The 56,493-nt window shown below is 65.4% G+C and carries 54 protein-coding genes, 1 tRNA gene and 1 pseudogene (1 of these 56 only partly in view); 29 read left to right on the top strand and 27 right to left on the bottom strand.

What is annotated here, in order from left to right; genetic code table 11:
* Positions 1 to 44 precede the first annotated feature (44 nt).
* From lptC to ptsN, 6 genes are all read left to right on the top strand, one after another.
* A complete protein-coding gene (lptC, locus tag ACE103_RS42450; protein WP_223971495.1) occupies positions 45 to 782 on the top strand; it encodes an LPS export ABC transporter periplasmic protein LptC in 738 nt (245 codons plus the stop codon).
* A gap of 5 nt (positions 783 to 787) precedes the next feature.
* On the top strand, positions 788 to 1,519 hold the full coding sequence (locus ACE103_RS42445; protein WP_375777774.1) for an LptA/OstA family protein: 732 nt from the start codon (positions 788 to 790) through the stop codon (positions 1,517 to 1,519).
* 263 nt (positions 1,520 to 1,782) lie between these two features.
* On the top strand, positions 1,783 to 2,769 hold the full coding sequence (gene lptB, locus ACE103_RS42440; RefSeq protein ID WP_375777773.1) for an LPS export ABC transporter ATP-binding protein: 987 nt from the start codon (positions 1,783 to 1,785) through the stop codon (positions 2,767 to 2,769).
* A 90-nt stretch (positions 2,770 to 2,859) separates the two neighbouring features.
* Positions 2,860 to 4,515 carry an RNA polymerase factor sigma-54 gene (gene rpoN, locus ACE103_RS42435; RefSeq protein ID WP_375777772.1) on the top strand — a complete coding sequence of 552 codons (1,656 nt, stop codon included), beginning with the start codon at positions 2,860 to 2,862 and terminating at the stop codon, positions 4,513 to 4,515.
* Between the two features lie 185 nt (positions 4,516 to 4,700).
* Entirely contained in the window at positions 4,701 to 5,300 is a 600-nt protein-coding gene (gene hpf / locus ACE103_RS42430) for a ribosome hibernation-promoting factor, HPF/YfiA family (RefSeq protein WP_176534627.1), read from the top strand.
* A gap of 232 nt (positions 5,301 to 5,532) precedes the next feature.
* Positions 5,533 to 5,994: a PTS IIA-like nitrogen regulatory protein PtsN gene (ptsN, locus tag ACE103_RS42425; RefSeq protein ID WP_029082506.1), complete on the top strand. Its 462-nt coding sequence runs from the start codon at positions 5,533 to 5,535 to the stop codon at positions 5,992 to 5,994.
* Between the two features lie 113 nt (positions 5,995 to 6,107).
* Here ptsN and ACE103_RS42420 read toward each other — a convergent pair whose 3' ends face one another.
* Positions 6,108 to 6,746 carry a TetR/AcrR family transcriptional regulator gene (locus ACE103_RS42420; protein ID WP_223971499.1) on the bottom strand — a complete coding sequence of 213 codons (639 nt, stop codon included), beginning with the start codon at positions 6,744 to 6,746 and terminating at the stop codon, positions 6,108 to 6,110.
* Between the two features lie 334 nt (positions 6,747 to 7,080).
* On the opposite strand from ACE103_RS42420, the gene ACE103_RS42415 reads away from it, so the two are divergent.
* From ACE103_RS42415 to ACE103_RS42390, 6 genes are all read left to right on the top strand, one after another.
* On the top strand, positions 7,081 to 7,884 hold the full coding sequence (locus ACE103_RS42415; RefSeq protein ID WP_223971500.1) for an SDR family NAD(P)-dependent oxidoreductase: 804 nt from the start codon (positions 7,081 to 7,083) through the stop codon (positions 7,882 to 7,884).
* 36 nt (positions 7,885 to 7,920) lie between these two features.
* Positions 7,921 to 9,051 carry a DUF5938 domain-containing protein gene (locus ACE103_RS42410; protein WP_375777771.1) on the top strand — a complete coding sequence of 377 codons (1,131 nt, stop codon included), beginning with the start codon at positions 7,921 to 7,923 and terminating at the stop codon, positions 9,049 to 9,051.
* 143 nt (positions 9,052 to 9,194) lie between these two features.
* Positions 9,195 to 10,733: an AMP-binding protein gene (locus ACE103_RS42405; protein ID WP_375777770.1), complete on the top strand. Its 1,539-nt coding sequence runs from the start codon at positions 9,195 to 9,197 to the stop codon at positions 10,731 to 10,733.
* Between the two features lie 382 nt (positions 10,734 to 11,115).
* On the top strand, positions 11,116 to 11,394 hold the full coding sequence (locus ACE103_RS42400; RefSeq protein ID WP_375777769.1) for a hypothetical protein: 279 nt from the start codon (positions 11,116 to 11,118) through the stop codon (positions 11,392 to 11,394).
* Between the two features lie 21 nt (positions 11,395 to 11,415).
* On the top strand, positions 11,416 to 11,721 hold the full coding sequence (locus ACE103_RS42395) for a hypothetical protein (protein WP_375777768.1): 306 nt from the start codon (positions 11,416 to 11,418) through the stop codon (positions 11,719 to 11,721).
* A 12-nt stretch (positions 11,722 to 11,733) separates the two neighbouring features.
* Positions 11,734 to 11,934, top strand: coding sequence for a hypothetical protein (locus tag ACE103_RS42390; protein WP_375777767.1), 201 nt, complete (start codon positions 11,734 to 11,736; stop codon positions 11,932 to 11,934).
* 52 nt (positions 11,935 to 11,986) lie between these two features.
* Here ACE103_RS42390 and ACE103_RS42385 read toward each other — a convergent pair whose 3' ends face one another.
* Complete coding sequence (locus tag ACE103_RS42385) at positions 11,987 to 12,544, bottom strand: cytochrome P460 family protein (RefSeq protein WP_375777766.1); 558 nt, start codon at positions 12,542 to 12,544, stop codon at positions 11,987 to 11,989.
* Positions 12,545 to 12,807: 263 nt separating this feature from the next.
* Between ACE103_RS42385 and ACE103_RS42380 the strand changes: the two genes are divergently transcribed.
* Positions 12,808 to 13,155: a DUF6665 family protein gene (locus ACE103_RS42380; RefSeq protein WP_375777765.1), complete on the top strand. Its 348-nt coding sequence runs from the start codon at positions 12,808 to 12,810 to the stop codon at positions 13,153 to 13,155.
* Between the two features lie 324 nt (positions 13,156 to 13,479).
* Positions 13,480 to 14,811 (top strand): MFS transporter, encoded by a 1,332-nt coding sequence (locus ACE103_RS42375; RefSeq protein ID WP_375777764.1) that lies wholly within the window; start codon positions 13,480 to 13,482, stop codon positions 14,809 to 14,811.
* A 118-nt stretch (positions 14,812 to 14,929) separates the two neighbouring features.
* Here ACE103_RS42375 and ACE103_RS42370 read toward each other — a convergent pair whose 3' ends face one another.
* The 9 genes from ACE103_RS42370 to ACE103_RS42330 form a co-directional block, all read right to left on the bottom strand.
* Positions 14,930 to 15,196 (bottom strand): DUF1150 domain-containing protein, encoded by a 267-nt coding sequence (locus ACE103_RS42370; protein ID WP_092120817.1) that lies wholly within the window; start codon positions 15,194 to 15,196, stop codon positions 14,930 to 14,932.
* 50 nt (positions 15,197 to 15,246) lie between these two features.
* Positions 15,247 to 15,672, bottom strand: coding sequence for an Hsp20 family protein (locus ACE103_RS42365; protein ID WP_092120814.1), 426 nt, complete (start codon positions 15,670 to 15,672; stop codon positions 15,247 to 15,249).
* A 75-nt stretch (positions 15,673 to 15,747) separates the two neighbouring features.
* Positions 15,748 to 15,924, bottom strand: a complete 177-nt coding sequence (locus ACE103_RS42360) for a hypothetical protein (RefSeq protein WP_375777763.1) — start codon at positions 15,922 to 15,924, stop codon at positions 15,748 to 15,750.
* 22 nt (positions 15,925 to 15,946) lie between these two features.
* Positions 15,947 to 17,029: a sn-glycerol-3-phosphate import ATP-binding protein UgpC gene (locus ACE103_RS42355; RefSeq protein ID WP_375777762.1), complete on the bottom strand. Its 1,083-nt coding sequence runs from the start codon at positions 17,027 to 17,029 to the stop codon at positions 15,947 to 15,949.
* Positions 17,029 to 17,877: a sn-glycerol-3-phosphate ABC transporter permease UgpE gene (ugpE, locus tag ACE103_RS42350; RefSeq protein WP_223971514.1), complete on the bottom strand. Its 849-nt coding sequence runs from the start codon at positions 17,875 to 17,877 to the stop codon at positions 17,029 to 17,031. The genes ACE103_RS42355 and ugpE overlap by 1 nt, the downstream gene beginning before the upstream one ends.
* On the bottom strand, positions 17,877 to 18,758 hold the full coding sequence (ugpA, locus tag ACE103_RS42345; RefSeq protein ID WP_375777761.1) for a sn-glycerol-3-phosphate ABC transporter permease UgpA: 882 nt from the start codon (positions 18,756 to 18,758) through the stop codon (positions 17,877 to 17,879). Before ugpA ends, ugpE begins: the two co-directional genes overlap by 1 nt.
* Positions 18,759 to 18,820: 62 nt before the next feature.
* Positions 18,821 to 20,137, bottom strand: a complete 1,317-nt coding sequence (gene ugpB / locus ACE103_RS42340; protein ID WP_375777760.1) for a sn-glycerol-3-phosphate ABC transporter substrate-binding protein UgpB — start codon at positions 20,135 to 20,137, stop codon at positions 18,821 to 18,823.
* 265 nt (positions 20,138 to 20,402) lie between these two features.
* Positions 20,403 to 21,608 (bottom strand): CaiB/BaiF CoA transferase family protein, encoded by a 1,206-nt coding sequence (locus ACE103_RS42335; protein ID WP_375777759.1) that lies wholly within the window; start codon positions 21,606 to 21,608, stop codon positions 20,403 to 20,405.
* A gap of 221 nt (positions 21,609 to 21,829) precedes the next feature.
* Positions 21,830 to 22,255 (bottom strand): organic hydroperoxide resistance protein, encoded by a 426-nt coding sequence (locus tag ACE103_RS42330; protein ID WP_076863571.1) that lies wholly within the window; start codon positions 22,253 to 22,255, stop codon positions 21,830 to 21,832.
* Positions 22,256 to 22,443: 188 nt separating this feature from the next.
* Between ACE103_RS42330 and ACE103_RS42325 the strand changes: the two genes are divergently transcribed.
* The gene (locus tag ACE103_RS42325) at positions 22,444 to 22,905 is read left to right on the top strand and encodes a MarR family winged helix-turn-helix transcriptional regulator (protein WP_223971521.1); all 462 of its coding nucleotides are present in this window, start codon (positions 22,444 to 22,446) and stop codon (positions 22,903 to 22,905) included.
* A gap of 299 nt (positions 22,906 to 23,204) precedes the next feature.
* Here the strand turns inward: ACE103_RS42325 and ACE103_RS42320 are convergent.
* From ACE103_RS42320 to ACE103_RS42310, 3 genes and pseudogenes are all read right to left on the bottom strand, one after another.
* Positions 23,205 to 23,437: pseudogene (locus ACE103_RS42320) on the bottom strand (GIY-YIG nuclease family protein).
* Positions 23,438 to 23,578: 141 nt separating this feature from the next.
* Positions 23,579 to 23,654, bottom strand: a tRNA-Ala gene (locus ACE103_RS42315).
* Between the two features lie 95 nt (positions 23,655 to 23,749).
* The gene (locus ACE103_RS42310) at positions 23,750 to 24,160 is read right to left on the bottom strand and encodes a TIGR02300 family protein (RefSeq protein WP_092126373.1); all 411 of its coding nucleotides are present in this window, start codon (positions 24,158 to 24,160) and stop codon (positions 23,750 to 23,752) included.
* Positions 24,161 to 24,306: 146 nt separating this feature from the next.
* Between ACE103_RS42310 and aroA the strand changes: the two genes are divergently transcribed.
* Together aroA and cmk are read left to right on the top strand one after the other, a co-directional pair.
* Positions 24,307 to 25,644 carry a 3-phosphoshikimate 1-carboxyvinyltransferase gene (gene aroA, locus ACE103_RS42305; protein WP_223971523.1) on the top strand — a complete coding sequence of 446 codons (1,338 nt, stop codon included), beginning with the start codon at positions 24,307 to 24,309 and terminating at the stop codon, positions 25,642 to 25,644.
* Positions 25,641 to 26,270 (top strand): (d)CMP kinase, encoded by a 630-nt coding sequence (gene cmk / locus ACE103_RS42300; RefSeq protein ID WP_223971525.1) that lies wholly within the window; start codon positions 25,641 to 25,643, stop codon positions 26,268 to 26,270. Before aroA ends, cmk begins: the two co-directional genes overlap by 4 nt.
* A 103-nt stretch (positions 26,271 to 26,373) precedes the next feature.
* Here cmk and ACE103_RS42295 read toward each other — a convergent pair whose 3' ends face one another.
* Complete coding sequence (locus ACE103_RS42295; protein WP_375777758.1) at positions 26,374 to 26,547, bottom strand: hypothetical protein; 174 nt, start codon at positions 26,545 to 26,547, stop codon at positions 26,374 to 26,376.
* Between the two features lie 498 nt (positions 26,548 to 27,045).
* On the opposite strand from ACE103_RS42295, the gene rpsA reads away from it, so the two are divergent.
* From rpsA to ACE103_RS42245, 10 genes are all read left to right on the top strand, one after another.
* Positions 27,046 to 28,755: a 30S ribosomal protein S1 gene (gene rpsA, locus ACE103_RS42290; RefSeq protein WP_029082478.1), complete on the top strand. Its 1,710-nt coding sequence runs from the start codon at positions 27,046 to 27,048 to the stop codon at positions 28,753 to 28,755.
* A 215-nt stretch (positions 28,756 to 28,970) separates the two neighbouring features.
* A complete protein-coding gene (sppA, locus tag ACE103_RS42285; protein ID WP_375777757.1) occupies positions 28,971 to 29,948 on the top strand; it encodes a signal peptide peptidase SppA in 978 nt (325 codons plus the stop codon).
* A 174-nt stretch (positions 29,949 to 30,122) separates the two neighbouring features.
* On the top strand, positions 30,123 to 30,452 hold the full coding sequence (locus tag ACE103_RS42280) for an integration host factor subunit beta (RefSeq protein WP_050426527.1): 330 nt from the start codon (positions 30,123 to 30,125) through the stop codon (positions 30,450 to 30,452).
* Positions 30,453 to 30,539: 87 nt separating this feature from the next.
* A complete protein-coding gene (locus ACE103_RS42275) occupies positions 30,540 to 30,926 on the top strand; it encodes a lipopolysaccharide assembly LapA domain-containing protein (RefSeq protein ID WP_375777756.1) in 387 nt (128 codons plus the stop codon).
* Between the two features lie 74 nt (positions 30,927 to 31,000).
* Positions 31,001 to 31,672, top strand: coding sequence for a phosphoribosylanthranilate isomerase (locus ACE103_RS42270; RefSeq protein ID WP_375777755.1), 672 nt, complete (start codon positions 31,001 to 31,003; stop codon positions 31,670 to 31,672).
* Entirely contained in the window at positions 31,669 to 32,886 is a 1,218-nt protein-coding gene (gene trpB / locus ACE103_RS42265; protein WP_375777754.1) for a tryptophan synthase subunit beta, read from the top strand. Before ACE103_RS42270 ends, trpB begins: the two co-directional genes overlap by 4 nt.
* Positions 32,883 to 33,719: a tryptophan synthase subunit alpha gene (gene trpA, locus ACE103_RS42260; RefSeq protein WP_375777753.1), complete on the top strand. Its 837-nt coding sequence runs from the start codon at positions 32,883 to 32,885 to the stop codon at positions 33,717 to 33,719. The genes trpB and trpA overlap by 4 nt, the downstream gene beginning before the upstream one ends.
* A gap of 104 nt (positions 33,720 to 33,823) precedes the next feature.
* Positions 33,824 to 34,765, top strand: a complete 942-nt coding sequence (accD, locus tag ACE103_RS42255) for an acetyl-CoA carboxylase, carboxyltransferase subunit beta (protein ID WP_342725379.1) — start codon at positions 33,824 to 33,826, stop codon at positions 34,763 to 34,765.
* 95 nt (positions 34,766 to 34,860) lie between these two features.
* Positions 34,861 to 36,105 (top strand): bifunctional folylpolyglutamate synthase/dihydrofolate synthase, encoded by a 1,245-nt coding sequence (locus ACE103_RS42250; RefSeq protein ID WP_375781295.1) that lies wholly within the window; start codon positions 34,861 to 34,863, stop codon positions 36,103 to 36,105.
* A gap of 63 nt (positions 36,106 to 36,168) precedes the next feature.
* The gene (locus ACE103_RS42245) at positions 36,169 to 36,909 is read left to right on the top strand and encodes a metallophosphoesterase family protein (RefSeq protein ID WP_375777752.1); all 741 of its coding nucleotides are present in this window, start codon (positions 36,169 to 36,171) and stop codon (positions 36,907 to 36,909) included.
* Between the two features lie 57 nt (positions 36,910 to 36,966).
* On the opposite strand, the gene trxA is transcribed toward ACE103_RS42245, so the two are convergent.
* The 4 genes from trxA to ACE103_RS42225 all read right to left on the bottom strand — a co-directional run bounded on the left by trxA (position 36,967) and on the right by ACE103_RS42225 (position 45,178).
* Positions 36,967 to 37,287: a thioredoxin gene (gene trxA, locus ACE103_RS42240; RefSeq protein ID WP_016847387.1), complete on the bottom strand. Its 321-nt coding sequence runs from the start codon at positions 37,285 to 37,287 to the stop codon at positions 36,967 to 36,969.
* A gap of 114 nt (positions 37,288 to 37,401) precedes the next feature.
* Positions 37,402 to 40,878, bottom strand: a complete 3,477-nt coding sequence (addA, locus tag ACE103_RS42235; protein WP_375777751.1) for a double-strand break repair helicase AddA — start codon at positions 40,876 to 40,878, stop codon at positions 37,402 to 37,404.
* Entirely contained in the window at positions 40,872 to 44,018 is a 3,147-nt protein-coding gene (gene addB / locus ACE103_RS42230; protein WP_375777750.1) for a double-strand break repair protein AddB, read from the bottom strand. Before addB ends, addA begins: the two co-directional genes overlap by 7 nt.
* 83 nt (positions 44,019 to 44,101) lie before the next feature.
* Positions 44,102 to 45,178 (bottom strand): LysR family transcriptional regulator, encoded by a 1,077-nt coding sequence (locus tag ACE103_RS42225; protein WP_375777749.1) that lies wholly within the window; start codon positions 45,176 to 45,178, stop codon positions 44,102 to 44,104.
* On the opposite strand from ACE103_RS42225, the gene ACE103_RS42220 reads away from it, so the two are divergent.
* A complete protein-coding gene (locus ACE103_RS42220) occupies positions 45,126 to 46,052 on the top strand; it encodes a hypothetical protein (RefSeq protein ID WP_375777748.1) in 927 nt (308 codons plus the stop codon). The genes ACE103_RS42225 and ACE103_RS42220 overlap by 53 nt on opposite strands.
* Complete coding sequence (locus ACE103_RS42215) at positions 46,049 to 47,062, top strand: DUF2891 domain-containing protein (RefSeq protein ID WP_375777747.1); 1,014 nt, start codon at positions 46,049 to 46,051, stop codon at positions 47,060 to 47,062. The genes ACE103_RS42220 and ACE103_RS42215 overlap by 4 nt, the downstream gene beginning before the upstream one ends.
* A 12-nt stretch (positions 47,063 to 47,074) precedes the next feature.
* Here ACE103_RS42215 and ACE103_RS42210 read toward each other — a convergent pair whose 3' ends face one another.
* The 8 genes from ACE103_RS42210 to ubiE all read right to left on the bottom strand — a co-directional run.
* Positions 47,075 to 47,797, bottom strand: a complete 723-nt coding sequence (locus ACE103_RS42210) for a nucleotidyltransferase family protein (protein WP_223971555.1) — start codon at positions 47,795 to 47,797, stop codon at positions 47,075 to 47,077.
* Between the two features lie 124 nt (positions 47,798 to 47,921).
* Complete coding sequence (locus tag ACE103_RS42205; RefSeq protein ID WP_092120760.1) at positions 47,922 to 48,242, bottom strand: PilZ domain-containing protein; 321 nt, start codon at positions 48,240 to 48,242, stop codon at positions 47,922 to 47,924.
* 86 nt (positions 48,243 to 48,328) lie between these two features.
* The gene (gene tsaE / locus ACE103_RS42200) at positions 48,329 to 49,852 is read right to left on the bottom strand and encodes a tRNA (adenosine(37)-N6)-threonylcarbamoyltransferase complex ATPase subunit type 1 TsaE (protein WP_375777746.1); all 1,524 of its coding nucleotides are present in this window, start codon (positions 49,850 to 49,852) and stop codon (positions 48,329 to 48,331) included.
* Positions 49,849 to 52,359 (bottom strand): ATP-binding protein, encoded by a 2,511-nt coding sequence (locus ACE103_RS42195; RefSeq protein ID WP_375777745.1) that lies wholly within the window; start codon positions 52,357 to 52,359, stop codon positions 49,849 to 49,851. The genes tsaE and ACE103_RS42195 overlap by 4 nt, the downstream gene beginning before the upstream one ends.
* A gap of 327 nt (positions 52,360 to 52,686) precedes the next feature.
* Positions 52,687 to 53,145, bottom strand: a complete 459-nt coding sequence (gene dut / locus ACE103_RS42190) for a dUTP diphosphatase (protein WP_375777744.1) — start codon at positions 53,143 to 53,145, stop codon at positions 52,687 to 52,689.
* Positions 53,142 to 54,566: a bifunctional phosphopantothenoylcysteine decarboxylase/phosphopantothenate--cysteine ligase CoaBC gene (coaBC, locus tag ACE103_RS42185; RefSeq protein WP_375777743.1), complete on the bottom strand. Its 1,425-nt coding sequence runs from the start codon at positions 54,564 to 54,566 to the stop codon at positions 53,142 to 53,144. The genes dut and coaBC overlap by 4 nt, the downstream gene beginning before the upstream one ends.
* 64 nt (positions 54,567 to 54,630) lie before the next feature.
* Complete coding sequence (gene ubiB, locus ACE103_RS42180; protein ID WP_375777742.1) at positions 54,631 to 56,205, bottom strand: 2-polyprenylphenol 6-hydroxylase; 1,575 nt, start codon at positions 56,203 to 56,205, stop codon at positions 54,631 to 54,633.
* Positions 56,202 to 56,493, bottom strand: the end of a protein-coding gene (gene ubiE, locus ACE103_RS42175; protein WP_375777741.1) for a bifunctional demethylmenaquinone methyltransferase/2-methoxy-6-polyprenyl-1,4-benzoquinol methylase UbiE. The gene runs 470 nt beyond the window's last position; only the last 292 of its 762 coding nucleotides appear in the window; its start codon lies off the right edge, out of view; the stop codon is at positions 56,202 to 56,204. Before ubiE ends, ubiB begins: the two co-directional genes overlap by 4 nt.

The raw sequence follows: 56,493 nt of genomic DNA, 5'->3' as shown, positions 1-56,493 counted from the left end.
GGCTCCGGCTAGAATAGGGGCAATTTCGCGCCTCTGGAGCTCAGGTGAATTCGGTTCAGAATCCAGCCCAGCATCCCAGCTATGTCACGGGCCTCGAGGCGCGCTTTGCCGCCGCCGCGCGGCACAGCCGCATGGTGCGGATCCTGCGCATCGCCGTGCCTGCGGTGGTGGGGCTGTCGATGGCCTCGATCATCTTCGTCTCGGTCTACAATCCATTCCGCGAGATGATCCCCAAGCTGCCGGTCGAGATGGACAACCTCGTGGTGTCAGGCACCAAGATCACGATGGAATCGCCGCATATCGCCGGCTTCTCGGCCGACGGCCGACCCTATGAGATGTGGGCAAAGGCGGCGATCCAGGACGTCACCGATCCTGATCACGTCGAGCTGAAGACGATCCGCGCCAAGGTCGCGCAGCAGGATCAGTCGACGGTGACGATGGATGCGCGCACCGGCTTCTTCGACAACAAGAAGCAGCTGCTCGACCTGCGCCAGGATATCTTCCTGCAGTCGTCCACCGGCTATGAGGCCAAGCTGACGCAGGCCCTCGTCGACATCAACAAGGGCAACGTGTCGTCGGACGAGCATGTCGACGTCAAGCTGCTCCAAGGCACGCTGACTGCCGACCGCCTCAGGATCTACAACAGCGGCGAGCTCGTGCGGTTCGAAGGCAATGTCGTGATGAATCTGGACAAGCTCGGCGACAACAATCCGAGCCCGGCCGCCGAGCCCGCGCCACCTCCGCCGTCACCGAAGCCGCGCAAATCCGCCAACCCGAAATGAATTTGATGATGAAACGTTTTCCGCATGGCATCGCGATCGCGGCCTTTCTGCTTACCTTGTTCGCAGTCGGCGCCGCGTCCGCGCAGGGCTCGATGAGCGGCGTTCCCAACGCCATGCAGGGCTTTTCGCAGAACCGCGACCAGCCGATCCAGATCGAGGCCGCCTCGCTCGAAATGCGCGACAAGAAGAAGGAGGCGACCTTCGCCGGCAATGTGAAGGTCGTGCAGGGCGACACCACCATGACCTCGAAGGTACTGGTGGTGTTCTACGAGGATAAGTCGACCCAGACGCCGGCGCCTGCTCCGGCCGGCACCAAAGGCGTGGCCGCCAAGGGCGCTGCGCCGATACAGTCGGCAACGCCCGGCCCCGGCGGCGCGTCCTCGATCAAGCGGCTGGAGGCGAAGGGCAATGTCGTCGTCACCCAGAAGGATCAGGTCGTCACCGGCGAGACCGCGATCTTCGACACCAAGACCAATCTGATCACCATGCTCGGCGGCGGTGGCGGCCAGGTGGTGCTGACCCAATGCCAGAACGTGCTGCGCGGCGACCGCCTGCTGGTCGACATGACCACCGGCGTCTCGCGGGTGGAATCCGACAGCGGCAAGGTGCAGGGCCTGTTCATGCAGTCGCAGGGCGGACAGAACGGCAAGGGTGGCTGCGGCACGCCGGCGGCCCCCGGCACGGCCCCTGCAGCCCCGTCGCCGCTTCAACTGCTTCCGGGTAGCAAGTCGAAATAGGCTCCGCAAAGTAAGCTTCACGTAAGGTGAAGTAGAATCAATAAGTTAGATAATATTTTGCGACCGCGAGGTTGAAGCGCGCGGGGCGAGACTGTATCTACTCCAGCGGCCCGGCCGGACGATGTGCCTTTGAGGGGAGTTATGTCGGCCGGGACAGGGGCATCCATTCATTCAAGGCGCGGGTGATCGCGCTTTGCCGTGCAAATCGATCGGTCCGCAGGCAAGGTCGCGGGATCACCGTGAAAGGCTGAAGCGAAGCGGGGATGGTGGATTTTCTCGGCATGTTCCGGCGGCGCCCTGCGAAACGCAGTTCCGGATTTGCGCGTGCGCATGACGACATCACGGCGCTCGACGACCAGTTCGGCGAGATGCTGACGTCACCGGTGCGCGACGCGCCGCCGATGGCGCGTGCCGCTCCGGTTCCCGCCGTCGAGCTGCCGCGATCCCAGCCCGTCGCAGCGCCGGCCCCAGCGCGGGCGAGGCCAGCCAGGAACAGCGCCGCCTCTGCGCCGCAACTCATCAAGCGGCCGGGCTACCTGGCTGTGCACAGCGTGGAAAAGAGTTTTGGCAGCCGCCAGGTGGTGCGCGGCGTCAGCATCTATGTGCGCCGCGGCGAGGCGGTCGGCCTGCTCGGACCCAACGGCGCCGGCAAGACCACGGTGTTCTACATGATCACCGGCCTGATCAAGGCGGATCGTGGCGCGATCGAGCTCGACGGCCACGACGTCACCAAGCTGCCGATGTATCAGCGCGCGCGCCTCGGCATCGGCTATCTGCCGCAGGAAGCCTCGATCTTCCGCGGCCTGACGGTCGAGCAGAACATCCGCGCGGTGCTCGAGGTCGTCGAGCCCTCGAAGAAGAAGCGCGAGCACGAACTGGATTCGCTGCTCGACGAATTCAACATCACGCGGCTGCGCAAGAGCCCGTCGATCGCGCTGTCCGGCGGCGAGCGCCGCCGCGTCGAGATTGCGCGCGCGCTGGCGACGCGTCCCAATTACATGCTGCTCGACGAGCCGTTCGCCGGCATCGACCCGATCGCGGTCGGCGACATTCAGGACCTCGTCCGTCATCTGACCAATCGCGGCATCGGCGTGCTCATCACCGACCACAATGTCCGCGAGACGCTCGGCCTGACCGACCGTGCCTATATCGTCTATGCCGGCGAGATCTTGACTGAGGGAAGCCCGGAGGAGATCGTTAACGATCCCGATGTACGCAGGCTTTACCTTGGCGAGGAATTCCGCCTTTAGCCCAAATTTTGCATACGTCAAGCCGTGTACATCCCAAGCGGACTAAGATAAGCAAGAATCGAGCCAATTTTTGGAATCGATCTTGCCTCCATGGCACTGACGCAAAGACTAGAGTTCCGCCAGTCGCAGTCGCTGGTGATGACGCCGCAGCTGATGCAGGCGATCAAGCTGCTGCAACTGTCGAACCTGGATCTGTCGGCCTTTGTCGAGGAAGAGCTGGAGCGCAATCCGCTGCTCGATCGGGCCGCCGACGGGCCGGAACCGCCGGTGGCGGGCGAGCCGGCCATGGAGCGGCCGGACTACGGCGATTCCGACGGTTCCTCGAGCTATGGAGACGACGGCGACGCGTCCGACATGGCCGCAGGCTCGGGCGGCGAGGCTGCCTTTGAGCCGGGCCAGGAGGAATGGCTGAACCGCGACCTCGGCACCCGCGCCGAGATCGAGCAGACGCTCGATACCGGGCTCGACAACGTGTTCTCCGAGGAACCGGCCGAAGCCGCCGCGCGCGCTGCGCAGGACGCAGCTCCGTCGGTCTATACCGAATGGGGCGGTGGCGCCTCCAGCGACGACGAATACAATCTCGAAGCCTTCGTGGCCGCCGAGCTGACGCTTGCCGACCACCTCGCCGAACAGCTCGCGGTGGCGTTCTCGGCGCCGGCGCAGCGCATGATCGGGCAGTATCTGATCGACCTGGTCGACGACGCCGGCTACCTGCCGGCCGATCTCGGCCAGGCCGCCGAGCGGCTCGGTGCCTCGCAGCAGGCGGTCGACGAGGTCGTCGCGGTGTTGCAGAAGTTCGATCCGCCCGGCGTGTGCGCGCGAAACCTCAGCGAGTGCCTGGCGATCCAGCTGCGCGAGCTTGATCGCTACGATCCGGCGATGCAGGCTCTGGTCGAGCATCTCGATCTGCTCGCCAAGCGCGATATCGCGGCCTTGCGAAAGCTGTGCGGTGTCGACGACGAAGACATCACCGACATGATCGCGGAGATCCGCCGGCTCGATCCGAAGCCCGGGCTGAAATTCGGCGCCGCGCGGACGCAGACCATGGTGCCCGACGTCTATGTGCGTCCGGGCCCCGACGGCGGCTGGCATGTCGAGCTCAACAGCGACACTCTGCCGCGCGTCCTGGTCAACCAGACCTATTACTCTGAGCTGTCGAAGACGATCCGCAAGGACGGTGACAAGTCGTACTTCACCGATTGCCTGCAGAACGCGACCTGGCTGGTCCGCGCGCTCGATCAGCGCGCCCGAACCATCCTGAAGGTCGCAACCGAAATCGTCCGCCAGCAGGACGGATTCTTCACCTATGGCGTCGCGCACCTCCGGCCGCTCAATCTGAAGGCGGTGGCGGATGCGATCCAGATGCATGAATCGACCGTGTCGCGTGTCACCGCCAACAAATACATGGCGACCAATCGCGGCAGTTTTGAATTGAAGTATTTTTTCACCGCGTCGATCGCGTCCGCCGACGGCGGCGAGGCGCATTCGGCCGAAGCGGTGCGTCACCACATCAAGCAATTGATCGACGGCGAGGCGCCGTCGGCGATCCTGTCCGACGACACGATCGTGGAACGTTTGCGCGCTTCGGGCATTGATATTGCCCGCCGCACCGTCGCGAAGTACCGCGAGGCGATGCGGATACCATCCTCGGTGCAGCGCCGCCGTGACAAACAGAGCATGCTCGGTAATGCCCTTTCGGCTCCTGCCTCCTCGCCCGACCGCTCGCGCGATACAGCCCCCGTTTAGGTTACTTCTAGAGCATGACCCCGTCCGAGTACGGGCAGGTTCATGCGCTCGTTGCGTTCGCGTCAAATCGCGATAGTCTCAATCTTTCCTGGCGAAGCGTCGTCCAGCAAGGGAGGTGACCGGAAGCCCAGCAAACATCGTGCTCCTGCAAGAGTGATCGAGGCATCCAGCAATTGAGGCATCAAATGACCCTTCGAATCTCGGGAAAGAGCATCAGCATCGGCGAGGCGCTTCGTGCGCGCGTCAGCGAGCGCACTGACGAGGTCCTGCGAAAGTATTTTGATGGCAACTATTCCGGTCACATCACGCTGAGCAAGGATGGCTTCGGCTTCCGCACCGACTGCTCGCTGCATCTGGATTCCGGCATCACACTGGAAGCCGAATCCAACGCCGCCGACGCCTATGCCAGCGCGGACGCCGCGCTCTTGATGATCGAGAAGCGCCTGCGCCGCTACAAGAGCCGGCTCAAGGACCGCTCGGCCCGCAAGACCTACACCGCGAACGCTGCGTTTGCCGAATTGAACGGTGTCGGGCTCGACGCGCCGAGCTACGTCATCGAGGCGCCCGAGAACGAGGATGAGGTCACCGAATACAGCCCCGTGATCATTGCCGAGGCAACCACTGCGCTGAAGCGGCTGTCGGTCAGCGAAGCCGTCATGGAGCTCGATCTGACCGGCGCCTCCTGCCTGGTATTCCAGCATGGCGGCAGTGGCCGGTTGAACATCATATACCGCCGTACGGACGGCAATGTCGGCTGGGTCGATCCGCCGGCGGTGAGCCCCTGAGGATAGTTGGCCCATGGCATTGACGTCCGAAGCCAGCCCTGCTTATGGTCCGCCGCCTCCAGCAATAAGGGGGGCGGAACAGGGTTCGCAGGTGTTGGCACCGCCGATACGTTGGAGTAGAAGCCCTGCCAGTTGGACCCGGGCTAAGCCCGCATCCCACCTCAACTTCTTGACGCCGCCGCTGTAAAGCCTATTTCGCAACCTGACGGTTCATTCACCTCGGAACGCCCCAATGCCGATTACCGATTTGGTCGCACCCGAGGCGATACTTCCGGCTTTGAAAGTCATCAGCAAGAAGCAGGCGCTGCAGGAACTCGCGGCGCGCGCGTCTGCGCTGACCGGGCAGAACGAACGCGCCGTGTTTGAAGTGCTGCTGCAACGCGAGAAGCTCGGCACCACGGCGGTCGGCTATGGCGTCGCCATTCCGCACGGCAAGCTGCCCAAGCTGGAAAAGCTGTTCGGCTTCTTCGCCCGCCTCGAGCGCCCGATCGATTTCGAGGCGATGGATGGCCAGCCGGTCGATCTGATCTTCCTGCTGCTGGCACCGGAAGGTGCCGGCGCCGATCACCTCAAGGCGCTGGCGCGCATCGCTCGCCTGCTGCGCGACCAGGACGTCGCCAAGAAGCTGCGTGCCTCGCGCGACGCGCAGGCGATCTATTCGGTGCTCGCGCTGCCGCCGGCGAGCGCGGCGTAATCAACCGCATTCGCGAATTCGTTCGCGCAACTGACATCAGTGCGTAGTCAATACGTCACGCATTGACGCATACCGATGCGCAATCGTCGGGCTACGAAGCGTTTGCAATTCTCTCAGCAGATCGTCGGCAGCAGACGGCGGACTTCGTCGAGCAGATCGGGAACGGCCTTCTCGTCGCTGGCGAGGTGCCTGAGCAGCGCGCTCTGGAACAGGCCGTCGAACAGCGCGTAGAGCGCGGCCGGAGACGATGCCGGCTTCCTGTTGCCGAGCTCTGCGTAGCGCGTGGCGATGCGCCAGATCATCGCTTCCAGACTTTTGTCGATCTCGAGCACGTCCTTGCGAAACGCCGGCTCGAACATCGCCTGCGAGCGCAGATCGTACCAGAGCCGGTGCATGCGGGCTTCGTCCTGCAACGTCGCCGCGAGCTTGGCGAGGAAGCCTTCGGTCAATTCGTCGCGGCTTCGTGCCGTCGTTACCACCTCGTCGTAGCGCGTCACGCATTTCGCCTTGTAGTGACGGACGCAGCAGCAGATCAGATCGAGCTTGTCGCTGAAGTAGTAGTGAAACACGCCATGCGTGAACGCGGAGTTTTGCGCGATCTCGCGCAGGCTGGTGCGCGCGAAGCCGAGCTCGCCGAGCGTTTCCAGCGCGGCCTCCGCAAGTTCGATGCGCCGCGCGTTGAACTTCTCGTCGCGCAGCGTCTCGGCCGCCACCGCCACGCGTTGGGCCGCTCCTGTCGCTTGCCGCGCCATCTCGTGCCTTTCCTGTCTCTTCCCTCAAGCAAACTTATACCGCGCGAACCGCGGCGCACTCCACCTCTTCACAATCATCCTCTTTGACACTTGTCAAATTCAGGCTTGACAAGTGTCAAGTTACTGGACGAGGGTTGGCCCAATAATTTGGACAACCGTCAAGACGGCTGACCTAACGACATCAGGAGGAAATGCACTGCCCGGGCGCGCCTACGCTGCGCCCCGCCGACGCCGGCCGCCACCACCAATGCGCTGAGAATCTGCAGACCGCCGGCCCGTGCTGCCGCCGGCTGCGGCACCGATCAAAATCATCAAGCAAAGGGAGGACTACGTCATGAGTGGGAAGAGCCTTGAAGGCAGGAAAGCCCTGGTCACCGGCGGTGCCCGGGGAATTGGCGCAGCCATCGCGCAGGCGCTGGCGCGGTCCGGCGCCGCGGTCATGATCGGCGACATCCTTGACGATGCCGGCAAGGCAAGCGCCGCCGAGATCGCCAAGGCTGGCGTCAAGACCGGCTTCATCAAGCTCGACGTCACCGACGACGCGCAATGGGAGCGGGCCGCCGCTGCGACGGTCGAAACGCTGGGCGGCTACGACATCCTGATCAACAATGCCGGCATCGAGATCACCTCGCTGGTCGCCGACATCAAGGCCGAGGACGCGCGCCGCATGTGCGAGGTCAACATCGTCGGCACCGTGCTCGGCATGAAGCACGCCTTCCGCGCGATGCGGCCGGGCGGAGCCGCGGGCAAAGGCGGCGCGGTCGTCAACATCGCCTCGGTCGCGGCGACGATCGCCTTTCCGAGCATCGCGGTCTATTCCGGCACCAAGTCCGCAGTCGATCGCATGACGCGGGTCGGCGCGATGGAAGCCGGCAAGCTCGGCTATGGGGTGCGGGTCAACTGCATCTATCCCGGCCTGATCCCGACCGACATGGGCCTCCAGCTCGCCAATGACATCGTGAAGATCGGTCTCGCGCCCGACGTCAATGCCGCCGTCGGCTCGGTGGTGGAGCAGACGCCGCTCGGCAAGCTCGCCGAGGTCTCCGACATCGCCGACGCCGCGGTGTTCCTGTGCTCGAACGAGGCCCGCTTCATCACCGGCATCGGTCTGCCGGTCGATGGCGGCATGGGCATGTAGCAACAAAGCCGACAACACACATTTCGGAGGATCGCAATGAGCGAGAAGAAACCCGTCATCGTCTATGGCGCGTCCGGCTACACCGGCCGGCTGGTCTGCGAATATCTGCGCGAGTACAACATCCCCTTCATCGCCGCCGGCCGCAGCGGCGAGAAGCTCAACGCCGCGATGAAGTCGAACGTGGCCGGCATCGAGACCGCCGACTACGAGGTGGTGACGGTGCCGCACACCGCGGCCGCGCTGACCGAATTGTTCAAAGGCGCCTCGGTGGTGCTCAACACCGTGGGTCCGTTCGCCAAATTCGGCACCGAGGTGGTGCAGGCCTGTCTGGCTGCCAAGTGCCACTACACCGACACGACAGGCGAACAGGACTGGCTGATCACGCTCGAGCAGGAGTTTGGCACCAAGTTCGCCAATGCCGGCCTGCTGCTCGCGCCGGGCATCGCGCAGATGTACACCACCGGCGAGATCGCCGCGCAGCTGTGTCTGGAAACGCCCGGCCTCGACACGCTCGATATCGCCGTGTTCTGGGGTGGCAGCCCGACCATCGCCTCGACGCAGACCATCCTGGTCAACGCCGCGATGGCCAAGGCCTACTATTTGGAGCAGAACAAATACGTCGAGCATCAGCCCGATGCCGGCCTCTACAACCTCGCCATCCCCGGCCAGCACGAGCTGGCGCTGGCGCTGCCCTGGGGCGGCACCTCGCACCCGGTGTGGTTCAAGCGCGATCCGCGCGTCGCCAATGTCAAGGTGCTGGGCGGCGTGTTCAACCGCGCGCTGATGCTGGGCGTGCCGCAGATCGTTGCCGCCGCGCTGGAGGCGACCAAGGACATGAAGCCCGACGAGCGCTACGCCGCGCTGGCGCAGACCGCGGCCGGTGTGATGAACACCATGCCGCCGCGCGAGAACCCGCGCGTCAACAAGTCGATGGATTCGGTGTACGCCTCCGGCCCGCTGGGGCGCACTCACTGCGTCATCTACGGCAACAGCAACTACAAGCAGACCGGCCTGATGCAGGCCTTTGCCGCGGCGTATTTGCTGCAGCAGCCGCCCAAGCGCGTGGGCTTCGCCTCCGGCTGCCAGGCGTTCGGCCATCACGAGCTGCTCGGGCAATTGCGCAGCTTCGGCCTGGTCGGCAAGCCGGTCCTGACCGTGCACGATTAAGCTTGAGCCCCGATCGGATCGGGGCTCAACACGCCGCTCCCTGAAGCGTTTTCGTCAATCGGACCGGTATCCGATTTGCTCGAAAACGCCGCCTCCGCGGGTGACGCAGTCGCGCGTCACCCGCCCCTCGCGCGAGATCTGCCATGCGCTTCATCGATTATCTCGACAAGGGTGCCTCGCTCGGCGCCGATGCGCCGTGCCTCACGATGGACGGCCGCGACCTCAGCTATGGCGACGTACAGCGGCTGAGCTACCGGGTCGCGCGCGGGCTCGAGCGATCGGGCGTCGCACCCGGTGAGAAGGTCGCGATCCTGTCCGGCAACGATCCACTCGCCTTCGCCTGTGTGTTCGGCATCTCGCGCGCGGCCGCGGTGTGGTGCCCGATCAATCCGCGCAACGAGGCGACCGAGAACAAGTTCATCCTCGACCAGTTCGATTGCAGCCTGCTGCTGTTTCATTCGAGCTTCGCGCCGATGGTCGAAGCCGTGCGGCAGGATCTGCCCAAGCTGCGCGCGCTGGTCTGCCTCGATACTGAATTGCCGTTCGCGCCGTCGTTCGAGCGCTGGCTCGGCGGGCTCACTGATGATGTCTATCAGCGCGACACGATCGACGATCTCGCGATGATCCCGGGCACCGGCGGCACCACCGGCAAGCCCAAGGGCGTGATGCTCTCCGGGCGCAACATCGAGGCGATGACGGCGCTGACCTTGATGGGCTACCCGTTCAAGGGTCGTCCGATCTATCTCGCGCTGGCGCCGCTGACCCATGCCGCCGGCGTGCTTTGTTTTCCGATCATGACGTTGGGCGGCCGCGTCGTGATCATGCACCACCCTGACATCGGCGAATTCCTCGCGCTGATCGCGCGCTATCGCGTCACGCATACGTTCCTGCCGCCGACCGTGATCTACATGCTGCTCGATCATCCCGGGCTCGATGCAGCCGATCGAAGCTCGCTGCAATGCTTCTGGTATGGCGCAGCACCGATCTCGGCGATGCGGCTCGCCGAGGCCCTGAAGCGGATCGGGCCGATGGCGCAGCTGTTCGGCCAGACCGAGGCGCCGATGATGATCTCGATGATGGCACCCGCCGATCACTACAATGCGGACGGCAGCATCGCGATGGAGCGCCTTGCCTCCGCGGGGCGGATCGGCCCGCTGGTGCAGGCCGGCATCATGGATGGCGACGGCAAGCTGTTGCCCGCCGGATCGCGCGGCGAGATCGTGGTGTGTGGTTCGCTTGTCATGGAAGGCTACTACAAGAACCCGGAGGCCACGCGCGAAGCCTCGGCGCATGGCTGGCACCACACCGGCGATATCGGCTACATCGACGGCGATGGCTACCTCTACATCGTCGACCGCGCCAAGGACATGATCATCACCGGCGGCTTCAACGTCTATTCGATCGAGGTCGAGAACGCGTTGCGTGCCCACGAGGCGGTGCAGGACTGTGCCGTCATCGGGCTGCCCGACGACAAATGGGGCGAGCGCATCGTCGCGGTGGTGCAGCCGCGCGCCGGCCAATCCGTCGACGCGACGGCGCTGGCTGCGTTCGTCAAGCAGCAGATCGGCAGCATCAAGACGCCGAAGCAGATCGAGGTCTGGGACGATCTTCCGCGGTCCAAGGTCGGCAAGGTGCTCAAGCCGGACATCCGCGCGCGTCTGGCGGAGCGTTCGAGCAGCTAGGGCAGCGCTTGATGTCGATGCTGTCGACCAGACGCTGTTGCCGCACCGGGTTTTAAACGCTCGCTATTCGCCGGCCTTGAGCGTAGAGTCGCGTCATCACCGCCTATCCACGGCATCCACCGGTGACTGAGGGTAACGTAGGGCTCCCGCCAACAGATGAGGAGCATACGTGTCTGGATTTCGTCTGGCCGATTGGATCGTGCCGCCGGTGATCGTTCCCCTGTTTCTTCTGCTCCTGGTGGCCGCTGCCGCCCTCCTGCATGGATAGGGCGACACGACGATGAATTCGGCAGCGCCGGCGTTTGGCCACGCCAGCGCTTGATGTGGCCGGCAACGCGCAAGCGCGCAGCCGGCGCACACCCAAAATCATGAAATGCTCAGTGTGACGATCGCCCGGAAAGGCACCTGTATGAAAACGCTGCTATTCGCGACGGTTGCGGCCACCCTGCTTGCACAAGGCGCGTTCGCCGCCGAACCGGCCTGCCACAAGATCGAAGGCACGGTCGGTCGTCTCGCCTGCTACGATGCCGCGTTCCCTCCGACGGTCAAGCAGCCTCCGGCCATCGATAGCAACGCGCCGCGATCCGAATACAAGGACCCGTTGATCGCGGAGGATGCCCGCGTTGCGGCGAAGCTGAAGAACATCTGTCGCGGTTGTTGAGATTTGCGACGAGATACGCGCGTGGCCGGCGACGAGCGCAGCGCTTTGTCCTTGGCGGCACCGCGTCCGGCGGAAGGAGCCTTGATGGCAAGCGAAACAACCTACGTCGTGCAGGCGTTCAACGCCGGCAAGGGCGGGCATCTCAAGCCGGACCCTCCGATCGTCTGCAAGACGGCAAATGGCGCACTGCGAACGGCAGAGCGCCTGGCGCTGAGCAAGCTCGCCGTCGTTGCATTCTCGTCCACCGGCGATCCCGAAATGGGTGACTATGATGATGAGCCGATGGTCTTCTTCCGGAAAGGCGATCTTCCGGCGGTGTTCGGCTAAAGGAGAACCCGGATGAGCGAGCGACTCGAAACGCTGAAGAAAGCCCGCGATCGCATGATCGAGGAGAGGGACGCGCATGCGAAAGTGCTGGCCGCTCCGTTCGATCGTGACAAGGCCGAGCGGGCCCGCAGCAAGTTCGTCGAGGTTCAGGCGTTGGTCGAGGCTCTGGATCGCGCCATCAGCGCGGAGGACTCCGTTCCAACGAGAAGCTGAAGCTTGATATCCGCACGCGGCTAAACGGAGCGCCAGCTCGCGCGATCGGCATTCACCTCTTGCCGTATTCGGTGAACACGTAATCGCGATTCTGTACCACGGTGTGGCACGCATACCCGCACTTCGCGTCGTTCTCCTGTGGCGGATTGTCCGTCGTGGTGGCGGGCTTGAATACATCCGAGGCCGCGTCATACTCGAATGCGCCGTATCCCCATCCGCCGCTATCCGCAAACCGCTTGCTGTCCTTCAGCATGAAGTCGACATCGTGTTGTACGCCCGGCACCGTTGGCTGACCGGGATACGCTTCCTGCTTTTTCGGAATCCAATGGATCTTCGCCATCCTGGCGCCGTCCGGGAACGGCTTGCCATTGCCGGGCACGCCCTCGCGGTAGGCGCCGATCATCGCCGGATTGCCCAGGATCACGGCGATGACGCCTTCGTTCTCGCTGATCGCGATCACCGACCAGTCCTCGTATCCCCTGAACTCGGAGAACGCGAGCCCACCGGGCACTTGCAGGCTATATTTGTCCTGTGCGGAAATCGCGACGCCGGTCGCGAGGACCGAAATCGACACCGAAGCAACGAGATTGATCAGCGAGCTCTTCCGCATGGTCGTATCTCCCTCAATCGATTGGGCGGCGGATAATCTCTTGCTGGAAATTCCTCTTTATCGCGCTGCCTTCTCCGAAGCTCAGGACTGCGCGGACCGTTGGTCACGGGAACGAATTACAGCATGGAATGGCGCGGAGCGAAATGGGGCCGCTGCCATGGTCGGCGGCCCGAAACACCGGCGTGAGCGCCTATTGACAACCGTCCCATCGCGCCAGAAGACTCAAGGCGCATCGTCGTGCATGCGCCCGCAGGGGATAACCGATGTCCCTCGACTTTCGCTTCCATCGCACTCCCGTCGACGTTCTCGCTTACGAGCTCGCCGAGGAGAAGGCCTCCGCGCTCGGACGCATGGGCCGCGCGCTTGAGCAGGCTCTCGCTAGATTGCGCGAGTTCGATGCCGCCCATCCGCGCGCCGAAGCACCGGCGTCCGCGCAACAGGCACGACGCATTCTGGTGCGGGAAGCCGGCCACGCGCTCTGGATGCTCGTGGTGCAGCGGGAAGCTTGCGGCATGCGCGACAGCCGCGCGATCATGCGCACCTACAATGTGCCTGGCGAAGTACAGCACTGCATGGGCCCGATGCTCGCCACATCGACCGCATCGCCATAAAGGCGCGGACCGCCACCGCGCTGCAGCAGTGGCTGCCGAGCATTCCCACAGACCAAGGTCGAATTTACCGGGCGGACCGAAGGACTAGATTTCGTCGTGCAAGACCGTGTCATGAGGGATGTCGTACTCCCGCGATGGCGATCGGTTAGGCCGCGCGCAATCCAGGACCGGCTTCCTTAAGGCCTGCATGGGCACGCCCCGCGCATTTGCGGCCCTGCCCTAACCAAACAAATAACCGGGCATCGATACCGCCTTCCACTGCCGTGGACGGTGGATGAAACGCATTCCAGATGGCCCGAACATGTCGGGCCAGGGAGATGTACAATGACGACATTGGACATTGCGGTCGCCCCGCTCCCGGAAGCCGAGCATCATGCGCAATTGCGTCGCGCATTGATTGCCAGCACGGTAGGCACCACCATCGAATGGTACGACTTTCTGCTCTACAGCACGGTGACCGGACTGGTCTTCGGCAAGCTGTTCTTTCCCAAGTCCGATCCCCTGGTTGGCGTGCTGGAGGCCTTCGCTATCTACACGGTGGGCTTCATCGCGCGGCCGATCGGTGCCGCGATCTTCGGCCACTTCGGCGATCGCATCGGCCGCAAGGCGACGCTGATCGCCACGCTGCTGTTGACCGGCATCGCCACCGCGGCGGTCGGTCTCGTCCCCACCTATGACCAGATCGGCATCTGGGGCGCCGTCATCCTGACCGTCATCCGCTTCATCCAGGGTATCGGCGTCGGAGGCGAGTGGGGTGGTTCGGTGCTGCTCTCGATGGAGTGGGCGCGAACCAATCAGCACCGCGGCTTCATCACCTCGTGGCCGCAGCTCGGCGGTCCCGCCGGGTTGCTGCTGGCAAATATCGCGGTGCTGGTGTTCAGCCGAATCTCCGGCGACCAGTTCCTGGTCTGGGGCTGGCGCATCCCGTTCCTGCTCAGCCTCGTGATGATCGCGATCGGGCTCTACATCCGGCTCGGCATCATGGAGACGCCGACGTTCCGGCGGATCGTGGCCGAGAATCGTGTCGCGCGGGTCCCGGTCCTCGAGGTGATCAAGCGCCAACCGCGATCGATTATCCTCGCGGCGCTGGCGCGGATGGCCGAACAGGCGCCGGCCTACATCTATCTCGCCTTCGTGTTCGCCTACGGCACCCAGGTCATCCATCAGGACCGCGACTTCCTGCTGATCTGCCTGATCTGCGCCGGTGTCGTCTCGCTCGTCACCATCCCGCTGGCCGGGCACCTGTCGGACCGCATCGGGCGCAAGCGGATGTATCTGATCGGCGCGGCCCTGACCGGGCTGTTCGGCTTCGTCTATTTCGGCCTGCTGAACACGGCGGCGCCGGCGCTGATCTTCATCGCCATCGTGCTGTCATTCGTGCCGCACGACCTGATGTATGGTCCGCAGGCGGCGCTGATCGCCGAATGCTTCACGCCGCGGCTGCGCTACAGCGGCTGCTCGATCGGCTATCAGCTCTCCTCGGTCATATCAGGCGGACCGGCACCGTTGATCGCCACGGCGCTACTGGCCGCCACCGGCTCCGGCTATGTGATCGCGCTCTACATTCTGTTCTGCGCGGTGGTCAGCATTGTCGCGACCGCGATGATGCCCGACTACACCAACAAGGACATTTCGGAGGAGCACGACAGGCCCTGATCGATTGATCCGGGCGGCGTCGTCATAAAAAATGCGCGGGCCGCCTCGATCGGTATCGAGGCGAGCCCGCGCATTGAACTCGCGGATGCTGAATTAGCCGTCCTTCAGTAGATTTGCGCTAGTGGACGCTGACGGCCTGCAGCTCGTTGCTCCAGGCGTTCGCGATCGCGGCTTCGCGGCTGTCGGTCAGCATGATCGGCGTGCCGTCGGCGGCATGCAGTGCGAACAGCTTGAGGCCCGGCGCGATCTTCGGCGCCTGCGGAAAGAGATCCGGCACGTCCTCGGAACGGACCTGCTTCACATAGGCGATATGGCCCTCGCCCAGATGGGCCAGCGCTTCCGGCGTGACGCTCTCGGACTGGTAGATGATATTGGCTTCACTCATGGTCTCGACTCCTCAGTCAGATAAGCGGTCGAGTCCGCTCGTTGTTTCTATTATTCGTGCTCATTGATAGCGATTGTCTTAACGACCCGTTCAGGTTCTGGCCTGGCCAGGTCGATCGACAACAACCCGTTCTTCAGATCCGCGCCCAGCACCTGCATCCCCTCCGCCAGCACGAAGGTGCGCTGGAAGTGGCGCGCGGCGATGCCGCGATGGATGTATTGCCGAGCCTTGTCGTCCTGCTGGCGGCCGCGGATGACGAGCTGATTTTCCTCAATAGTTACATCGAGTTGGTCGCGGGTGAAGCCCGCCACCGCCAACGTGATGCGCAACCGCTCGGGCTGCCCGTTGGTACGGTCGCACCGCTCGATATTGTACGGAGGATAGCCGTCAGCGCCCTTCACGACGCGGTCGAGCGCACGCTCGATCTCGTCGAATCCCAGAAGGAACGGACTGGACAACGATGGAACACGAGACATTACAAAGTCCTCTCGAAGCGACTTTGAGGGGCCCTTGCGGCACCCCATGCAACCGGCGGGCCGCTTGCCCGTCGGTCATAAGCCAATATGGGAGCGATCTGGATAGCGTTCAAGCGCCTCTGAAACCAGCGTAAATGCCGCCTGGCGCATATCGGTTTTGATCAAATCAGGACCGATATGCTCCACTTTTTGTTCTAGGCGCGTTTTCTTCACGCGAACCGGTGCCCACTTCGCTCGAAAACGCGCCACCATGGCCCCAATCGTTCGCGAACGGTTACGGGCCGACGCGCTTGCGGCCGTCAGCGGTAAAAAGATGCAGTTTGTCGCGCGGCGCGACCGCCCGGATCTGCTCGCCGATCGCAGGCCCGGTGGCGCCGGGAACCCGGACGATCACTTCGCCTGGCGGCAGTTCGCCCGGATTGGCGGCGATGGCCCGTTCCTCGCGCTGGCGGCTGCCATAGACGAAGGTCTCGGCGCCGACGTGCTCAATCGCCTCGACCGTCAGGCCGAGCGCGACGCCGCCGGACGCGGTCTCGCCGGTGATCACGAAATCCTCCGGCCGGATGCCGACAATGCCGGCGCCATCGGCGCCCGCGATCTGGGAGGTCAGCTCGTCCGAACGCAGCGGCATCAGGTTCATCGGCGGGGCGCCGATGAAGGAGGCGACGAAGGTGGTCGCCGGCTTCTGATAGATATCCAGCGGATTGCCGATCTGCTCGACCTGGCCGCCATTCATGACCACGAGGATGTCCGCGAGCGTCATCGCCTCGAGCTGGTCGTGGGTGACATAGATCGAGGTGGTGTTGAGTCGGCGCTGCAGCTTGCGGATCTCGACCCGCATCGCGATGCGTAGCTTGGCGTCGAGGTTCGACAGCGGCTCGTCGAACAGGAAGACTTTCGGCTGCCGCACGATGGCACGGCCCATCGCGACGCGCTGGCGCTGACCGCCGGAAAGCTGCCGCGGCTTGCGCTCCAGCATCGGCGACAGCTCGAGGACGCGCGCGGCTTCCTCGACGCGGGTCTTGATCTCGGCTTCGGCCATGCCGCGGTTGCGCAGGCCGTAGGCCATGTTGTTGTAGACGCTCATATGCGGATAGAGCGCATAGTTCTGGAACACCATCGCGATGTCGCGATCGGCAGGCTCGATCTGGTTGACGATGCGGCCGCCGATGTCGATCTCACCGCCGGTGATGGTCTCGAGCCCAGCGACCATGCGGAGCAGCGTGGACTTGCCGCAGCCGCTTGGCCCGACCAGCACGCAGAACTGGCCGTCGCCAACGTCGACATCGACGCCCTTGATGGCCTCGAAGCCGCCGGGATAGGTCTTGCGGACGCTGCGCAGCGTGACGTTAGCCATTACTTTTCCGTCTCCACCAATCCGCGCACGAACAGTTTCTGCATCACGACGACGACGAACACCGGTGGCAGCATCGCGAGCAGCGCGGTCGCCATCACCACAGGCCATTCGGTCAGCGCGTCGGTCGTGGTGATCATCTTGCGGATGCCGACCTGGATGGTCTGCATGTCGTCGCGCGTGGTGATCAGAAGCGGCCAGAGATACTGATTCCAGCCGAGGATGAACAGGATCACGAACAGCGCGGCCATGTTGGTACGCGACAGCGGCAGCAGTGTATCCCAGAAGAAGCGGAACGGGCCCGCGCCGTCGATCCGCGAGGCCTCCAGCAATTCATCCGGCACGGTCATGAAGAACTGCCGGAACAGCAGCGTCGCGGTGGCGGAGGCGATCAGCGGCAGCGACAGGCCGGCATAGCTGTCGAGCAGATGCAGATCGGCGACGATCTTGTAGGTCGGATAGATGCGCACCTCGACCGGCAGCATCAAGGTGATGAAGATGATCCAGAAGATCGCCATCCGGAATGGAAACCGGAAATAGACGATCGCGTAGGCGGAGATGATCGAGATCGCGATTTTGCCGACCGCGATCAGCAGCGCCATGATCAGCGAGTTCAGCATCATGTTGAGGACCGGCTCGCGGGTCGAGCCGCTCGTGCCGACAAACAGTGTCTGGTAGTAGGTCTCGAAGAAATGGCCGCCGGGCAACAGCGACATCTGGCCGTTGGCGATGACGGCGTTGTCCTGCGTCGAGGCGACGATCGCCAGATAGACCGGGAAGGCGACGATCGCGATCCCGATCCACAGGATGGCGTGAGCCAGATAGCGCTGGAAGCCCTCCTCCTCGACCATCAGTAGGTTACCTTGCGTTCGACGAAGCGGAACTGGATGCCGGTCAGCACGATGACGATGACCATCAGGATGACCGACTGCGCCGCCGAGGAGCCGAGATTGCCGCCGAGCAGGCCATCGGTATAGACCTTGTAGACCAGCGTTTCGGTTGCCTTGCCGGGGCCGCCGCGGGTCATCGTGTCGATGATGCCGAAGGTGTCGAAGAAGGCGTAGACGATGTTGATGACCAAGAGGAAGAAGATGGTCGGCGACAGCAGTGGGAAGATCACGGTCCAGAACCGCCGCATCGGGCGGGCGCCGTCGATCGCGGCGGCTTCGATCACGCTCTTCGGGATGCTCTGCAGCCCGGCGAGGAAGAACAGGAAATTGTAGGAGATCTGCTTCCAGGCCGCGGCGAGGATGATCAGGGCCGCCGCCTGGTCGCCGTCGAGCAGCGGATTCCAGTCGACGCCCATGGCGCGCAGATAGCGCGACAGCACACCGAGCGAGGGGTGCAGCATGAACACCCAGAGCACGCCGACCACCGGCGGGGCGACGGCATACGGCCAGATCAGCAGCGTACGGTAGAGCATCGAGCCGCGCAGCGGCTTGTCGGCCATGACAGCGAGCAGCAGCGCGAACGACAGCGAGGAGACCGCGATCGCAAGCGAGAACGCGAAGGTTCGGACGATGGCCGCGAAATAGGCCGGGTCCTTGAACAATTCGAGATAGTTCTCGAACCACACGAAGGTGGTCGAAAGGCCGAAGGCGTCCTGCAGCAGGAAGGATTGGATCACCGCCTGCGCGGCCGGCCAGTAGAAAAAGATCAGGACGATCGCGAGTTGCGGGGCAACCAGCGCGTAAGGCAACAGCTTTGATTGGAAAATCGATTGCTTTTGCATGATCTCGGCAAAATGGCAGGCCGCTTGTCGCGGCCTGCCGGTTGAGGTCTCAAGACATCATGTCAGTGGACGGCGGTCTTTTCAAACTGCCGCAGCATCTGGTTGCCGCGCTCGACGGCCGAGTCCAGCGCCTGCTTGGCGGTCTTCTTGCCGGCCAGTGCCTGCTCGATCTCTTCCGACCACATGTCGCGCAGCTGCACCATGTTGCCGAGGCGCAGACCGCGGGAATTCTCGGTCGGCTCCTTGTTGGTGAGCTCGAGCAGCGGCGTTTCCAGATAGGGCTGGTCCTTGTAGAAGCCCTCTTCCTTGGCCTTGGCGTAGGCGGCCTTGGTGATCGGCAGATAGCCCGAGGCCTTGTGGATCCAGATCTGGCGATCGGTGTCCGAGAGGAAGGTCAGGAACTTGGCCACGCCCTTGTATTCCTCGGCCGACTTGCCGCCCATCACCCACAGCGAGGCGCCGCCGATGATCGAGTTCTGCGGCGCGCCCTTGACGTCGGGATAATACGGCATCGGCGCAGCGGTGAAGTTGAACTTGGCCTGCGCCTTGACGTTGCCGAAGAAGGCCGACGAGGTCAGGTAGATCGGACACTCACCCGCGGTGAAGCGGCCTTCACCGGTGTTGGTGCGGCCGGCGTAGTCGTAGGTCTTGTCCTTCTGCAGCTCGACCAGGTTCTCGAGATGCTTGACCTGCAGCGGACCGTTGAATTCGAGCACGGTGTCGAATCCGTCGAGGCCATTGGCCTTGCTGGCGAGCGGCACGTTGTGCCAGGCCGAGAGCTGCTCGAGATTGACCCAGGTGACCCACGAGCCGGAGAAGCCGCAGGTGGTGTAGCCGGCCGCCTTCAGCTTCTTGGCGTCCTCGAACACTTGCGGCCAGGTCTTCGGGATCTCGGCGATGTTGGCCTTCTTCAGCGCGTCGAGATTGACCCACATCACGGTCGACGACGAGTTGAAGGGGAACGACAGCATCTCGCCCTTCGAGGTCGAGTAGTAGCCGGTGATCGCGGGCAGATAGACGCTCGGATCGAACTTCTCGCCGGCATCGGCCATCAGCTTGTAGACCGGTTTGACGGCGCCGGTGGCGGCCATCATAGTCGCGGTGCCGACCTCGAACACCTGCATGATGTGCGGCGCGTTGCCGGCGCGGAATGCTGCGATACCGGCATTCATGGTGTCGGCGTAGCCGCCCTTGTAGGTCGGGATCACCTTGTAGTCGGACTGCGAGGCGTTGAAGTCGTTGGCCAGCTTGACGATGACGTCGTTGTTGGCGCCGGTCATCGCGTGCCACCACTGAATCTCCGTCACCGCAAACGCAGGCGACGCGAATACAAGCGTGGCAGCGGCTGCCGCAGCAGCGCCGAGTCGTCGAAGAATCATCAAAAGCCCCTCCCGGTTGGAACGTCATCTTTCGTTGCGCGCGTTAACAGCGCCGGATGACGTTCAAATGACCGTATAAACGAAAGCCATGGTAGGGGGGAAGCCGAAGCAAAGGGAAGCGGTAAAAAAGGCTGACATCGCAGCCCACGTGCGTGCGGTGCAACGCCGGACGCGACGTTGCACCGCACGGGCTGATGTGCTGGCGTGACGCGAACCGGTGCCCATCCCGCATCAGGTGCGGGACGGGCTTTGCTCGAATACGCTGTCAGCGCTTGCGCTGGGGACCGCAGACCACGCCTTTGTCGACGAGGCCGTTGATCTCGTCCTTGGAGTAGCCGAACTCGCCGAGCACTTCCGCAGCGTGCTGGCTGAACTTCGGCGGCGTGCGGCGCAGGCTCGGCTTGGTGCGTTCGAGCCGGATCGGCGAGGCGACGCCCTTGTACCAATCCTTCTCGATGACGTCGCCGCGATGGATCGTGTGCGGGTTGGTCAGCGCCTGGTCGATCTTCTGCACGGGGCCGGCCGGCAGGCCGGCGGCGAGCAGCCGGTTGCACAGCGGCTCGGCCTCGTGCTGGCTGAAGACAGCGGCAAGCTCGGCGCGCAGCGCATCGCGGTTGGCGATACGGTCCTTGTTGCGGGCAAAGCGCGGATCTGTGCCGAGCTCGGGCTTGCCGATTTCCTTGGCGAGCTTGCGGAAGGTGCCGTCATTGCCGACGCCGATGAAGATGTTGTCGGTCTTGGTCGGGAAGATCGCATAGGGCACGAGGTTGGGATGCTCGTTGCCGGTGAGCGATGGCGGCTTGCCATGCATGAAATAATTCGCGGTGTGCGGATGCATGATCGCAAGCCCGGTTTCATACAGCGTGGTTTCGATGAACTGGCCGAGCCCGGAGCGCTGCCGCTCCGACAGTGCCATCAGGATGCCGATCGCCGCATAGAGCCCGGTCGTGATGTCGACCAGCGGCACGCCGATGCGCATCGGGCCGCTCTCCGGCGAGCCGGTCGCCGCGATCATGCCGGTCATCGCCTGGATGATCGCGTCGTAGCCGGGATTGCCGCCGCGCGGGCCGTCGGCGCCGAAGCCGGAGATCCGGCAATGCACGAGGCGCGGAAATTTCGCGCGTAGCACGTCGTTGCCGATGCCCCATTTGTCGAGCGTGCCGGGCTTGAAATTCTCGATCAGCACGTCGGCGGTCTCGAGCATCTTCATCAGCACCGTGCGACCGCCCTCGGAGGCGAGGTCGAGGCCGATCGAGCGCTTGTTGCGGTTGATGCCGACGAAATAGGCCGCGTCTTCCTCATGGAAGGGAGGGCCCCAATCGCGCACCTCGTCGCCGGCGGGCGGCTCGACCTTGATCACGTCGGCGCCGTGGTCGGCAAGGATCTGGGTGCAATACGGGCCGCCGAGCACGCGGGTCAGATCGATCACGCGCAGTCCGGTCATCGCGCCCGTAGCCGCTGGGGTATTCATGGAAACAACCTTCGCTCAGTTGGGATCGGATAACGAGGGTCCCAGAGCTAACGGTCTTCAGGCGAGGCAGCAATGCTTCCGTCGGCGCAGGCCCATGCAGCAGGCGGCGCGTGCGTTCGCCAAGCGAACTGAAAAGAGCGAACTGGCATCTGCAATGCAATGCTCTCTTGAAATGCAATAGTCCGCCACGCGGGACGTGGCGGACTATTGGCGTCGGTGAATTAGACGACGCTCAGCTTGACGTCGACATTGCCGCGGGTCGCGTTGGAATACGGGCACACATGGTGGGCCTTCTCGACCAGCGCTTCGGCGTCGGCGCGGGACAGGCCGGGCAGCGAGACGGCGAGGTCAACGGCAAGGCCGAAGCCGCCTTCCGAGCGCGGGCCGATGCCGACCGTCGAGGTCACCGAGGCGTCGGCGGGAACCTTGGGGCCGCCCTGTGAGGCCACGAACTTCATGGCGCCGATGAAGCAGGCGGCATAGCCGGCTGCGAACAGCTGCTCCGGATTGTTGCCGGCGCCACCGCCGCCACCGAGCTCCTTCGGGGTCGTGAGCTTGACGTCGAGTGCGCCGTCGAGCGTTGCCGCATGGCCATCGCGGCCGCCGGTTGCCTTGGCGCTGGTCTTGTAGAGCACGTTCACAGACATCGTGGTCTCCCTTGGGTTTTGCACTTGGGTAGTTTCGACTTGGGTTTGAATTCGATGTCAGATGTATTGCACGCGGTTAAATTGTGTGCAATATAATTTATGCGGCCTCACATTTAATTGTTCGCAATTGAATCCATGGTCCCGAGAGGCCAGAATGACCCGGAAACGAGATGGATTCGATGGGAATCATGGTCAGGAAACAGACGGCGGCGGATCAGGCGCTGCGGCTCGATAACCAGATCTGCTTTGCGGTCTATTCGACCGCGCACGCCTTCAACCGCGTCTACAAGCCGCTGCTCGACCGGCTCGGGCTGACCTACCCGCAGTATCTCGTGATGCTGGCGCTGTGGGAGCGCGACGACGTGCCGGTGAAGGACCTCGGCGAGCGGCTGTTCCTGGATTCCGGTACGCTGACGCCGCTCTTGAAGCGGCTGGAGGCGGCGGAGCTGATCAAGCGGACCCGCAGCACCGAAGACGAGCGCGTTGTGCTGATCGCGCTGACGCCGCAGGGCCACGCGCTGCGCGAAAAGGCCAAGGCCGTTCCGCAGTCGATCCTCGCGGCCTCGGACTGCACGGTTGGCGAGTTGATGACGATGAAGAACGAGATCGTCGCGTTGCGCGACCGGCTCAATGCGGTGCTGGGGGAGTAGGCGGCGTGCAACGAGCCGCGCCCGTCAGGGCAGCACCGGCACGCGACAAGTCGCGCACTGGAAATCGCTGCCGCGCTCGTCGTGACGAATCTCAAAGCCCTCCGGGACCCGATCGATCCGATTTCTAAAGGGAGCGATTTCCGAAAGCCGGGCATGGCCCGTGCGTTGGCACCTCGGGCACCGCAAGAATTCCGTCCAGCTGGAATCGCGCATGGCTTGGCGTCCGTTGGCGACGGACAAGATAGCAACCAATGGACGCTCGAGCTTTGTTCTGGATCAAAGATGCGGGGCGGAGGCTGCTAAAGGCGCTTCTTGGCGAAGGCGCGGCCGGATGCGGACTTCAGATATTTTTCAAAAGCGACGGCCTGTTTATCGTCGCTGAAGGCGACGTACGTCTTCAGCCGCCAAGGTCCATATTTGGATGTATGGGGCACTTCGCCGGCATTGTGCTTAGCCAGTCGAGCAGATCGTCTGTGAGGCCGACACAAAAGTGCAGGCAATCGAGGCTTTCGAGAATGTAGACGTATTTCATCTGGCCCCCACGCGATTGACAGGGCGGATGCTAACGCATTTCAATTTCGGTAAGAGCCCGGCTTCGCCCTTCGGGCTACGCCGCGGCAGCCTTCGCTACGAAAGGGCTTGCCGAGCCGAAGCTCGCGAAGCGAGCGAAGGCTGGTGGAGCCAGGCGGGATCGAACCGCCGACCTCTTGCATGCCATGCAAGCGCTCTCCCAGCTGAGCTATGGCCCCTTATCCAGTTGGGATGATCCTGGGGGATCAATCCCGGCCCGCGCGGCCTAGATCACTCGCGCGGCAGCACCGTTGATCATAGATCGGCGCCGATCTCAAGTCTCTTCGTCGCCGCCGACGTCACCAATAATATCGGTCACGTCCTCATCGCCCTCTTCCTCGTCGGCGATGAAGGTCGAATCGTCGTCATCATCGTCGTCGATGGTTTCATCGACCTCGATATCGTCCTCGGATTCGGGAACCACGGCCTTGACCTTGCCGGTGTTCTCCTCGGCATCGGCCTCCTCGAGCGAGACCAATTCTTCGGTCTCGGCCGCCTCGGGCATCTCGGCGGCGGTCGCAGGCGAACTGACGGTGGCGCCACGGCCGCCCCGCGGCGGGGCGACAGGCGCGATCGGCACGACCTCACCGGTGTAGGGCGAAATCACCGGATTCTTGTTGAGGTCGTAGAACTTCTTGCCCGTGGTCGGGCAAATGCGCTTGGTTCCGAGCTCGGACTTAGCCAACGTGGTCATCCCAGAATTTTGCTGAAAAACGGTGCTTCACTTGGCTAGTTGAGGAGCCGCTGTCAATAGCGGTTTGCGCGCAAGTGACGGGCGCGTGACGCGGTGTTGCCTATGTGATACCTGCCGCGGCGCGAGAGGACACAATCTTGGCCCATTCCGACACCCCGACCCCGCTGGAATCGCGCGTTTGCGGCCCCCTGGCCGGCAAGGTCCGCGTTCCCGGCGACAAATCGATTTCCCACCGTGCCCTGATCCTCGGGGCGCTTTCGGTAGGCGAAACCCGCATTTCCGGCCTTCTGGAGGGCGAGGACGTCATCAATACCGCCAAATCCATGCGCGCGCTGGGCGCCAAGGTGGAGCGGACGGCGCCGTTTGCCTGGTCGGTCTCGGGCGTCGGGGTCGGCGGCTTCGCGCAGCCCGCAGCCCCGCTCGATTTCGGCAATTCCGGCACCGGCTGCCGGCTGGTGATGGGCGCGGTGGCCGGTTGCCCGATCGCGGCCATTTTCGACGGCGACGCCTCGCTGCGTACGCGGCCGATGCGCCGGATTCTCGATCCCCTGGAGCTGATGGGGGCCCGGACCAGCGACATCCGGGACGGTGGCCGGCTGCCGCTCACCCTGCACGGCGCCCGCTATCCGGTGCCGATCGTCTACAAGACCCCGGTCGCCTCGGCCCAGATCAAGTCCGCGGTGCTGCTGGCGGGCCTGTCCGCGCCCGGCATCACCACGGTCATCGAGCAGGAGGCGAGCCGCGACCACACCGAGCTGATGCTGAAGCATTTCGGCGCCGAGATCTCCACGGAGAAGGAAGGCAGCCACGGCCGCAGGATCTCGCTGAACGGCGAGCCCGAGCTGCACGGCGCCGAGGTCGTGGTGCCCGCCGATCCGTCCTCGGCGTCGTTCCCGATCGTGGCGGCGCTGATCGTCGAAGGATCCGACGTCGTGTTCTCCGACGTGATGACCAATCCGCTTCGCACCGGCCTGTTCACCACGTTGCGTGAAATGGGCGCCTCGATCGAGGAGAGCGATCTGCGCGGCGATGCCGGCGAGCCGATGGCGCAATTGCGCGTGCGTGCCTCGAAGCTGAAGGGCGTCGAGGTGCCGCCGGAGCGCGCGCCGTCGATGATCGACGAATATCTGGTGCTGGCCGTCGCCGCCGCATTTGCCGAGGGCACCACGATCATGCGCGGCTTGCAGGAGCTGCGCGTCAAAGAGTCCGACCGTCTCGAAGCCACCGCCGACATGCTGCGCGTCAACGGCGTCAAGGTCGAGGTTTCCGGCGATGACCTGATCGTCGAGGGCCGCGGCCACGTTCCAGGCGGCGGCCTCGTTGCCACCCACATGGATCATCGCATCGCGATGTCGGCGCTGGTGATGGGCTGTGCTTCGGATCGGCCGGTGAAGATCGATGACACCGCCTTCATCGCCACCAGTTTCCCGGATTTCATTCCGATGATGCGCGCGCTCGGAGCTGACTTCGCATGATCATCGCCATCGACGGACCCGCCGCCTCCGGCAAGGGCACGCTCGGCAAGCGGCTCGCCCACCACTACGGCTACCGCCATCTCGACACCGGCGTGATCTACCGCGCGGTGGCCTATGCGATGATGGCGCAGGGCGCCGACCTCAACGATGAGGCGCTGGCGGTGGCCGTCGCGCTCGAGCTCGATCCCGAGAAATTCGGCAATCCGATCCTGAAGACCCAGAAGGTCGGCGAGGGCGCATCCGTCGTCTCGGCCTTTCCGAGGGTGCGCGAGGCGCTGGTCAGCTTCCAGCGCCAGTTCGCCGCCGATCCGCCCGGTGCGGTGCTGGATGGCCGCGATATCGGCACCGTGATCTGCCCGGACGCCGACGTGAAGATCTTCGTGGTCGCCGATCCCCGCGTGCGGGCGCGGCGGCGCACCCTGGAGGCCCGCGCCCGCGGCGAGGACGCCGACGAGGAGGCGGTGCTGGCCGACATCCTCAAGCGTGACGATCGGGACAAGAACCGCGCGATTGCGCCCCTGCGGCCGGCGGCGGACGCCCACACGCTGGATAATTCCAATCTCGACATCGAGGCCGGCGTCCGCGCCGCCATCGCCATTGTCGAGGCGGCGCGCGCCCGGCGCTGACCGGTCAGGCTCCGGACAAGAAAAAGCGCGATGACGAGGTCATCGCGCCAAGCTCGCTTTTAGACCGGCCCGCTTTGGACCGTCTGCTTTTGGACCCGTTGGATCAGTTCTTCGACCAGTAGCGGTCGAACGGCAATTCCTGCTCGGCCATGCTGAGCAGCGGCTGCGCCGCCGTGGCAGACGCACCGTGCGCGGCCGGAGCAGCGCCGGGCATCCCGGCAATCGCATTTCCGATCGTCAGGACGGCGATCGCCGCCAGCACCACAAAGCTTTTCATTGGTAATCCCCCTGTTTTGAACGGTGCTATCGTATGGGGTGCTGCTTAAGGGCGGGTTCCGCGTCGTTCTCCTGCGGGGGGCATTTCACGCGACTCGGTCAACAGCGCGTTGCGAGGCCGGATCTGGAGCGCCGTCGGGGCGAGATTAGCCTTAAGCGCCCGTAAATCGAGGATTTCCGGCTTGCCCAAAATGGGCCCCGGAGCTATATCAGCGCCGTTCGGAGCGCCATCGACCGTGTCGAGGCCGTGTCTGAGCGGGCCGGCGCCGGGTTTGAACCCTCGCCGCATGTGGAGGAACGCCCGCTCCCAGGTCTTGAAGTCGATATTTTCGTTTCAGGCTCCGGACAATTCAAACGTACCGAACGTGCAGTTTTACTGCCGGCCCGCTGTTGCACCTCCTGCAATGAGCGGTCGTCAGGGTTTGCGGAACCCTGACACTTCACGCGCGGTGCGCCCATCAACCCGAACGGCTGGCACGATCCCGCATTTGGAGAACAAATGGCTTCGAATACTGTGTCTTCCTATACCCCCACCCGCGACGACTTCGCGGCGATGCTTGATGAATCCTTTGCCGGCGGCAATTTGCAGGAAAGCTCGGTCATCAAGGGCAAGGTGGTTGCAATTGAGAAGGACATGGCCGTCATCGACGTCGGCCTGAAGACCGAAGGCCGCGTGGCGCTGCGCGAATTCGCCGGCCCCGGCCGTGAAAGCGATCTGAAAGTCGGCGACGAGGTCGAGGTGTTCCTCGACCGGATCGAGAATGCACTCGGCGAAGCCGTGCTGTCGCGCGACAAGGCGCGCCGCGAGGAAAGCTGGGGCAAGCTCGAGAAGGCGTTCCAGAACAACGAAAAGGTCAACGGCGTCATCTTCAACCAGGTCAAGGGCGGCTTCACGGTCGACCTCGACGGTGCGGTGGCCTTCCTGCCGCGCTCGCAGGTCGACATTCGTCCGATCCGCGACGTCGCGCCGCTGATGAACAACTCGCAGCCGTTCCAGATCCTCAAGATGGACCGCCGCCGCGGCAACATCGTGGTGTCGCGCCGCACGGTTCTCGAAGAGACCCGCGCCGAGCAGCGCCAGGAGCTGGTGCAGAACCTCGAAGAGGGTCAGGTGATCGACGGCGTGGTCAAGAACATCACCGATTACGGTGCGTTCGTTGATCTCGGCGGCATCGACGGCCTGCTCCACGTGACCGATATCGCCTGGCGTCGCGTCAATCACCCGACCGAGGTGCTGACCATCGGCCAGACCGTGAAGGTCAAGATCATCAAGATCAACCACGAGACGCACCGCATCTCGCTGGGCATGAAGCAGCTGCTGGATGATCCGTGGCAGGGCATCGAAGCCAAGTACCCGCTGGGTGCCCGCTTCACCGGCCGCGTCACCAACATCACCGACTACGGCGCGTTCGTCGAGCTCGAGCCGGGCATCGAAGGCCTGATCCACGTCTCCGAGATGTCGTGGACCAAGAAGAACATGCACCCCGGCAAGATCGTTTCGACCTCGCAGGAAGTCGAAGTGCAGGTGCTCGAAGTGGATTCGGTCAAGCGCCGCATCTCGCTCGGCCTCAAGCAGACCATGCGCAATCCCTGGGAAGTCTTCGTCGAGAAGTTCCCGGTCGGCTCGACTGTCGAAGGAGAGGTCAAGAACAAGACCGAGTTCGGTCTGTTCCTCGGCCTCGACGGCGACGTCGACGGTATGGTCCACCTCTCCGACCTCGACTGGAAGCTTCCGGGCGAGCAGGTCATCGACAACTTCAAGAAGGGCGACATGGTCAAGGCCGTGGTGCTCGATGTCGATGTCGAAAAGGAGCGTATCTCGCTCGGCGTCAAGCAGCTCGAAGGCGACCCCTTCGCCGAGCCGGGCGACGTCAAGAAGGGCGCGGTCGTGACCTGCGAAGTGCTCGAAGTGAAGGAGAGCGGCATCGAGGTCCGGATTTCGGGCACCGAGTTCACCACCTTCATCAAGCGGTCCGAGCTGGCCCGCGATCGCAACGACCAGCGCGCCGAACGCTTCGCCGTCGGCGAGAAGGTCGATGCCCGCGTCATCCAGTTCGACAAGAAGGCCCGCAAGGTGCAGGTCTCGATCAAGGCGCTGGAAGTTGCCGAAGAGAAGGAAGCCATCGCGCAGTACGGCTCCTCCGATTCGGGAGCGACGCTTGGCGATATCCTCGGCACCGCGCTGAAGAACCGCGGCACCGACAAGTAAGCCTTCGTCTCGTTGAGGCGAACAATCGGGGCCCCGGCGCAAGCCGGGGCCCTTTTTGTTGGTCCCATTGGCTTCATCCGGGCTACTAATGTCGGCGATGTCGCGGGCCTTGTTTTCTTCATATTGCGTCGCAATTGATGTATTTGGCTAAGCTGATAGTGACGCTGCGACGGCAAAACGCGCGGATTGCGCGCTGACTATTCTGGAGAGATCGGATGTCGCTGGATTCAGACGTGATCGTCGACCGTCGCCGGATCAGGCGCAAGCTGACATTCTGGCGCGTCGCCGCTGCGGTCATTGCAATCGCAGCCATCGTCGGCGTGGGCGTGATCGCCGCCGGCGGACGCGGCACCTTTTCGACGTCGAACACGATCGCGCGGATCAATATCGACGGACTGATCCGCAGCGACCAGGAGCGCGTCGAGGCGCTGGAGCGGCTCGGCAAGTCGAGCTATGCGGCCGTTGTCGTGCACATCAATTCGCCCGGCGGCACCACCGCGGGCTCCGAGCAGCTTTACGACTCCCTGGTGCAGTTGAAGGCGAAGAAGCCGCTTGTCGTCGTGGTCGAGGGATTGGCGGCCTCGGGCGGCTACATCACGGCGATCGCCTCCGACCATATCGTCGCCCAGCAGACCTCGCTGGTCGGCTCGATCGGCGTGCTGTTCCAGTTTCCCAACGTGTCCGAATTGCTCAAGACCGTCGGCGTGAAGATGGAAGAGATCAAATCTTCCCCGCTGAAGGCGGCGCCCAACGGCTTCGAGCCGACCAGCCCGGAGGCTCGCGCCGCGATCGACGGCCTGGTCAAGGATTCCTATGCCTGGTTCCGTGGATTGGTGAAGGAACGGCGCGGCATGGATGACGCCCTGCTGGAGAAGGTCGCGGATGGCCGCGTCTTCACTGGCCGGCAGGCGGTCGATCTCAAGCTGATCGATCAGCTCGGGGATGAAAAGACTGCGATCGCCTGGCTGGTCGCGGAGAAGAAGGTCAAAAGCGACCTGCCGGTGCGCAATTACAAGCTTAATCCGCGATTCAGCGACCTGACCTTCCTGCGCACCGCCGCGTCGATGACGCTCGATGCGTTTGGCCTTGGCGGCATCGCGCGGCGGATCGAGCAGGGTGGCGTGGCCCAGGCGGTCGACCGATTCGCGCTCGACGGCATGCTGGCGCTGTGGACTCCCGGAGGAACCGACTAGTCGAGAGCGAAAGGCGTACTGATCAGGGTATTCCCGCTCAGCGGGAATCGCCGTATGCCCCAATTGGGCTATTTGTCACGCGATTTCGCGGCGCCCTAAATCGATTTAGCGTCTTGACAGTGCACGGCATTTTCACGGAAATGGGTTTCCGCAAGAGCCCGGATCCCATTTTCGATGATCAAATCCGAACTTGTTCAGCGTATCGCCGAGCACAACCCGCACCTCTACCAGCGGGACGTCGAGAACATTGTGAATGCGATTCTCGATGAAATCGTCGCGGCGCTGGCGCGTGGTGACCGCGTCGAGCTGCGCGGTTTTGGCGCGTTCTCGGTGAAGCATCGCCCGGCCCGTGCCGGCCGCAACCCGCGCACCGGCGAGCATGTGCCGGTCGACCAGAAGAGCGTGCCGTTCTTCAAGACCGGCAAGGAAATGCGCGAGCGCCTCAATCGCGACGAGGCTGAGGCAGGAGCCTCCAAGATCGACGCGCCCAAGGCTGACGCCTAACAGGGCGGACGCCTGGCGCGCGACGTCGGCGCTGCCGTTGCTGTGGGCGATGCGCCCGCACTTTCTCCATCGCGGCGAGAGATGGTCATGCGAAAGTTCTTCACGGCAGTCGTCGTCGTTCCGATCGGACTGATCTTCATCATCTTCGCCGTCGCCAACCGTCACTGGGTGACGGTGTCGTTCGATCCCTTCAACTCTGTGACGCCGACGGTTGCGGTCACACTGCCGCTGTTCGTCGTCATCATCGCGTCCGCCATTCTTGGCGTGATCGCCGGTGGCATCGGAACCTGGTTCAAGCAGGGGCGCTGGCGCCGTGCCGCCCGCCAGCATGAGGCCGACGCCCGCCACGTCCGCGCCGAGCTCGTCGACCTCAGGGCCGCAGCCTCCCGGGACGACGCGCAGCGTCGTTCGGCCCCGGCCCAGCTTGGGTTTTACGGACCCAATGGGCGAGACAAGCAGGGCGCGACGTTGTAGAACCCGCCCCGTCGGACCGGGTTCAGCCCTGTTCCGGACGCCCGAAAATCCGTTTTGAGACCCGTTTCGAGACCATGCCCCTGCTCGTCAAAATCTGCGGCCTGTCCACGCGCGAGACGCTCGACGTCGCGCTCGATAGCGGCGCCGACATGGTGGGGTTCGTGTTCTTTCCCCCGTCGCCGCGTCATATCAGCCTCGAGACCGCGCGCGAGCTCGGCAGCCGCGCCAAGGGCCGCGCCGTCAAGGTCGCGCTGACCGTCGATGCCGACGACGCTACGCTGGAAAACATCGTCGAGACGCTGCGGCCGGATATCCTGCAATTGCACGGCAAGGAAACCACCGCGCGGCTGCGCGACATCAAGCAGAAGTTCGGCCTGCCGCTGATGAAGGCGCTCCCGGTCGAGACCGCGGCCGACCTCGCCCCGCTGCCGGGCTATGCCGGCGTCGCCGACCGTATCCTGTTCGATGCCCGCGCGCCGAAGGATGCCATGCGGCCGGGCGGTCTCGGTGCGCCGTTCGATTGGCACCTGCTGGAAAATCTCGATCTCGCGCTGCCCTACATGGTCTCCGGCGGGCTCAACGCCGACAACGTCGCCGAAGCTGTCCGCGTCACCCGCGCCGGCGGGGTCGACGTGTCGTCGGGCGTCGAGCGCACGCCGGGCGTCAAGGATCCCGAGCTGATCCGCGCCTTCATCCGCGCCGCACGCGCAACCCAAAGAACGACCCAAGAACTGATGGTTCGATGAATCAAAACCTGCCCAATTCCTTCCGCAGCGGCCCCGACGAGCGCGGGCATTTCGGCATCTTCGGCGGACGCTTCGTCGCGGAAACGCTGATGCCGCTGATCCTCGATCTCGAAAAGGCCTATGCCGACGCGAAGGCCGATCCGGCGTTCCAGGCCGAGATGAATGTCTATCTGAAGGACTATGTCGGCCGGCCCTCGCCGCTGTATTTCGCCGAACGGCTCACCGAGCATCTCGGCGGCGCCAAGATCTATCTGAAGCGCGAGGAGCTCAACCACACCGGTTCGCACAAGGTCAACAACGTGCTCGGCCAGATCATGGTCGCGCGCCGCATGGGCAAGAAGCGCATCATCGCCGAGACCGGCGCCGGCCAGCACGGCGTGGCGACGGCAACGCTGTGCGCGCGCTTCGGGCTCGAATGCGTGGTCTATATGGGCGCGGTCGATGTCGAGCGGCAGCAGCCCAACGTGATCCGCATGGAGATGCTGGGCGCCAAGGTCGTGCCGGTGCAGTCGGGCGCGCGCACGCTGAAGGACGCGATGAACGACGCGCTGCGCGACTGGGTCACCAACGTGCACAACACCTTCTATTGCATAGGCACGGTGGCGGGTCCGCACCCCTATCCGATGATGGTGCGTGACTTCCAGTCGATCATTGGCCACGAGACGCGCAACCAGATGCAGGAGGCCGAGGGCCGCCTGCCGGACTCGCTGATCGCCTGCATCGGCGGCGGCTCCAATGCGATGGGCCTGTTCCATCCGTTCCTCGACGATCCCTCGATCGAGATTTTTGGCGTCGAGGCGGCCGGTCACGGTCTGACGCAGCTGCATGCGGCCTCGCTCGCCGGCGGGCGCCCCGGCGTGCTGCACGGCAACCGCACCTATCTTTTGATGGACGCCGACGGCCAGATCGAGGAAGCGCATTCGATCTCGGCCGGCCTCGACTATCCCGGCATCGGCCCCGAGCACGCCTGGCTGCATGAGACAGGCCGCGTCAAATATCTCTCGGCCACCGACGAGGAAGCGCTGGCAGCATTCCAGCTGCTGTCACGCCTCGAAGGCATCATCCCCGCGCTGGAATCCGCGCACGCCATCGCAAAGCTGTCCGAACTCGCGCCGCAGCGGCCGAAGGATCACCTGATGGTGGTCAACCTCTCGGGTCGTGGCGACAAGGACGTGCCGCAGGTCGGCGATATCTTGAAGGCGAGGCAGAAGTGACCACCCGTATCGACACACGTTTCGCCGAGCTGAAGCAGCAGGGCCGCTCCGCTTTCGTCACCTTCGTGATGGCCGGCGACCCCGACGCAAAAACCTCGCTCGACATCCTCAAGGCGCTGCCCAAGGCCGGCGCCGACGTCATCGAGATCGGCATGCCGTTCACCGATCCGATGGCCGACGGCCCGTCGATCCAGGCCGCCGGCCTGCGCGCGCTCAAGGGCGGCATGACGCTGCGCAAGACGCTGGCGATGGTCCGCGACTTCCGCAAGGACGACGACACGACGCCGATCGTGCTGATGGGCTACTACAATCCGATCTACATCTACGGCGTCGAGAGCTTCCTCGCCGATGCCAAGACCGCCGGCGTCGACGGCCTGATCATCGTCGATTTGCCGCCGGAGGAAGACACCGAGCTCTGCATCCCCGCGCTGAAGGCCGGGCTGAACTTCATCCGACTGGCGACGCCGACGACCGACGACAAGCGTCTGCCGGCGGTGCTCGCGAACACCTCGGGCTTTGTCTATTACGTCTCGATCACCGGCATCACCGGCGCTGCGACGGCCGATTCGAGCGCGGTTGCGGAAGCCGTCGCCCGGATCAAACGGCACACGAAGCTGCCGGTCTGCGTCGGCTTCGGCATCCGCACCCCGGAAACGGCGCGCGCGATTGCCGAGAACGCCAACGGCGCCGTGGTCGGCACCGCGATTGTCGATGTGGTGCGCGCCAATCTCGATGCCGAGGGCCGCGCGACGCCGAAGACCGTGAGCGCGGTGGCGGACCTAGTGTCCGCGCTGGCGCAGGGGGTCCGCGGCGCCAAGCAGGCCGCTGAATAAGCCACATTTTGCGGCAACAAGGCCGCCAACGGCGGCTTGCCGGGTTCGCCCGGCCCGCCATATATCCAGCTGGTGCGGGGCCGACCCGCATTACGGAGCGAACCATGAACTGGCTCACCAACGTCGTCCGGCCGAAGATCCGCAACATCCTGCGGCGCGAGACCCCGGAAAACCTCTGGATCAAGTGCCCGGATTCCGGGCAGCTCGTGTTCTACAAGGACGTCGAGGCCAACCAGTTCGTGATCCCCGGCTCGAACTACCACATGCGCATGGGCGCGGTGGCGCGGCTGAAGTCGATCTTCGACAACGAGACCTGGTTCGACGTGGCGCTGCCTGAGGTAACGGCTGATCCGCTGAAATTCCGCGACGAGCGCAAATATGTCGACAAGATCAGGGATGCGCGGGCCAAGACCGGCCTGAACGACGCGGTCAAGGTCGGCTACGGCAAGCTCGAAGGCACCGGCGTCGTGGTCGCGGTGCAGGATTTCGATTTCATGGGCGGCTCGCTCGGCATGGCCGCCGGTGAAGCGATCGTGCGCGGGCTCGAGCTCGCGGTCGAGAAGAAGTCGCCCTTCATCGTGTTCGCCGCATCCGGTGGCGCGCGCATGCAGGAAGGCATCCTGTCGCTGATGCAGATGCCGCGCACCACGGTCGGCGTGCAGATGCTGCGCGAGGCGAAGCAGCCCTATATCGTGGTGCTGACCAATCCGACCACCGGCGGCGTCACCGCCTCCTATGCGATGCTCGGCGACGTCCAGATTGCCGAACCCGGTGCGCTGATCGGCTTTGCCGGCGCGCGCGTGATCGAGCAGACCATCCGCGAGAAGCTGCCGGAAGGTTTTCAGCGCGCCGAATATCTGCGTGAGCACGGCATGGTCGACATGGTCGTGCACCGCCATGAGATGAAGGCCACGCTGGCGCGGCTGTGCCGCCTGCTGACCAAGGCACCGGCGCCTGAAACCGCGTCCAAGCCCACGGTCGCCGTCACCGAGCCGGCCCAGATCGTCACGGCCCCGGAGACGGTGCCGGCCGCGCCGCACGCGTGACCGCAAGCGGCGCCCCATCGCAGCCCTCGTTCGAGGCGTTGATCGCGCGGATATCGGCGCTGCATCCGAAGCGCATCGATCTCAGCCTTGATCGCATGCGCGGCCTGATGGAGCGGCTCGATCATCCCGAGCGCAAGCTGCCGCCGGTGATCCATGTCGCCGGCACCAACGGCAAGGGCTCGACGATCGCTTACCTGCGCGCGATCCTCGAAGCCGCCGGCCTGCGCGTGCACGTCTTCACCTCGCCCTATCTGGTGCGGCTCAACGAATGCTACCGGCTGGGTGCGACCGGCGGCGGCAAGCTGGTCGGTGACGACGAACTGCGCACGACGTTCGAGCATTGCGAGCGCGTCAACGCCGGCCATCCCATCACCATCTTCGAGATGGAGACGGCAGTGGCGTTCTGCCTGTTCGCGAAGCATCCGGCCGACGTCGCGCTGCTCGAGGTCGGCCTCGGCGGCCGGCTGGACTCGACCAATGTGGTCGAGACGCCGCTGGCCTCGGTGATCACGCCGGTCAGCATGGATCACATGGAATTCCTCGGCGATACGCTGGCTCTGATCGCCGGCGAGAAGGCCGCGATCATCAAGCGCAAGGTGCCGGTGGTTTGCGGCGAGCAGGCGCCGGACGCGATGGCCGTGATCGAGGCTGAGGCAAACCGCATGCGCGCGCCGCTGCATGCGGCCGGCCAGCAATGGCATGTCGGCATCGAGCGCGGCCGGCTGGTCTATCAGGACGAGCGCGGTTTGATGGATCTCGCCGCGCCAAGACTGTTCGGCCGGCACCAGTTCGACAATGCGGGCCTCGCGATCGCGACCTTGCGCGCGATCGACACCTTCAAGCTCAACATCGCAGCCTTCGAGGCCGGCATCGTCAATGCGGAATGGCCGGCGCGGATGCAGCGGCTGGTTTCCGGCGCGCTGGTCTGCCAGGGACCGCAGGGCTCCGAGGTCTGGCTCGATGGCGGGCACAATGCCGAGGGCGGCCGCGTTGCGGCGGCGGCGCTCGGCGATCTCGAGGAGCGGGTGTCGCGGCCGCTGGTCGTCATCACAGGCATGATGGCCAACAAGGATGCCAACGCCTTCCTCGCCAATTTCGCCGGACTGACGCGCCACATCATCGCGGTGCCGGTGCCCGGCCGCGACAACGGCATGGCGCCGGACAAACTCGCCGACGCCGCGCGTGCGCTCGGCATGCGCGTCGAGATCGCATCCGGCGTCGACGCCGCGCTGCAACGGCTTGCCACGCTGGCCTACGAGGTGCCGCCGCGCATCCTGATCACCGGCTCGCTGTACCTGGCCGGTCCCGTGCTTGCGGCCAACGGCACGCCTCCTGCATGATGTCGGTGTCGTAGCCCGGATTTCGCTTCGCACCATCCGGGCTACATGGGAATGAGAGACACCATGCGTTTTGCTGCGATCGCCGACATCCATGGCAACCATCTCGCACTTGAAGCGGTGCTATCGGACATCCGTGCGCAGGGCGTTTCCGACATCGTCGATCTCGGCGACATGGTGAGCGGGCCGCTCGATGCCCGGCCGACCATCGATCTGCTGATCGAGCTCGATGCGGTCCATCTGCTCGGCAATCACGACCGCTATCTGATCGACCGCCCGCACGAGAAAATGGGCTCCTGGGAGCGGCTGACCTACACCCAGCTCGAGCCGCGGCATCTCGACTGGCTGCGCACGCTGCCGGCGAAAGCAGTCTATCGCGACGATGTGTTCCTCTGTCACGCCACGCCGCAGGACGACGAAACCTATTGGCTCGACACTGTGCTGCCGGCCGGCGAAGTCTGCATGTCGACGCTGGAATCGATCGAGGCGCGGGCGGCCGGCGTGACGCAATCGCTGATTCTCTGCGCGCACACCCATACCGCGCGCGCCGTGCGGCTTCGCGACGGCCGGCTGATCGTCAATCCCGGCAGCGTCGGCTCGCCCGGCTATCGCGCGGGCAAGCCGCATCCGCATGTGGTGGAGGCCGGTTCGCCGGATGCGCGCTACGCGATCCTTGAAAAGGTCGATGGTGGCTGGGACGTCACCTTCCGCCACATCCCCTACGATCACGCCGCGATGGCAGCGCTGGCGCGGCAGCACGGCCAGGCCGAACTCGCCTCGGCGCTGGCGACCGGATGGATCAGGTAAAAACAAAACGGCCGGCATGACGCCGGCCGTTTCGCAAATCAGCTAATTCGAAACGGATCAGACCGCAGCGGTGATCCACTGCTGCAGCTTGGCCTTCGGCGCGGCACCGACCTGACGGGACGCCATCTCGCCGCCCTTGAAGATCATCAGGGTCGGGATCGACATCACGCCATACTTCGACGCGGTCTTCGGGCTCTCGTCGACGTTGAGCTTCACGATCTTGACCTTGTCGCCCATCGCGCCGGAAATCTCATCGAGAGCGGGCGCGATCATGCGGCAGGGGCCGCACCATTCGGCCCAGAAGTCGACGACCACCGGCCCAGTCGCCTTGAGCACTTCGGCTTCGAAATCGGCGTCAGAAACCTTGCCAACGGCCATGTGAGTACCTCGTTCAGTTGAGACAAAAGGGCGGTTGAGAATCGCGCCCGGGAGCATGGGGCAAACGTATGAATGCCCCCTTGCCGGGTCAAGCTCGCTCACGCCGACATGACCTTATGCCAGCCCGGCGTCCAGCGCGGGGGCGGAAATCTCCATCATTTCAGGGATTTCGGTCCAGAGCAGGGCGGCGTGGATGATCCTTTGGGGATAAAGCTTCGCCAGCACCGCACGGTACAGCGCGATCTGCCGGATATAACCCTTGGGGGCCTCGGCGGCGGTCTTTGGCGGAGCGTGGTTGGTCTTGAAATCGACGATCAGGACCTCGTTCGGCGTCACCACCAGCCGGTCGATCTGGCCCGAGACCAGCGCCTTTGGCTGGCCCGGCCGCTCCAGCCGGCCCACGATCGAGACCTCGGCACGGCTGCCGGGGGCAAACACCGGCGCGAAGCGCAGATCGACGGTCAGGGCGACCACTTGCCGAGCCAGCGCCGCCCGTTCTTCCTCGCTCCAGCCGTCGGCGTTACGCACAAGGTAACCGAGCGCCGCGCCGAGCCGTCGTTCCACCGCGACATCGGGCAGCGATTGCAGCAGGCGATGCACCAGCGTGCCGCGTTGCAGGGCGCGGGCGCGCAGCAGCACCGATTCGCCGGTTCGGATCGGATGGCTGTCGCCTTCAGCCGGATCGGACGGGCGCAGCACGCCGGCGGCGGAGGCTTCAGGTGCGGCCGCGGTCCGCAGCCAGGACGGCAGCGCGATCGGCGCCGTGGCCGTTGACGCCGCAGTGCCGGTGAGATCGGCAACGTCGTCGGGCCGCGAATAGCGCATCACCTTGCCGGCCGGCGTCTCGAGCTCTTCGAGCTTCAGCCCGGAATTGGCGAGCCCCTTGGTGATCAGATCGTACCAGGAGGATTTCCGCACCGTGTTCATGTTGCCGGGCATGCAGCCGCCGACGATCAGCCGGTCGGCCGCCCGTGTCATGGCGACATAGAGCAGGCGGCGATATTCGTCCTCGGTATCGCCGAGCATCGCCTTGCGCGCGTCGGCGACATTGGGCGGATCCTCGGCCTTCTTGCCGGCCCACACCACGACGCCGGGCGCGTTCGGTGCGGCGTTGCCCTGCGGCAGATGGATCAGCCGCAGCCGCTGCGTGTCCGACGGCGAGGTCGTGGTGTCGACCAGGAACACCACCGACGCCTCGAGGCCCTTGGCGCCGTGCACGGTCATCACGCGGACCTCGTCGCGCGAAATCTCCATGTCGCGCTTCACCTCGGTGTCGGCGGCACGCAGCCAGGCGATGAAACCCTGCAGCGAGGCCGGCGCCTTGCGCTCATAGCCGAGCGCGAGTTCGAGGAATTCGTCGAGCGCATCATTGGCCTCGTGGCCGAGCCGGCGCAGGATGCGCGCCCGTCCGCCGTCGCCGCCGAGCAGCCAGGCGTAGAACGCGAACGGCGTCTCCTCGGTGAAGCGGCGCTCGCATTGTTCGAGGCGGCGCAGCGCGGCCGAAAAACGCTCGTCGGTCGGCGCCTGCGCGGCCAGCGCCTCGCGCAGCGCACCGCGACGCTGATACGCCAGTTTGAACAGATCGTCGTCGTCGAGGCCGAACAGCGGGCTCTTCAGCGCCACCGCGAGCGCGAGATCGTCCTGCGGCAGCAGCAGCGCGTCGGCGAGGTTCATCAGGTCGATGATCGCGATGTGCTCGGTCAGCTTCAGTCGGTCGGCGCCGGCGACCGGAATGCCCGCGTGCTTCAGCGCCTGGATCACCGCGTCGAAGGCGTTGCCGCGCCGCCGCACCAGGATCAGCATGTCGCCATAGCGCAGCGGCCGCCGTCCGCCTTCGCTGCCGGTCATGGTGCCGCTCTCGACCAGGCGCTTGATCTCGGCCTGGATGCGCCGCGCGAGCTTCACCTCCGGGCTGGTCACCGAGACGCCGTCGAACGGCGCGCGCCAGCCTTCGATGTCCTGGCGGTCGTCGGCGACGGCGAGATCCCAGAGCTCGATCAGGCTGGGGCCGGCGTCATTCATCGCATTGTGGATCGGATAGCCGTTCTCGACCGCATGGATGCTGCGGAAGATCTCCTGCTCGCGGAACACATGGTCGACCGAATGCAGGATCACCGGTCCCGAGCGGAACGAATAGGTGAACGACACCGGATCGAATTTCAGCCCGGCCTCCTCGAACCGCCGCTTCAGCTCGCGCCGCCGCAGGTCGAATTCGCGCGGCGCGGCGCCCTGGAACGAGAAGATCGACTGCTTCTCGTCGCCGACGGCGAACACCGTGCGCACCAAGCCGTCGCGCGCGCCGGCGCCAGAGGTGAATTCCGAGATGATGTGCGCGACGATGTCCCATTGCCGGGGGCTCGTATCCTGCGCCTCGTCGATCAGCACGTGATCGACGCCGCGGTCGAGCTTGTAATGCACCCAGCCGGAGGAGACGCGGTCGAGCATCGCCAGCGTCTTGTCGATGAGGTCGTCGTAGTCGAGCAGGCCGCGTTCCAGCTTCTCGCGCCGGTAGTGCGCGGCCGCCGCGGTCGCGATGTGGATCAGCGCCTCGGTGCGGTCGCGCGCGACCACGGCGCGGCGGCGCTCGATCAAGGGACCAAGACGATCGACCTCCGCCTCGAACCGGTGGCCCGCGACCGCATTCTTCTTGGTGAAATTGTTGGTGACGACAGACGCGCGCGGCGCGCGGTCATCGGTCAAGAAGACGCCGAGATATTCCTCGACCTGGGCCGCGCCGGTGAAGGTCAGCGCGCTCCGCAGCCGCTCGGCCTGTTTCTGGTCCGCCTTGCTGCTGGTGTCGAGCAGCGTGGCCAGCTCCTTCCAGCTTGCGCGCGGCAGGTTCGGTCCATCGACGATCTCGCGCTCGACATCCTCGATGCGAATATCGGCGGAGACGCCGAGCGCGGCCGACATCTGCGCGGCGGCGGCCGCGGCGTAGCCGGCGGCATCGGTCCAGGCCATGAAATGATCGCGGCTGAGGCATGCCTCACGGACCACCTCCTTGAAGGTGACGTCGGCGGCGTTTGCCATCGCCGTCCGCAGCGCGCGGCCGATCGGACTGTCGGGAATCCGCGACGCCTCGAGGAATACCGCGAGATTGGCGCGCTCCATCATCTCGTTCTGGTCGCGGTCGTCGAGTACGGCGAAGCGCGCCGGCACGTTGGCCTCGAACGGAAATTGTTGCAGCAGGCGGGTGCACAGCGCGTGGATAGTCTGCACCTTCAAGCCGCCGGGCGTCTCCAGCGCGCAGGCGAACAGTTTTCGTGCCTCACGTCGCAGTGTGGCGCTGGGATGCGCGATGCCGGCCTCGCGGATCGCGGTATCGAGTGCGGCATCGTCCAGCGTCACCCAATGGCCGAGCGTCGTGAACACGCGTTCAGCCATGTTCGCCGCGGCGGCCTTGGTGAAGGTGATGCAGAGGATCTTCTCCGGCGGCACGCCGGACAGCAAAAGGCGGATCACGCGCTGCACCAGCACATGGGTCTTGCCGGAGCCGGCATTCGCCGACACGAAGGTCGACGCCTTCGGATCGGACGCGCGCGCCTGCGCGTCGCGCACCGCTGGCGGGATCGGGCGGGGCGCCTTCACCATTCCTCGATCCCCAGGCCGCCGGCGGCGGACCATTCCTTGATGCGCGCGAGGTCGTCATAGGCGCCGTAGCGGTTCGCCCACATCGAGAGGTTCAGTGAGGTGTAGGCCTGCTGCTCGTCGTCGAAGGCGCGAATCAAGGCTTCCAGCTTGCGCCGCGCGCTGTCGGCGGCTTCGTCGGGCGGCTGCGGCGTGTCGTTGGTCTTGATCTTCAGCTCCAGCGAGCGCTGCTCGCCCGGCGGGTTGTTGCCGCTCAGCCTGACATAGACGAGATCGCCGACCGAGGAGTCCGCCGGAATATCGGCGAAGCCGCCCTCGCGCAGGATCGCGGCTTCCAGCGTCAGCTGCGGCGACAGGCCCATGCGCACCTGCTTGCCGGTCGGCGGCTGGCCGGTCTTGTAGTCGAGGATCGCAAAGCTGCCGTCGTCGCGCCGCTCGATGCGGTCGGCGCGCGCCGAGAGCACGAACGTCCTGGCATCGTCGAGCGGAATGCCGATCTCGCCGCGGATCTCAGCCTTGATCGCGTCGATACTGCCGCGCCGCGCCTGCTCCCATTCGGCAAACCACGCCGCGATACGCTGGAAGCGCGGCCACCATAGCGCGCGCGCCTCCGGCCGCTCCATCAGTGGCGCAAAATGCCTGGCCCCGATGTCGCGCAGCGCGCTCTTGATGTCGTCAGGCAGCGCGTCGGCGTAAGTTTGTGTGAACTCGCCGAGCGATTCGTGGATCGCCGAGCCGCGATCGGCGGCCGACAACGGCATGTCGACGGGGTCGAGCGGATCGAGCTTCAGGATGTAGCGCGCGTAGATCGTGTAGGGATCGCGCAGCCAGTCCTCGATCGCGGTGACCGACATTTTCAACGGCCGCGCCTCGCGCGGCGGCCGCGGCTCCGGCTGCGGGACCGGCAGGACCGTGTCAGGCCGGTCCAGCTCCGCGGCATATTGCACGTAAGCCTCGCCGGCCGCTGTCGCCGCCTTCCAGCGCGCTTCGCCAGCCACCGCTTCGAGCCGGTGCAGGAAGCGCGAGGCGACCGCGGGCGCACCGCCGACCTTGGCCGCATGGGTCAGGATCACCTCGTCATGGCCGAGCAGCTGCGCAAAGTCGTGCGCGGAGAGGCCGATGCGCCGTTCGGGGAGATCGAGCCCGAGCTCGTGCCGCATCGGCCGGCTCAGCCACGGATCGATCCGCGGCGCCGGCGGCCAGACGCCTTCGACCAGACCGCCGAGGATGACGCGATCCGACTCGGTCAGTCGCGCCTCGAGCTGGCCGAAGATGTTGAGCTGCGCGCGCGCCGATTCCGGCCGCCGCACCATGCGGTCGGCAAACGCGGTCTGGAACACCTCGGGATAATCTGACAGCGGCGTCATCAGCCCGCTCGGCTGCTGCTTGGCGAGCAGCTCGTCGAACGCGGATGCCAGCGACGCACCGGCGCGCTCCTCGAACACCATTGCAACGCCGTTCTGGTCGGCCGACAGCGCAATCAGCGCTTCGCGATGACGCGCAGCCAGCTCCGCGAAATCGTAAGGTCTTGACGAGGCCATGCCTTCCAGCGGCGCCAGCGCCGTCTGCAATCTGGCGATCAGGTCCTGGGCCTGGTTGAGCTCGTTGTCGCGCAGCCGGGCGCGCGGCTCCATCGCGTGCAGCGACGAGGTCTCGCCGCCATGCAGCTTGACGAGCTCGGCGCGGAAGCGGGCGAAGTCGCGCGCGAGGCCGCCGGTCGCAGCTTGCGGCCGCGTGCCGCGCAACAGCGCGATCTCCAGCACCTCGATCGCGCGCTTCAGCGCGCCATGGGCGCCGCCGAGCCGGAACAGCGGATGCTTGAGCAGCGCGAGCAGTGTCGGCGGCTCCAGCCCCTTGGCCGCGGCCTCCGCGGTGAGGCGGGCGAACACGCCGGGCGGGGTCTCCATCAACGCATCGCCGCCGGAATCGTCGAACTCCAGATTCCAGCGTGTCAGCGAGGCCATCACGCGGCGTGCGAGCGCGCGATCCGGTGTCACCAGCGCGGCTGACTTGCCGAGATGCCGCGCCTCGCGCATCGCGACTGCGATCGCGAGTGCTTCCATTTCGGGATTGGGCGCCTCGACCACGGTGAGATTGGTCATCCCGGCGGAAATCCGCGCCACGATCTCGGGCCGCTCGAGCCGGTCGTGCCATTGCGCGGTTGCGGTCGACGGGCGCATCGTCTCAGATACCAGCACCTCGCGACCGAGCGGCGCAGGTTCGGCAAGGCTCTCGACATCGCGGCGCTTGATGCCGAAGCGGTCGAGCAACGCGTGCATCGCGAATTGCGGATGGTTCGACGAGGGCGGCGTGGTGAACCTGCCGTCGTCGCCGCGCTCGCCGCCGATCGTGTCCCAGGAGTCCTCGTCGAGATCGGTGTCGAGCCCGGGCAGCACCACGGCGCCGTTCGCAAGCTTCGCCACTGCGTGGAGGAATTTTGCGGTGGCCGGCATCGAGCCTGTCGAACCGGCCGCGATCACCGGGCCGGCGTGATGCGCGGTCAGCCGTGCCGCCTCCGCCTCGATCAGCTGGTCGCGGCGCGCCGCGGGCTCGATCCGGCCGATCTCCTTGAGATAGTTCGGCCAGGCGTCGCGCGCGATGCGCAGGAAGTCGAGCGAGTGCTGCCAGTATTTGTCGAGCTGGTCCGGCACCAGCCGATCGAGCGCGCGCCAGTCGACGCCGCGCGTCACCATGTCGTCCATCAGCCGCGCCAGGTCGCCGGCGAGCTGCAGGGTCGAGGCCGGGCCGCCGACCACCAGCGGCGCCGACACCGGCGTCTTCGCCCAGGCCGCGACCAGATGCGCCAGCGTCAGCCGGCGCTCGAGCTCGCCGAGCCGCGGCGGAATTTCCAGCGGCGCAGCGCCGCCGACATCGTCGCCCTGGTCGGCGAAAGCGAGCTCGTCCTCATCGATCTCGCCGAGCGCGACGATGCGCGGCAGCACCGCGGCGTCGGAATCGAGCACATCGAGGAAGATCTCGCGCGCCAGCCGTCCGGCGCGGCGGGTCGGCAGGTAGAGCGTGGCGCCGGCGAGCTTTGCGGGATCGTTGCGTGCCTCGGATCCCGCGATCAGCCGGCCATCGACCAGCGCCGAGATGACGGTGCGCAGGAACGGCGCAGAAACGGGAACGCTGAAAACGCGCATGGGCTGCCTGGTTCGAATCAGGCGCCAATATAGGGAGCGGCGGCCGTCGTTAGCCACCCCTGTAGATCAGCCATCACCGCTGATTATCGCAGCCGGCCGCCGCAGCGATCGACGGCATCCAGGAACCAGCGCAGCGCCGGATCCTCAGCCGCGCGGACTGTATGGATCAGGTCGATCGCAAAGGCAGGGATGTCGATCGGCGGCATCACGACGGCGATTTCGGCGAGATGCGTGAAGCGGCGGGCGACGCGTTCGGCCATTGTGGCGATGAGATCGGTGCCGGCCACGGCGAAGGGGACGGCCACCACATGCGCCAGCGTCACGGCGACCCGCCGCTTCAGCCGATGCCGCGCCAGCAGCGCGTCGATCACGCTCGGCAGCCCGTCGCCGCCGGCTGCCGAGAACAGCGCGTGCGGCAGGCTCGCATAATCTTCCAGGCTGAGCGCCTCCGATCGGCCCGCGCGCGCGCCGTCGCAGATGCAGACGAAGCGTTCCTCGAACAGCCGGTGCCGGACACAGCGTGGCGAGTCCGGCAGATGGCCGCCGATCAGCGCATCGAGTTCGGCGCGCTCGAGCTTGGCCAGGGCCGCCGTCGTGTCAGTCAGCGGACGCACGGCAAGGTCGATGCCCGGCGCCTCCATGCGCAACAAGCGGCTCAGTTCCGGCACCAGAACGAGGTCGCCATAGTCGGTCGCAGCGATGGTGAAGCGCCTTCGCGCGGTGGCCGGATCGAAGCCCCGATCGGGCGCCAGCGCGCCCCTTATGTGCCGCAACGCCTCACCGATCGGCCCGGCCAGCACCAGGGCCTTTTCGGTCGGCTGCATGCCGGCACCGGCGCGCAGGAACAGTTCGTCCGCAAACAGCGCGCGCAGCCTGCGCAACGCGCTGCTCATCGACGGCTGGGCGAGCCCAATGCGCTCGGCCGCGCGGGTGACGTGGCGCTCCTCCATCAGCGCTTCGAAAGCGACCAGCAGGTTGAGATCGACGGCAGCTAAATTCATCACAGCAATAATGCTTATAAGAATAATCGATTTCAACAATGATCTGCATGCGCCTACGGTCGCGCCGGACACGACCACGAGGCGAAAAGACTTGGGGCGATCAGACTTGGGAAGATCATTCGCGAAGCTGATGCCGCGCGGGCCGACCTTGCTGGTCATCGGCGTGCTGGCCGGGCTGGCTTTCCCTGGCTTGGCGGCCGGCGTGCGCCCGCTGATGGCGGCGGCGATCTTCGTTCTCGTCCTCGGGACTTTTCTCCAGGTCGACGGCGTGGCGTTCCGGCGTGCGCTGGGACGTCCGCTGGTCTCGCTGCTGTTGCCGGCGCTGGCGATGTTGGCCTGCCCGCTCGCAGTCGGCTTCGCAGCGCGCGGCGCCGGATTTCGGCCGGAGCTGATCGTTGCGCTGGTGCTGTCGGTGTGTGCGCCGCCATCGACCGGCACGGCGGCGGTCGCACGCATGCTCGGCTTCGACGCGACCATTCCGCTGGCCGTGACGCTGCTGTCGATGGCGCTGGCGCCGGTCACGGTTCCGCTGATCGCGGCGGGATTTGCCGGTCTCGCGCTCGATCCGCTGGCGCTCGCCGCGCGGCTGGCGCTACTGGTGGTCGGCGCCGGCGCGCTGGCGTTGCTGCTTCGCCGTCAGGCCGCTGCACAATTGGCGCGGCATTCGCGCATCATCGACGCGCTTGTGCTCGCCTCGCTGCTCGTGTTCGCGATTTCCACCATGGCGGGGGTGCGTGCAAAGATCGCAGCGCAGCCGGCCACTGCGCTGACGTTGGTGGGCCTTGCCTTCGCCTGCAATCTCGCGCTGCAAGCGCTTGGCGCGCTGCTCACGCCGGGTCCGCTGGCGGAGCGATTGACCACCGGCCTCATTCTGAGCAACCGCAACGTCGGACTGGTCTGGTCGGCGATGGGCGCGGCGGTGTCGCCGATGACGGCGCTGTTCTTCGCCGCCACGCAGTTTCCGATCTATATGATGCCGCGCCTGATCGAGCTGCTGGTCCGGCGCGAGCGCAAGGAGAAAGCCCCGTCATGAGCGCGACGATCCTGACCGAAGACCTCGCCGCCCGTTTCGCCCGCATCGCGCTCGGCCATGTCACGCGCGAATATCCAAACAAGCCGGATCACGTGTTGGCCGGGCCACAGGATGCACGCACGCCGCGCGAGTTGCATCCGGTCTTCTTCGGCAGCTACGACTGGCACTCCTGCGTCCACAGCTACTGGATGCTCGCCCGGCTGCTGCGCCGCTATCCGGCGTCCGAGGCGGCAAGTGAGATCCGCGCCTTGTTTGACACTCAGTTCGTTGCAGAGAAGGTTGCCGTCGAATGCGCCTATCTCGCCGCTCCGACGGTGCGCGGCTTCAAACGGCCTTACGGCTGGGGCTGGCTGTTGAAGCTCGCCGCAGAGCTCGCGCTGCTCGACGAGACGCGGTGGCGCGCGCAAATCACGCCGCTTGCCGCCATCTTCGCACAGCGCTTTCGCGACTTCCTGCCGCTCGCCACCTATCCGGTGCGGGTCGGCACGCACTTCAACACCGCGTTCGGGCTTCGCATGGCCGCCGACTACGCCGCAGTGACGCAGGATGATGCGCTCAGTGCGCTGTTGCGCGAGACGGCGCTGCGCTGGTACGGCGCCGATCAGGATTGTCCCGCCTGGGGCGAGCCGAGCGGCGATGATTTCCAGTCGTCGGCGCTGATCGAAGCCGAATGCATGCGCCGGCTGCTCGCGCCCGGCGACTTCCTACCCTGGTTTGATCGCTTCCTGCCGCGGCTCGCGCAACGCGAACCCGCAACCCTGTTCCGGCCGGCAACGGTCACCGATCGGTCGGATGGCAAACTTGCGCATCTCGATGGACTCAATCTCAGCCGGGCATGGTGCTGGCGCGCGCTGGCCGGCGCCTTGCCGGAAGCCGATCCGCGACGCCCGATCCTGCTGGATGCTGCGCGAGGCCATCTCGATGCCGGCCTGCCGCATATCGCCAGCGACTATATGGGCGAACACTGGCTCGCGAGTTTTGCAGTGCTCGCCATCGACGTTGATGATTGATGGCAGCGTCGCTTACGCGACGCTTTCCAGGAAAGCTTCTTCCGCGGCCAGGATCGCGTCGGGGGTTCCGACATGCATCCAGACGCCGTCGAGGCGCAGGCCGAACAGCCGCTCCTGCTCGTTGGCGCGGTCGAACATCTTGGTCAGCGAGAACTCGCCGGCAGGGGCATCGGCGAACAGCGCAGGCGACATGATCGCGGCGCCGGCATAGACGAACGGCACCACCTGGTTTTCCCGGCGCTTGCGCAGCGCGCCGTCCGGCAACATCGAATAGTCGCCGCGGCCGCTATAGCCGATGCTCGAGGCGGTCGGCGCCATCAGCAGCAGGATATCCATCCGTGCGGGGTCGAAGGCTTCCGCCAGCCGCGCCAGATTGGAACGCACGCCGTCGATCCACATCGTGTCGGCGTTGAGATGGAAAAACGGCGCATCGCCGAGCAGCGGCAGCGCCTTCACCACCGCGCCGCCGGTGCCGAGCACCTGATCGCGCTCGTCGGAGATGATCACGTGCGGGCGGCTGCGGGTCTTGACGTGCTCGATGATCTGGTCGGGCAGATAATGCACGTTCACGACCGCTTCGCTGACGCCGGCGCCGGCGAGCTTGTCGAGCACATGGTCGAGCAGCGGCTGGCCGGCGACGCTCACCAGCGGCTTCGGCATCGTGTCGGTCAGGGGGCGCATGCGCACGCCGAGGCCCGCAGCGAGCACCATAGCCTTGTGGGGAGTGACGGGCATTTTCCTGATGTTCTCGGTCATCATCTCTCGGCGCCGATCATATCACGGCGATTCGGCAAGCGCATCGATCAGACGCCATAGTCACAGGACATGACGGCCGTAAGACGGCAATGGCGGCGATAGCCTAGACGTCGGCAGCCTGCGCGCCGCGTCTGGCAGTTTTCTTCTTCTTGTCGCCTTGTTTAAGGAAGTTGACGCCGATCTGGTCGCCATTGACCCACGCCAGTTCGCAGCGGCGATAAGCCAATCCTGTTGACGACAGCAGCAGAAAGAACTCCTTCAGGTTCAGGCCCTCGACCGAGCCGTCGACGGAAAGCTTGGCGCCCGTCTCCGACACGTCTTCCATGGTGCAGTCGCGCCGCCAGGTGCCGTCGATGCCCATCATGTGCGCCGCTATGCCGCGCTCAAACGTGACACGATCGCCCTTGCGTCGTTCCGTCCCCATCGTGTGGTCCCGCTCCCGATCGGCCGCGCCCTGGATGATATGCGGCCTCCGCGACCTTAGGAGACCCAAGGCTAATAACCCGTAAACTACGGTACCGGGGGAGGGACGTTCGCTGTGTACCAGATGCGGAAGGTGGCCAGTGCCGGATGGGCCAGCGACCGCTCGAGGTAGGTCCAGATCCGCGGCTGGTGCTTCAGATATTGCGGCTTGCCGTCGCGGCGGTTGAGCCGCGCAAAGGTGCCGAGCAGGCGGGTGTTCCGCTGCGCCGACATGATCGCATAGAGCTCCGCGAAGCCGGCGGGATCGAAGCTTTCGTCGGTGGCGCGCCGCGCCTTGATGTAACGGGTCAAGAGCGACAGTTCGAGTTGCTCGGGCACGTCGATCCGCGCATCCTGCAGCAGCGACACCACGTCATAGGCCGCGGGGCCGAGCAGCGCGTCCTGGAAGTCGATGATGCCGACGCGCAGGATGCCGGTGCGCTCGGCAAGCCAGATGATGTTGGGCGAATGGAAGTCGCGGATCACCCAGGTCTGCGGCGCCGCGGCGGGCTTCTGCAAGAGGCCGCGCCACATCCCGAGGAAGTCGCTGCGGAGCTCCTCGTCCGGCTGCACGCCGCGGTCGGGCAAGTACCATTCCAGCATCAGCCCGATCTCGATCAGCCAGGCGTCGATATCGAACACGGGGATGTCGTAGCTCTCGTCTGGTGTCACCGGCAGCGTCTCGGGCAGCACCTCGCGATGCAGCGCCGCCAGCATGTCGACGGCCGCCTCGTAACGTTCGGCGATCGGCTGCGGCGGTTCGCCCTCGATCACGCCTTCGGCGCCGAGATCCTCGGTGATCAGGAAGCCGGATTCGAGATCGATGTGCCGGATCGCGGGTGCGGAGAAGCCGTGCTTTCGCAGTCCGTTTCCAATTGCGACGAACGGCCTGACATCTTCGGCGAGATGCACCGCTGCACTGTAGGACCGGCCGTTGTAAATCGCCGGGCCGTCGGGACGGCGTGGCGAGTTCATCAGGATGACGCTGCCGTCGTCGTTACGCAATCGCGCATAGGAGCGTGTCGAGGCATCGCCCGGCATGCGCTCGCGTCGGGCGTTGAGGAAGCCGCCGTGCTCGAGGAAATGGCGCAGCTCGTTGAGCCGCGCAACCTTCGCCGCGCCTTTGCCATGGCCGGTGATCTCGGCGGCGCGTGCGGCCGATCCGAGCGCCGGGCGGTGGCTGAACGCGATGTCGATGCGGTCCGTCGGCATGGCGTCCGGCGCGCGTTCAGGCCACTCGATCAGCGCCACGATGTCGTCGGGCAGCGGCGACAGCCCGATCTCCTCGAGTTCGCTGGCATCGTTGATGCGGTAGAGGTCGGCATGAACCAGCGGAAACGACGGCAGTTCGTAAGTCTGCGCCAGCGTGAAGGTCGGGCTCGGCACTTCCAGCGTATCGTCGGTGGCGAGGTAGCGGATCAGCGCGCGGGCGGCCGCGGTCTTGCCGGCGCCGAGGTCGCCCGACAGCGTGATGACGTCGCCGGCGCCGATCAAGAGCGCGAGGTCGGCCATCAGCTCGGCCGTCGCGGTTTCGTTCGCGAGCGCCACCGAGAATGTCGAGGTCGCCGTCATTCCGCGGCGTTGCGATGTGCGGTCTGGTCGATCGGGAAGTCGCAGGTCACGGTCGTGCCGCGGCCTACGGTCGAATCGACCCGCACCCGTCCGCCATGAAGTTCGACAAAGGAGCGGACCAGCGACAGGCCGAGCCCCGCGCCGCGATGCCGCGAGCCGTGCGAATGGCTCTCGAACCAGTTGAACACCTTGTCGCGCATCTCGGCCGGAATGCCGGGTCCGGCATCGGTCACCGAAAACACCACGCTATGCTCGGTGCGGTGCGCGCTGATCGCGACGGTGGCGTCATGCGGCGAGAAGCCGACCGCATTGGCGAGCAGATTGTAGAGCACCTGCACCACGCGCCGCTCGTCGCCGACGAAGGCGCCGATGTTGGGCTCGATATCGACCTTGAGCGTGATGCGGTCGGTCGCGAGACGGTCCTGGATGCCTTCGGCGGCGGCCTCGATCGCCTGGCCGATATTGACCGGGCCGAGCTCGAGCTTCATCGCACCCGCATCGATAGTGGCGAGATCGAGAATGTTGTTGGTCAGCGCCAGCAGCGCGTTGGTCGATTTGGTGACGTAGCCGAGATACTCGGCCTGCTTCGGCGTCAGCGGCCCGGTCGAGGGATCGCTGAGGAAATGCGCGAAGCCGATGATGGTGGTGAGCGGCGCGCGCAGCTCGTAGGAGACGTGGTGGACGAAATCCACCTTCATCTGGTCGGCGGCTTCCAGCGCCTCGTTGCGCTCGCGCAGCGCCCGCTCGACATTCTCGGTGTCGGTGATGTCCTGGAAGGCCAGCAAGGTCTTGCCGTCGGGCAGCGGGATGGTCATGCAGTTGAGCACGCTGCCGTCCTTGCGCTCGAGCTTGAGCGCGACCTGGGCGCGGTTCTCGATCGCGGTGATCTGCTCGCGCAGCGTCCGCCAGGTCAGCGCGTCGTCGAACAGCGGCCGGCACAGCGCTTCCACCGCTTCGATGTGCGGTTCGCCCTGCAGCGCATCGGCCGGCAGCTTCCACATCTTGGCGAAGGGCGGGTTGAACAGCTCGGCACGGCCATTGCTGCCGAACACCGCGACCGCCTCGCCGAGATTGTCGAGGGTCTCGCGCTGCACCCGGGTCAGGCGGTCGTAGCGGCGCGCGAGGTCGAGGCTCTCGGTGACGTTGTCGAACAGATAGGTGACGCCGCCCTCGAGGTTCGGCGTGGTGACGACGCTGATGGCGCGGCCGTCGGGCAGGAACCAGGTGTAGGTCTCGGATTCGACCGCGCGATAGCCCTCGTGCAGCTTGGCCTTCCAGGCGCGGAAGTCCGGCTGCTCGGGCAGCTTGCGGTTGGCGCGCAGCCGGTCGAGCACGCTGGAATCATCGGGATTGCTGTCGAGGAAGGCCTGGTCGAGGCCCCATAGCCGCCGATAGGACTCGTTGTAGAAAGTGAGCCGCCGGTCGGCATCGAACACCGCGACGCCCGAGGATAGCTGATCGAGGGTGCGCCGGTGCGCGTCGACCATCCGCGCGATCGCCGCGCGCAGCGCCGCGGCTTCGCTGGCGTCGATCGCGATGCCGGCGCTGCCGCCGCTTAGCTTGAGCGCCTGCACGTCGTAGATCCGCCGCTCGCCGCTGACCACGATCGGCAGCCGTGCGGCATAATTGGCATTGTCATTCAGCGCGCGGGTCAGTTCGGTGCGCTGGTCGCTTTCGAGCAGTTCGAGGTTGCGCTGGAGCGCGTCCGACACGCTCTTGCCCTCGGTGGCGCGGACATAGGCCGCGTTGGCGTAGCGCAGATTGCCCTCGAGGCTCTTGGCCCAGATCGGCCACGGCGCTGCGGCGGCGAAATCGCGCAGCAGCTCGGTCTCCTCCTGCAGCGACTTGTAGCGCAGGTTGGATTCGGCGAGCTCGCGGCGCAGGCCGCCGAGCTCGCGGATCCGCAGGATGGCCTGGCCGCCGATCGCTCGGCCCATCGCCTCGATGGCGCGGCCGGCCGAGGTCGAGAGGTTGAGCAGGAACGCCTCGCCCTTTTCGCGCAGCGCGTCGACCGCGTGGTCCATCTGCAGCGCCGGCTCGGGCGGCAGCCAGGTTCCGAAGGCGAGGATGCGTTGCGGCGCGCTTTCCTGCGACATCACCAGCGAGACGTCGCCCGAGATCTGCGGCCGGTTGTCGCCCGCGGCCCAGGAGATCAGCACCTGCGGCTCGACGAACAGCAGCGCGCGCAGCCGGTCCGATTGCGCTTGCAGGTCCGTGATCTCGGACTGCAGCTGTTCCTCGTTCCTTGTGGCGCGCTGGCGGGTGCGCATCAAGAGGATCGCGGCGACGGCCGAGAAGCCGACCAGCGCGAACGACGTCGCGAGAACCGCGACCTCCTGATGATTGAAGCCGAAATGATCCGACAGCGCCTGGGTCACCAGGCTTTCGGCGGCAAACGAGGCGCGGGCGGGCAGCAATGCGGTGATGGCGAGCCCAAGCATGCCGTCGCGCGCCAGTGAGGTGCATGACAGCAGGGTTCGACGCATTGCCGCGACTACGCCCGACATATGTTGCCCCAGAACGCACAAACCTTAAGGCATGATCCGGAAACCAGGAGACCGGTATTCCCTCACGGAAAACGTACGACGTTTGTCCGGGGATCATGCCCAAGCAGGACCCGACAGCCCGACGAAGACCCCCCGTCGCGCTCGAATCAATCCAGAATAGTCCCAACCGGACTCGGCGAGTAAGAGTCCAGACCGTGAACGCAGAATCCGCTGTGAAAAAATGCAGCGCGCGATGTGGATTTTACGCGAATTGACTCCGTATTCACGCGGGGAGCGCGCCCGAAGCGTGATCTGCCGGAGACGGCCGCACACTTCTCCGATCGCGTCCTAGCGTCCGGTCGAGCCGAAGCCGCCGCTGCCGCGATCGGTCGGCGACAGCACGTCGACCGGAACCAGCTCGGCCCTTGTAACCGGCGCGATCACCATCTGCGCGATGCGCTCGCCGCGCCGGATCGAAAACGCCTCCTGGCCGTGATTGATCAGGAGCACATTGATCTCGCCGCGATAATCGGCGTCGATCGTGCCGGGCGAGTTCAGCACCGTGACGCCGTATTTGGCGGCGAGGCCGGAGCGCGGCCGCACCTGCGCCTCATAGCCCGGCGGCAGCGCGATCGTCAGCCCGGTCGGAACCATCTCATAGCGGCCCGGCAGCAGCAGCAGCGGCGCCGACCGCGGCACCGCGGCCAGCAGGTCGAGCCCCGCTGCGTCGGCGGTCTGATAGATCGGCAGCAGAAGATCTGCGCCATGCGGCAATTGGTGGACTTCGACCTTGATGGTGGCGCTCACGATGCGGTTCCTACGGCTCTTGCGATGCGCGACACCAGCGCGCTCGCGACTTCTTCCTTGGTCATGACCGGCCAGGAGTCGACGGTGACGTCCTTGCCCTCGCGCGAGAGCAGGTGAACGGTGTTGCGGTCGCCGCCCATCACGCCGGTCGCCGGCGAGACGTCGTTGGCGACGATCCAGTCGCAGCCCTTGCGCGCGAACTTGGCCTTGGCGTTCTCGATCAGGTGCTCGGTCTCGGCGGCAAAGCCGATCATCAGCGGCGGCCGCTGCTCCTTCAGCTTGGAGATCGTCGCGAGGATGTCGGGGTTCTCGACGAGCTGCAGCGGCGGCATCCCGGCCGCGGTCTTTTTCAGCTTCTGGCTGCCTTCGGTGGCGACGCGCCAGTCGGCGACCGCGGCCGCGAAGATCGCGATGTCGACCGGCAGCGCCGCCTCGACCCGGTGCAGCATGTCGCGCGCGGACTCTACCCGCATCACGGAGATGCCCTGGGGATCGCCGAGCTCGACCGGGCCGGTCACCAGCACCACCTCGGCGCCGGCGGCGCGCGCCGCGATGGCAATGGCAAAGCCCTGCTTGCCGGACGAGCGGTTGGCGATGTAGCGGACCGGATCGATCGCCTCATGGGTCGGGCCGGCAGTGATCAGCACGCGCTTGCCGGCCAGCGGGCGCGGCTGCGGCGGCCGCAGCATGCGGTCGGCGGCGGCGGCGATCTCGGTCGGCTCGGCCATCCGGCCGACGCCGGCTTCGCCGGCTTCCGCCATTTCCCCCGCATTGGGGCCAACGGTGTGGACGCCGTCGCGGCGCAGCTGCAGCACGTTGCGGCGGGTGGCCGGGTTGTTCCACATCAAGGGGTTCATCGCCGGCGCCAGCAGGATAGGCCGGTTGGCCGCCAGCAAGGTGGCGGTGGCGAGATCGTCGGCGTGGCCCTGCGCCATCTTGGCCATCAGGTCGGCGGTGGCCGGCGCCACCACGATCAGATCGCAATCCCGCGCCAGGCGGATATGGCCGGCGTCGAACTCGCTCTCGGCGTCGAACAGGTCGGTGTAGACGCGCTCATGCGACAGCGCGCTGGCCGCCAGCGGGGTGACGAATTGCTGGGCTGCCTTGGTCAGCACGCAGCGGACCTGGATGTGCCGCTCCTTGAGCCGCCGGATCAAATCCAGCGCCTTGTATGCCGCGATCCCGCCGCCGATGATCAGGGTCACGCGGGGCTCGCCGGCCGCGCTGGCGACCCGTGGCGCAGGGGCTGCAACCGTCAGCGAACCTGCGCCCGGCGCCTCCGTGGGCTCCGTACCGCCCTCTGCGAGGTCCCGGAGGATCACCCGGATCTCCTCCTCGACCGAGCGGCCGTTTTTGGCGGAGCGAAGCCGCAGATAGGCCTTCAAGGCGTCGTCGAGTTTGCGGATGGTCAGGCTGGCCATGGCATGCCCTCAGCATCATGCTCAAGAATGATAGCGATGCTATCACATAGTGCATGCATTGCAATCAGTGCGCGCGGATCGCGAAAAAGATTGCGATCAGGGCGGCGGCAATGACCCACAGGCCGACGGTCTGCACCCGCGCCTTGCGGGCCTCGGCGCGGGCCATTTCGTCGATCGAGTCCGACGACAGCATGTGGCCCTCCCGCGTCATGGTCTCGAGCTGCTCGAGCACCGTCACGGCGCGGCTGGCGATCGACGGCAAATTGGCGATGACGCGGCTGAGCTCGCCCACACCCGATATCGCGCCCTGGATGCGTCCGGCCGGGCCGAGATTGTGCGTGATCCATTCGCGCACCACGGGGTCGGCGATCTTCCAGATGTCGAGCTTGGGATCGAAGCCGCGCGCCACGCCCTCGACCACAACCATGGTCTTCTGTAGCAGGATCAGTTCGGGCCGCGTCTGCATGTCGAACAGCCCGGTGACCTCGAGCAGAAGCGTCAACAGCTTCGCCATCGAGATTTCCTCGGCGGTGCGGTTGTGGATCGGCTCGCCGATGGCGCGGATCGCCTGAGCGAAATTCTCCACCGAATGGTGGCCCGGCACATAGCCGGCCTCGAAATGCACCTCGGCGACGCGGCGATAGTCGCGGGTGATGAAGCCGAGCAAGATCTCGGCGAGGAAGCGCCGCTCCTTCAGCCCGAGCCGCCCCATGATGCCGAAATCCACGGCAACGAGCCGGCCGGCCTCGTCGAGGAACAGATTGCCCGGATGCATGTCGGCATGAAAGAAGCCGTCGCGCAGCGCGTGGCGCAGGAAGCTCTGGATCACCTTGCGGCCGAGATCCGGCAGGTCGACCTGGGCCTCCGCGAGGCGAGCGTGATCGTTCAGCGCGATGCCGTCGATCCATTCCATCGTCAGCACGCTGTGCGCGGTGCGGTCCCAATCCACCGCGGGCACCCGGAAATCCGGATCGTCGCGGGTGTTCTCGGCCATCTCGGACAGCGCGGCCGCCTCGAGCCGCAGGTCCATCTCCATCGCGACCGAGCGCGACATCGTGTTGATGACCTCGATCAGCCGCAGCCGCCTCGCCTCGGCGGAATGGGCTTCCGCCTTGTGCGCGACAAAGAAGAAGTCGCTGAGATCACGGCGGAAGCGCGCGGCGACATTGGGGCGGAGCACCTTGACCGCAACCTGATGCCGCACGCCGTCGCGCTCGACCTCGGCGCGGTGCACCTGTGCGATCGAGGCTGCGGCAACCGCCGGACCCAGATGCACGAAGGCCTGCGACAGCGGCCGCTCTAGCGATTGCGTGAGGACAGCTTCGGCCTCTTCCTGCGCGAATGGCGGCAGCCGGTCCTGCAGGGCTTCGAGGTCGCGCGCCATCGCGACGCCGACGACGTCGGGCCGGGTGGCGAGGAATTGCCCGAGCTTGAGATAGGCGGGCCCGAGCCGGGTCAGCGCGCGCGACAGCCGTGGACCTGACTTGGCGGAGCGGCGCTCGATCAGCCGCGCCAGCTTCAGCGCGAGCTGCCCGGGCGGCGGCACCAGCGCGGGATCGACGACGCCGAACACGCCCTCGCGCGCGAACACGAAGCCGGCGCGGGCAAGGCGCGAAATGTGGGTCAGTGCAGAGATCACAAACGCCAGCCCGAATGCAGCGCCACGATGCCGCCGGAGAGGCTCTGCCACTTCACGCGCGAAAAGCCGGCGGCGCCGATCATCTCGGCGAATGCGTTCGGCCGCGGGAATTTGCGGATCGACTCGACGAGATATTGATAGGACTCGGCGTCACCGGTGACGGCGCGGCCGAGTGGCGGGATCACCTTGAACGAGAACAGGTCGTAGATCCGGTCGAGGCCGGGCACATCGACGGTGGAGAATTCCAGGCACAGGAAGCGGCTGCCGGGCTTGAGCACCCGGTAGGCT

The sequence above is a fragment of the Bradyrhizobium sp. ma5 genome, from assembly GCF_042258955.1.
In the GTDB taxonomy this organism is placed as follows: Bacteria; Pseudomonadota; Alphaproteobacteria; order Rhizobiales; family Xanthobacteraceae; genus Bradyrhizobium.
The sequence above is the reverse complement of the archived record's forward strand: the minus strand, read 5'-3'. Positions and strand labels throughout refer to the sequence as shown.

Coding starts and splice junctions, on each gene's coding strand:
- ACE103_RS42445 (WP_375777774.1), top strand. CDS start 788: ATGATGAAACGTTTTCCGCATGGCATCGCGATCGCGGCCTTTCTGCTT.
- lptB (WP_375777773.1), top strand. CDS start 1,783: ATGGTGGATTTTCTCGGCATGTTCCGGCGGCGCCCTGCGAAACGCAGT.
- rpoN (WP_375777772.1), top strand. CDS start 2,860: ATGGCACTGACGCAAAGACTAGAGTTCCGCCAGTCGCAGTCGCTGGTG.
- hpf (WP_176534627.1), top strand. CDS start 4,701: ATGACCCTTCGAATCTCGGGAAAGAGCATCAGCATCGGCGAGGCGCTT.
- ptsN (WP_029082506.1), top strand. CDS start 5,533: ATGCCGATTACCGATTTGGTCGCACCCGAGGCGATACTTCCGGCTTTG.
- ACE103_RS42420 (WP_223971499.1), bottom strand. CDS start 6,746: ATGGCGCGGCAAGCGACAGGAGCGGCCCAACGCGTGGCGGTGGCGGCC.
- ACE103_RS42415 (WP_223971500.1), top strand. CDS start 7,081: ATGAGTGGGAAGAGCCTTGAAGGCAGGAAAGCCCTGGTCACCGGCGGT.
- ACE103_RS42410 (WP_375777771.1), top strand. CDS start 7,921: ATGAGCGAGAAGAAACCCGTCATCGTCTATGGCGCGTCCGGCTACACC.
- ACE103_RS42405 (WP_375777770.1), top strand. CDS start 9,195: ATGCGCTTCATCGATTATCTCGACAAGGGTGCCTCGCTCGGCGCCGAT.
- ACE103_RS42390 (WP_375777767.1), top strand. CDS start 11,734: ATGAGCGAGCGACTCGAAACGCTGAAGAAAGCCCGCGATCGCATGATC.
- ACE103_RS42385 (WP_375777766.1), bottom strand. CDS start 12,544: ATGCGGAAGAGCTCGCTGATCAATCTCGTTGCTTCGGTGTCGATTTCG.
- ACE103_RS42380 (WP_375777765.1), top strand. CDS start 12,808: ATGTCCCTCGACTTTCGCTTCCATCGCACTCCCGTCGACGTTCTCGCT.
- ACE103_RS42375 (WP_375777764.1), top strand. CDS start 13,480: ATGACGACATTGGACATTGCGGTCGCCCCGCTCCCGGAAGCCGAGCAT.
- ACE103_RS42370 (WP_092120817.1), bottom strand. CDS start 15,196: ATGAGTGAAGCCAATATCATCTACCAGTCCGAGAGCGTCACGCCGGAA.
- ACE103_RS42365 (WP_092120814.1), bottom strand. CDS start 15,672: ATGTCTCGTGTTCCATCGTTGTCCAGTCCGTTCCTTCTGGGATTCGAC.
- ACE103_RS42360 (WP_375777763.1), bottom strand. CDS start 15,924: ATGGTGGCGCGTTTTCGAGCGAAGTGGGCACCGGTTCGCGTGAAGAAA.
- ACE103_RS42355 (WP_375777762.1), bottom strand. CDS start 17,029: ATGGCTAACGTCACGCTGCGCAGCGTCCGCAAGACCTATCCCGGCGGC.
- ugpE (WP_223971514.1), bottom strand. CDS start 17,877: ATGGTCGAGGAGGAGGGCTTCCAGCGCTATCTGGCTCACGCCATCCTG.
- ugpA (WP_375777761.1), bottom strand. CDS start 18,758: ATGCAAAAGCAATCGATTTTCCAATCAAAGCTGTTGCCTTACGCGCTG.
- ugpB (WP_375777760.1), bottom strand. CDS start 20,137: ATGATTCTTCGACGACTCGGCGCTGCTGCGGCAGCCGCTGCCACGCTT.
- ACE103_RS42335 (WP_375777759.1), bottom strand. CDS start 21,608: ATGAATACCCCAGCGGCTACGGGCGCGATGACCGGACTGCGCGTGATC.
- ACE103_RS42330 (WP_076863571.1), bottom strand. CDS start 22,255: ATGTCTGTGAACGTGCTCTACAAGACCAGCGCCAAGGCAACCGGCGGC.
- ACE103_RS42325 (WP_223971521.1), top strand. CDS start 22,444: ATGGTCAGGAAACAGACGGCGGCGGATCAGGCGCTGCGGCTCGATAAC.
- cmk (WP_223971525.1), top strand. CDS start 25,641: ATGATCATCGCCATCGACGGACCCGCCGCCTCCGGCAAGGGCACGCTC.
- ACE103_RS42295 (WP_375777758.1), bottom strand. CDS start 26,547: ATGAAAAGCTTTGTGGTGCTGGCGGCGATCGCCGTCCTGACGATCGGA.
- rpsA (WP_029082478.1), top strand. CDS start 27,046: ATGGCTTCGAATACTGTGTCTTCCTATACCCCCACCCGCGACGACTTC.
- sppA (WP_375777757.1), top strand. CDS start 28,971: ATGTCGCTGGATTCAGACGTGATCGTCGACCGTCGCCGGATCAGGCGC.
- ACE103_RS42280 (WP_050426527.1), top strand. CDS start 30,123: ATGATCAAATCCGAACTTGTTCAGCGTATCGCCGAGCACAACCCGCAC.
- ACE103_RS42275 (WP_375777756.1), top strand. CDS start 30,540: ATGCGAAAGTTCTTCACGGCAGTCGTCGTCGTTCCGATCGGACTGATC.
- ACE103_RS42270 (WP_375777755.1), top strand. CDS start 31,001: ATGCCCCTGCTCGTCAAAATCTGCGGCCTGTCCACGCGCGAGACGCTC.
- trpB (WP_375777754.1), top strand. CDS start 31,669: ATGAATCAAAACCTGCCCAATTCCTTCCGCAGCGGCCCCGACGAGCGC.
- accD (WP_342725379.1), top strand. CDS start 33,824: ATGAACTGGCTCACCAACGTCGTCCGGCCGAAGATCCGCAACATCCTG.
- ACE103_RS42250 (WP_375781295.1), top strand. CDS start 34,861: ATGCGCGGCCTGATGGAGCGGCTCGATCATCCCGAGCGCAAGCTGCCG.
- ACE103_RS42245 (WP_375777752.1), top strand. CDS start 36,169: ATGCGTTTTGCTGCGATCGCCGACATCCATGGCAACCATCTCGCACTT.
- trxA (WP_016847387.1), bottom strand. CDS start 37,287: ATGGCCGTTGGCAAGGTTTCTGACGCCGATTTCGAAGCCGAAGTGCTC.
- addA (WP_375777751.1), bottom strand. CDS start 40,878: ATGGTGAAGGCGCCCCGCCCGATCCCGCCAGCGGTGCGCGACGCGCAG.
- addB (WP_375777750.1), bottom strand. CDS start 44,018: ATGCGCGTTTTCAGCGTTCCCGTTTCTGCGCCGTTCCTGCGCACCGTC.
- ACE103_RS42225 (WP_375777749.1), bottom strand. CDS start 45,178: ATGACCAGCAAGGTCGGCCCGCGCGGCATCAGCTTCGCGAATGATCTT.
- ACE103_RS42215 (WP_375777747.1), top strand. CDS start 46,049: ATGAGCGCGACGATCCTGACCGAAGACCTCGCCGCCCGTTTCGCCCGC.
- ACE103_RS42210 (WP_223971555.1), bottom strand. CDS start 47,797: ATGCCCGTCACTCCCCACAAGGCTATGGTGCTCGCTGCGGGCCTCGGC.
- ACE103_RS42205 (WP_092120760.1), bottom strand. CDS start 48,242: ATGGGGACGGAACGACGCAAGGGCGATCGTGTCACGTTTGAGCGCGGC.
- tsaE (WP_375777746.1), bottom strand. CDS start 49,852: ATGACGGCGACCTCGACATTCTCGGTGGCGCTCGCGAACGAAACCGCG.
- ACE103_RS42195 (WP_375777745.1), bottom strand. CDS start 52,359: ATGTCGGGCGTAGTCGCGGCAATGCGTCGAACCCTGCTGTCATGCACC.
- coaBC (WP_375777743.1), bottom strand. CDS start 54,566: ATGGCCAGCCTGACCATCCGCAAACTCGACGACGCCTTGAAGGCCTAT.